Consider the following 50,888-nt stretch of genomic DNA (forward strand, 5'->3'; position numbering starts at 1 on the left):
AGAAAATGCATTTCAATCCAGTAGATTGCATGTTGTTTGATGAGCGCGCTCCTACAGGGCCTCTCGAACGTTATTCAAACAAAGCATCCAGCGCCTGCTCCAGGCGCGTCACCGCAATAATCTGCAAACCCGGCGGGGCTTCTTTCGGCGCATTGCCTTTCGGTACGATTGCCCGCTTGAAGCCATGTTTGGCCGCTTCTTTGAGGCGCTCCTGGCCACTCGGAACCGGACGCACTTCACCAGACAGCCCCACTTCACCAAACACCAGCAAGTCATGAGGCAACGGACGGTTACGCAGACTGGACATCACCGCGGCCATCAACGCCAGGTCCGACGCTGTTTCCAGTACTTTGACGCCCCCCACCACGTTAAGGAAAACATCCTGATCGTGAGTTGGAATGCCACCGTGACGATGCAGGACCGCCAGCAGCATCGCCAGACGATTCTGATCCAGGCCTAATGTCACACGGCGCGGATTGGACATGTGACTGTCATCCACCAACGCCTGAACCTCCACCAGCATCGGCCGCGTGCCTTCCCAGGTTGCCATCACCACACTGCCGGGGACTTCTTCCTGAGCGCGTGTCAGGAAAATCGCCGACGGGTTGGAGACTTCCTTCAGCCCCTTGTCGGTCATGCCAAATACACCCAGCTCATTGACCGCACCAAAGCGGTTCTTCACGGCACGCAGCAACCGCAGACGCCCGTCAGACTCGCCTTCGAAGTAGAGAACCGTATCCACCATGTGCTCAAGCACTCGCGGTCCCGCCAGAGCGCCCTCTTTGGTAACGTGGCCGACCAGGAAAATCGCCGTACCGCTTTGCTTCGCGTAACGCACCAGCAAAGCCGCGCTTTCGCGAACTTGCGAAACACCGCCCGGCGCAGACTGCAGTTGCTCGGTAAAAATCGTCTGAATCGAGTCGATCACCATCACCTTGGGCTTTTCAACCTTGGCGGTGGCAATGATGTTTTCGATACAGGTTTCGGTCATCACCTGAAGCTTGTCCTGAGGCAGCCCCAGACGACGCGCGCGCATCGCCACTTGCTGCTGGGACTCTTCCCCGGTGACGTACAACGCCGGCATGCGTTCGGCAATGTTGCACAGGGTCTGCAGGAGGATAGTGGACTTGCCGATTCCCGGATCGCCGCCGATCAGCACCACCGAACCATCGACCAGCCCGCCGCCAAGCACGCGGTCCAGCTCGGCGGAGTTGGTGGAGAAGCGTGGTATCTCCTCAATGCTGACCTCAGCCAGCGTACGGATCTGCGTTTGCTGCCCGGTCCAGCCGGAACGCCCGCTCGGAGGCGCTGCGCTGCCGCTTTCCAGCACGGTTTCAACCAATGTGTTCCAGGCGCCGCATTCGCCGCACTGCCCGGCCCACTTGGGAAAGGTCGCACCGCACTCAGTGCAGCCATACAAGCGTTTGGCCTTGGCCATGACAACCCCGTCGGTAAAAGTTGGCAATCATAACGCAGCTGCTACCTGTACGTCGGTAAGCCTGCTCCATCAGGTTTTTAAGGAATTTCATAAAACTTCGTCAGAAAAGCCCGGTCGATTGCAGAGTGCCCAGCGCAACGCGTGCAGCTGACTTACACTGCACTGGACAATCTCATCAGTTACAAGGAATGACCCATGAGCGTACTAAGCGAGTTCAAAGCCTTTGCCGTCAAAGGTAACGTGGTCGATATGGCCGTCGGTATCATCATTGGTGCGGCATTCGGCAAGATCGTTTCGTCGTTCGTCGGCGATGTCATAATGCCGCCTCTGGGGCTGCTGATCGGCGGTGTGGACTTCAGTGACCTCGCCGTTATTCTCAGACCTGCAGAAGGTGCGGCCCCTGCGGTAGTGCTGGCCTACGGCAAGTTCATCCAGACAGTGATCGACTTCATCATCGTCGCCTTCGCCATCTTCATGGGCGTAAAAGCGATCAATCGCCTCAAACGCGAAGAAGCCAAAGCGCCCACCCTGCCACCGACTCCGACCAAGCAGGAACTGCTGCTGGGCGAGATTCGCGACCTGCTCAAAGAACAGCATCAGCCGTCGGCACCGATTACCGTTGATCCGAAGCATCCGATTTGAATCGATAGAGGCCTGAATGCGGACTTGTAGGAGTGAGCTTGCTCGCGATCACGGTAGACCTGTAAAGAAATTACTGTCTGGCCTGACGCTATCGCGAGCAAGCTCGCTCCTACAGAGAAGCGGCGCTGTTACCAATAATTCTCGACAACCACCTGCCCCGGCCGACGCGTCAGGTTCAGGTTCATGTCGCGTGCTTTAAGTAGCGCGCGCGTGTCTTCGATCATCTGCGGGTTGCCGCAGATCATCACGCGAGACTGCTCAGGATTCAGCGGCAGACCGGCAGCTTTCTCCAGCTCGCCGTTCTCGATCAACTGCGTGATCCGGCCATTCAGTGCGCCTGCAATCTGCTCGCGTGTGACCACCGGCAGGTAGATCAGCTTGTCGGCATACTCGGCGAGATAATCGCGCTCTGTCAGCCCAGCGATCAGTTGCTGATACGCAAGCTCCTTCTCCTCCCGGGCGCTGTACACCAGAACGATCCGCTCGAATTTCTCCCAGACCTCGAAGTCCTGCAGGATCGACAGAAACGGCGCGACACCAGTGCCTGTGGATAACAGCCACAGGTCCCGCCCGTCCGTAAACCTGTCCACAGTCAGGTAACCCGTCGCCAGTTTTTCGATGAGTAGCGTGTCGCCTTCACGCAGTCGGCTCAGCTCGCTCGTAAACTCGCCACCCGGCACCACAATGGAGAAGAACTCCAGAAACTCGTCATGAGGTGAAGAAGCCATTGAATAGGCACGCCAAACGATACTGCCGTCCGGCTTGGTGACGCCCAGACGCGCAAACTGTCCGGCCCGGAAGCGAAAGCCCGGATCACGGGTTGTTCGCAACGTGAACAGACTTGGGGTCAACGGCGTGACGTTTAGCAGCGTCTGGCGGGTGTACTTTTCTTCACTGGCGGTCATGGTCGAACCTGACTCCTGCACGTATTCGGATGCGCCCAGTGTCCCGCAAAGTGCAGTGGATAAACACCGCCGGTTTGTAGTGACATCCTCGATACGTTGCTCTGGTCTCGCGTTTAGACTGTTTCAGTCTTGGGTCTATAGCGGTGGATTCAAACGCTGGCCTTACGAACCGGGGAAAACCCTACCCTGCAACGGCTTGGCGTTGTGACCTGTTATCTGCGGGATAAAACGCCAGTACTCCACCTGTCCGTGATCACAGCGAGGCGAAGTTGCGGTAAGGGATTCTTCCTACACTAGAGAAGTGAGGCAAACGGGAAATAACTGACACAGCACGGAGGCTACAAAATGGGTGGCACGTCTCTTGAGGCCCTGCACAGGTACGACGTCAAGCCGCTGACTGCGAGGGAAGTCGAAATACTGAAATGGACGGCCGAAGGAAAAACAGCGGGCGACATCGCCGTTATTCTGAGTCTGAAGGAGCGTACCGTACATTTTCATATGGCCAACGCGATCGTGAAGATGGGGGCCTGCAACAAGACAGCGGCAGTGGTACAGGCGGCGCTCAGAGGAATGTTTTGAAGCAACCGCTCACCGACACGTGCCAAGCGCCAAAAAGCACGTAAAATCCCCTTCCTCTACCAGCCCGCTGTCATGGGCTTAGGTGACCAATCGTCGATTGACCAGAGTTTCCCCGCCCATGCCGTTGCTTGATACTCCGTTCGCCCAGCTTGATCTTATCCGCCAACCGGAACAGCAAGATGAACCGCTCCAAGCGTTCGACGCTGCTGATGAATATCTGCTCAATTACGTGGCGGAGCATGGCCTGACGCTGCAAAGCAAGGTGCTGGTGCTTAACGACAGCTTCGGCGCGCTGGCAGTCAGCCTTGCTCAGCATGCGACGGTCACCAGCAGCACTGACTCTTATCTGGCGGCTCATGGCTTGCAGAAAAACCTGGTGCGCAATGGCATGGCCTACGATGCGGTAACGCTGGTGCCCGCCAGCAACGCCGCCATTGGCCCTTTCGACTGGGTGCTGATTCGTGTACCAAAAACCCTCGCCTTGCTGGAGGAGCAATTGATACGCCTGCAAGGCCAATTGGCTCCCGGAGCCCGGGTCGTCGCAGCCGCGATGGTCAAGCATCTCCCTCGTTCGGCCGGAGATCTGCTGGAAGAATACGTCGGCCCGGTCAGCGCGTCCCTCGCAGTGAAAAAAGCCAGGCTGCTGTTCGCGACGCCACAACCCAAAGAACTGGCCTCTTCGCCCTACCCGACCCGCTACACACTGGATGAGCCTGTGATCGAGCTGGTGAACCACGCCAACGTGTTCTGCCGTGAAGGGCTGGACATTGGCACCCGTGCATTTCTGCCTTATCTGCCAAATAATCTGGGCAACGCCCGGGTTGCGGACCTCGGTTGCGGTAATGGCGTATTGGCGATTGCCAGCGCTCTGGTCAACCCCCAAGCGCAGTACACGCTGGTGGACGAGTCATACATGGCGGTGCAGTCGGCAGAGCAGAACTGGCGCGCGGCACTGGGCGACCGTGAAGTCGTGATGCGCGCCGATGACGGCCTGGCAGGTCAGGAACCAGACTCTCTGGATGTGGTGTTATGCAACCCGCCTTTCCACCAACAGCAGGTGGTGGGTGATTTCCTGGCGTGGCGCATGTTCCAGCAGTCTCGTGCCGCGCTGGTTCCAGGTGGCGCGTTGTATGTGGTGGGCAATCGTCATCTGGGCTACCACACCAAACTGGCAAGGCTGTTTCGTGGCGTAGAGCAAGTCGCCGCAACGCCGAAGTTTGTGATTCTTAAAGCGCGCAAGTAATAACCCCGGGCCCTAACCATACCCCTGTAGGAGCTGCCGAAGGTTGCGAACGCGTTTTACCTGATAAACCGCAGTTCGCAGCCTTCATCAGCTCCTACAGGATCAATATCGGGATGGTAAAAAAAACCCTCCAGTGGAGGGTTGTAAAACCGCGTCGATGGGACGCGGGATGGGATTAGAAATCAGTGGGTCGTCAAACCAGCAGCGTTCATGAACAGCCGCAATACGCTGGCGACGATGAACAGCGCGAACACGCTCGCAGCCCAGATGCCAGCCAACCATGCCAGACGCTGCCACAACGGTTTTTTCAACGCCGGGTCTTGCTCATCATGAAAAGATTCTTTGCCTGACATCGCCAGTCTCTCCTCTACTGATAGCCCCAACGCCGGGCGTTGGGGCAGATATCTGCTAGTGGTAGCCGTCTTCGTGGGTCACCTTGCCGCGGAACACGTAGTAGCTCCAGAAGGTGTAACCCAGGATGAACGGGATGATGAACAGCGTGCCCACCAGCATGAAGCCCTGACTCTGCGGTGGCGATGAAGCCTCCCAGATAGAGATCGATGGCGGGATGATGTTTGGCCACAAGCTGATACCCAGACCGCTGTAGCCAAGGAAAATCAGCAGCAGGGTCAACAGGAACGGCGTGTAGTTAGCGTTACGAGCCACAGCTTTGAACAAGCCATACATGGTTACCAGCACCAGAATCGGCACGGGCAGGAACCAGAACAGGTTCGGCAGTGTGAACCAGCGGTTAGCGATGTCGGGGTGAGCCAACGGCGTCCAAAGGCTTACCACGCCCATCACAACCAACACCGCGATTGCCAATGGACGAGCCAGATCATGCATGGCTTTTTGCAGTGCACCTTCGGTCTTCATGATCAACCAGGTGCAACCCAGTAGCGCATAAGCCACGATCAATGCAAGGCCGCAGAACATGGAAAACGGGGTGAGCCAATCCAGGCCACCACCTGCAAACTGGCGATCAACCACCGGAATGCCATCGATAAACGCGCCCAGTGCAACACCCTGAAAGAACGTCGCTGCCAGTGAACCGCCGATGAAAGCCTTGTCCCACAGGTGACGTTTCTCATCAGTAGCCTTGAAGCGGAACTCAAACGCCACACCGCGGAAGATGAGGCCGATCAGCATCAGGATCAACGGCAGGTAAAGCGCCGACAACACCACCGAGTAAGCCAGCGGGAAAGCGCCGAACAAACCGGCGCCGCCCAATACCAGCCAGGTCTCGTTGCCGTCCCAGACCGGAGCGACGGTGTTCATCATGACGTCACGGTCGGTCTTGTCCTTCATGAACGGGAAGAGAATCCCGATCCCGAGGTCGAAGCCGTCCATGACCACGTACATCATTACGCCGAAGATAATGATGATTGCCCAGATAAGTGGAAGATCAATACCCATGACTCAATTCCCCTTATTCAGGCTGTCGTGGTTAAGCGAGTCTTCGTTGCCTTCTTCAGCAGCGGAGAGCGGACGAGCCGGAGTACGTTGCTGACCTGGGCCACCGGTAGGCTGATGGTCCTCATGAACCTTCGGACCTTTACGCACCAGACGCATCATGTAGCCAAGGCCTGCGCCAAACAGCACGAAATAGACCACGACGAACAAGACCAGGGTAATGCTCATCTGCGCAACGCTATGACCGGATGAAGCATCAGCCGTGCGCATCAGACCGTAAACAACCCACGGCTGACGGCCGATTTCAGTGGTGAACCAGCCTGCCAGGATCGCGATCAGGCCTGATGGGCCCATCCACAAGGCCAGGTAAAGGAACGCGCGGGACTGATACAGCGTGCCGCGCTTGCGCAGCCATAGGCTCCACAGACCGGTGAAGATCATCAGGAAGCCTAGGCCCACCATGACCCGGAACGACCAGAACACGACAGTCGAGTTGGGACGGTCTTCGGGCTTGAACTCTTTCAGCGCCGGGACTTGTTTGTCCAGGCTGTGCGTCAGGATCAGGCTGCCCAGGTACGGGATTTCAACCGCGTACTTGGTGCGCTCTTCTTTCATGTCCGGCCAGCCGAACAGGATCAACGGCGTTGGCTCATCGCCAACGTTTTCCCAGTGGCCTTCAATGGCAGCGATTTTTGCCGGCTGATGCTTGAGGGTATTCAAACCATGGAAGTCACCGACCACTGCCTGCAGTGGCGCGACCAGCAAGGCCATCCACATGGCCATCGACAGCATCTTGCGGATCTGCGGCGTGTCGCGACCGCGGAGCAAGTGCCACGCTGCGGACGAACCGACGAAGAATGCGGTCGCCACGAATGCAGCGATGGACATGTGCGCAAGACGGTAAGGGAACGACGGGTTGAACACCACTGCGAACCAGTCGGTAGGGATGACCCGACCGTCGATGATTTCGTAACCCTGCGGGGTCTGCATCCAGCTATTGGAAGACAGAATCCAGAAGGTAGAGATCAGGGTGCCGATGGCGACCATGACCGTGGAGAAAAAGTGCAGGTTGCGGCCGACGCGGTTCCAGCCGAACAGCATCACGCCCAGGAAACCGGCTTCGAGGAAGAACGCCGTGAGCACTTCGTACGTCAGCAGCGGCCCGGTGACGGCCCCGGCAAAGTCGGAGAAGCGGCTCCAGTTCGTACCAAACTGATACGCCATGACCAGACCGGAAACCACGCCCATGCCGAAGTTGACGGCAAAGATCTTCGACCAGAAATGGTAAAGGTCGCGATAGACGTTGTTGTGGGTCTTGAGCCACAGGCCTTCGAGCACGGCCAGGTAACTTGCCAGACCAATGGTGATGGCAGGAAACAGGATGTGGAACGAAATGGTAAACGCGAACTGAATTCGGGCGAGCTCAATTGCATCCAAACCGAACATTAGGTCTTCCTCTATCAGGTGATACGGCCGGCGACCCTGGGGTCAGCAGCCACTGCCCCCCACTGGTAAGGAGCGCGGCAGGTTGAAAACGTTCTGGGCTTTGGATGAAAAGTAACCAGACTTTTCCGGCCGCCCATCGCGCAACCTTGAATCCGTCAAGTCGTCTGCCGTTTCTTTTGCCTTGCGGGCATTGACGCAGATCAACTGACTGTCAAAGAGTAGTCTCATTCGAGCGTTTCGGACGTGTGGTCTTTTGCCGCGTGGCGAGTTGTCTCACCGCTCTAAATCAAGCTGTCTCCGGCCCGTCACAACATCTGCCGCCGTAGGCTCCACTGACACAGCCGCTGAAAAAAACTCTTTTTTAGGATCCAATCTGTCAGGCTTTTCATGCAACTAACTGTTACAAACTGATAATCTGGCGGCTCTCCCCTGCCTGGCTGTTGTTGCTCATGTCGACTCAAGCCCCTGTGTTACTGCGCCACCACCGTCCGTTCGTCGCTTTCTGGTTCGCCCGTATCTTCACCGCCAGCGGTTTTCAAATGCTGACGGTGGCCATTGGCTGGAATCTTTATCAGTTGACCGGCAACGTGCTGGACCTGGGCCTGGTGGGTCTGGTGGAGTTCGCGCCGCGCGTACTTTTCATGCTCCACACCGGGCATGTGGCGGATCGTTACGACCGACGCAAAGTGGCCGCTATCTGCCAGACCGCGCAAGCGTGCATTGCGCTAGCGCTGTTCATCGGCAGCAGCACCGACAGCGTGACACGGGAAATGATCTTCATCCTGGCCTTCGCGCTGGGGGCTTCGCGCTCGTTCGAGATGCCGACTACTCAAGCCTTGCTACCGAGTATCGTGCCGCCCGCGCTGTTTCCCCGTGCTGTGGCTGCGGCGCAGTCCGCGCAGCAATCGGCAACCATCGTCGCGCCTGCACTGGGCGGTTTTCTGTATGCCTTTGGCAGTAGTTGGGTGTACGGGCCAACGGTGCTGCTCTATGTGATCGCCTGTTCGCTGATGCTCAGCCTGCCTGCCCGTCAGACACCGCTGAACAAGAACAAGGCGACGCTGGATTCGCTGCTGGCCGGGATCCGCTTCATCCGCAGCCGTCCGGATGTGCTCGGCGCTATTTCGCTGGACCTGTTCGCCGTGCTTCTGGGCGGCGCGACAGCACTGTTACCGGTCTTTGCCAAAGACATCCTGCTAACCGGACCGTGGGGTCTGGGTATGCTGCGCTCGGCACCGGCAGTCGGCGCGCTGGCGATGTCGTTGTGGCTCGCGCACTTCAATGTCGAACGCCATGTAGGGCGCGTGATGTTTACCGCTGTCGGCGTGTTCGGGGTGGCGACCATCGCTTTCGGCCTGTCTACCTCGTTCTGGTTTTCCATGGCCGTGTTGGTGGTGCTTGGCGCAGCGGACATGATCAGCATGGTGATCCGCGCGTCCTTCGTCCAACTGGAAACCCCGGATGAAATGCGTGGCCGGGTCAGCGCGGTCAACGGTCTATTCATCGGCGCCTCGAATCAACTCGGCGAGTTTGAATCAGGCCTCACTGCCCATTGGTTTGGCGTGGTCCCGGCTGTCGTCATGGGCGGCGTCGGCACCCTGGCCGTGACCGGCATCTGGATAAAGCTGTTCCCGACCCTGGCCAACCGCGACCGCATGCGCGATGTGGTGGCCGAGGCGGAAGAGCAAAACAGCGTACCCACGCGATGAATCCGTAGGAGCGCCGAAGGCTGCGAATCGCGGTGATTCAGATAAACCGATTCGCAGCCTTCGGCAGCTCCTACAAGATCATCCGGCGCAGGGCATTGATCAATCGTTCGTAGGATTGATCTGCTTCAACCGCCAGTCCCTTGGCGCGCAAGTAGCCGTGCACCAACCCCTCCCCTGCGTCAAAAACAGTCGAGACTCCCGCTTTGCGAAGACGCTGCTCATAAGCCACGCCGTCATCATGCAGAGGATCAAACTGCGCAACACCGATAAATGCCGGGGCAAGCCCGCTGAAATCGTCGGCAAGCAAAGGCATGGCATACGGCGACTGAAAATCTTCAGGCCGGCTCAGGTACAACGCCCAGCAATCGTCCATTTCGGCACTACTCAACAAAGGTGCGTCGGCGCATGCACTACGCGATGGCAAATCTTCCTCGCTCCCCAGTGCCGGGTAAATCAGCGCCTGACCTTTGGGCTGTGGATAACCTCCATCACGCAATGCCAGACACAGGGCCGCAGCAAGATTGCCTCCCGCACTGTCACCCGCGACAGCGACCCGGGAAGCATCAATGCCCAACCAGTCAGCCTGCGCCTGAACCGCATGCCATACCGCCACACAATCCTCAAACGGCGCAGGGAAGGGATGTTCAGGTGCCAACCGGTAATCCACTGCAATCACCACGCATCTCACATCAACCGCCAATGCCGCCGTGATGAAGTCATGGGAATCGAGGCCGCCCACGATCCATCCACCGCCGTGCAGGTAAATCACGCAGGGAGCGGCCGTTTCCGCAGGCAGATGTGCCGGGCGATAAAGACGAACCGGCACGTCAGCCAGCTGGAAATCCGTCACCTCAAGCCCTGCCGGACGAGGCACGTCGAATGCCTGGGACATCCGCGTATACGCCGCACGATGGCCGGGGTAGTCGGACGCGGTAGAAGCCAGACTCAACGTTTTATCAACAAAGGCTCTGAGTTCTGGGGACAACGGGTAGCGATCGTTCATAAGGCTGGCCTTCACCCTGTGGGAGCAGAGCTTGCTCGCGATAGGATATACAAGCACCTGCTTACTTGTTGACCGCCGCCATCACCACCGGCGCCGCATCCTTGCCATCAAACGTAGTGACCCCTGCCAGCCATCGTTTCAGGTCCTGAGGATTGTCCTTGAGCCACTGTCGGGCAACTTCGTCCGGGGCTTTGCGGTCCACGATGGGCACCATCATCTGGCTCTCCTGAGCTGCGGTGAAGGTCAGATTGCTCAGCAACTTGCTGACATTCGGGCAGCGTTGTGCGTAGTCCGGTGCCGTAACGGTAGACACTGTGGCCGCGCCCTCTCCCGGCCCGAATACATCTTCGCTCCCGGTCAGATACGCCAGCTTCATGTTGATATTCATCGGATGCGGGGTCCAGCCGACAAACACCACCCACTCGCCGCGCTTGACCGCACGCGCCACCGCCGCGAGCATTCCGGCCTCGCCAGACTCCACTAGCTGGAACCCACCCAGCCCGAATTGATTCTTGTCGATCATGCCCTTGATATTGGCGTTGGCACCGGTCCCTGGCTCAATGCCATAGATCTTGCCGCCGAGCTTGTCTTTGAATTTTGCGATATCACCAAATGTCTTCAGGCCTCCCGCAGCGACATAATCGGGCACTGCCAAGGTAGCCTGAGCATCGCTCATGCTCGGCTTATCGAGCACCTTCACCTGGTTGGCAGCCACAAACGGCGCGATGTTCTTGTCCATCGCGGGCTTCCAGTAACCGAGGAATATGTCGAGTCGATCATCGCGCAAACCGCCAAAAATGATCTGTTGGGCGGCACTGGTCTGCTTGACGTCGTATCCCATATTCTTGAGCAACACTTCAGCGACCGCGCTGGTCGCCACAACGTCAGTCCAGTTCACCACGCCCATACGCACGTTCTGGCACTTGGCGGGCTCGGCCGCCAGCAAAGCAGTACTGCTCATCATCAGGACACCGCAACTGATATGACGGATAAATCTGTTCATGCACGCTTCCTCGGTCGGCAGGTCGTTTTTTTGATTTTTTGATTATTCGAACAACTGCGGCCATGCGAATGCGGCACGCGACAACAACTTACCCAGCAGCACGCAGCGCAAAGCGCACCAGCGCGACCTGTGCTTGCACTCTGGCGACATTGACACAATGCATTACGTCGGCGCGGCTCGGTATCTGATGCGCCGTGGCGCCTCACTCACCAACAGTTGGTTCCTACCAAAGAACATTCACAAATCTGATTTGGAATGCTTTTACTGTAGGAGCTGACGAAGGCTGCGAGGCTTTCTTCCTGACACACTGCTATCGCAGCCTTCGGCAGCTCCTACAGGTCCATGGTTGCCCCCAAACAACGCGCGGTGGACTTAAAGCACCTTATCCAGCGTAATCGGGAAGTCCCGAACGCGCTTGCCAGTGGCGTGATAAACCGCGTTGGCAACCGCCGCTGCGACACCAACGATGCCAATTTCACCCACCCCCTTGGAACCCAGCGCATTGACGATCGTGTCATTTTCTTCGACGAAAATCACATCAATGTCGCCGATGTCGGCGTTAACCGGGATGTGGTATTCCGCAAGGCTGTGATTCATGAAGCGCCCCAGCGTGTGATCGCTCTGGGTCTCTTCCTGCAAAGCCATGCCGAGCCCCCATACCACGCCGCCGAGGATCTGGCTGCGAGCCATTTTCGGGTTGACCACTCGACCTGCCGCGACCGCGCTGACTACCCGGCTGACACGAATCGTGCCCAGGTCTTCATCGACCAGCACCTCGACAAATACTGCCGAATGAGTAGCTGTGGCATAACCCTCTCGCTTCGCATCCGGCTCGGCATCCACCTGAACCTGCAGACCTTCAGGCCAACTGCTCAGCACCTCACTAAGTGCCAATTGATGATCGCCCAACGACACGTACCCATTGGCCACGGTCATTTGCTCGACCTGTGCGGCATGAAACTTCGCATCAATCTGCCCCGCTGCTACGAACAACTTCTCGCGCAACGCCTTGCTGGCTTGCTGCACAGCGCTCCCCACAGAAGAGACAGTGAACGAACCACCTTGCAGAGGTGCCGTAGGCAATGAAGAGTCGCCAAGCAGGAAGGTCGTATCTTCTACGGACACACCCGCAGCCTCTGCCGCAATCTGGGTCATGACCGTATAAGTGCCGGTGCCGATATCGGTGGTCGCGCTACTGACCGTCAGCTTGCCCTGCGCATCGATATGCGCCTTGGCGCTGGCTTTCATCTGCATGGCTTCCCAGACACCACCCGCCATGCCCCACCCTATGAGCTGTCGACCTTCGCGCATGCTGCGTGGCTCAGGATTACGATGACTCCAGCCAAAGCGATCAGCGCCTTGGGCGTAGCAGGCACGCAACTGCTTGCTGGAGTACGGTTTGTCTTCATTGCCATTACGTTCGGCATAGTTGGCCAAACGCAGCTGTACCGGGTCCATCGCCAACGCAATTGCCAACTCGTCCATGGCACATTCCAGGCCGATCAGGCCCAGCGCAGCCCCGGGGGCGCGCATGTCCAGCGGGGTGTATACGTCCAGCGGCGCCAGCTTGTAGGTGAGTTCAACGTTGTCGCACTTATAGAGCATGCCGCTCCATTCCACGACGTGCTCGCTGAAATCTTCAAAACGAGACGTCTGGCCGATTGCCTCGTGCCCGACGGCCAGCAACCGACCGTCACCTGTCGCGCCCAGACGCAGGTGCTGCAACGTGCGCGGACGATAGCCAAAGGTGAACATCTGTTGCCGAGTCAGGGTTACGCGCACCGAACGTTTCAGCTCCAGCGCCGCCATCACCGCCAGCGGCAGTTGATACTGCGGACGCAGACCCGAGCCAAAAGCCCCGCCAACAAACGCAGCCAGCACCTGAATCTTGTCTTTATCAATGCCGAAGACCTTGTGCAGATAGTCCTGGCAGTTTTGCGGGCCTTGAGTCTTGTCGTGAACCTGCAGGCGGCCATCGTCCTTGTAAAAAACCGTCGAGGCATGGGGTTCCATCGGGTTGTGATGTTCGACCGGGGTGCTGTAGTGCACATCGACAGTCGACGCGGCATTGGCGAATTCCGTCTGAAAGTCACCGCGAGGCTTGGGTAACTCAGCGGGCGCGGCGAAAGCGTCTTCCTGCACCACCAACAGATCGGTCTCGTGCGCCTCGACCAGATACTCGATGCGCACCAGAGAACCGGCATAACGCGCCAGCTCAAGGGTTTCGGCAACGACAAGGGCCAGCGGCTGACCGCTGTACATCACTCGATCGTTATATAGCGGACGGAATGGCGAACCGTCAGCGGAGTCCGCGTCTTCGTAACTCTCGTCGTAGCTGGCCAGTTTGGGACGATTCTTGTGATCGAGGACCATCAATACGCCCGGCACACGCAGCGCGTCGGTAATGTCGATATGCGTCACACGGCCACGGGCGATGGTGCTGGAGACGACACTGCCGTGCAGCAGGCCGGTTTCAGGGTACTCGCCAGCATAACGCGCCTGGCCAGTGACTTTGAGCTTGCCATCAACCCGGTCCAGCGCTTGGCCCAGTGGCGAAACAGGCGTGTTCATCAGGCGTCTCCTCCTACGGCTGCATCGCTGAGGGCGCGAATGATCGCCCGACGTGCCAGTCTGACTTTAAAGGCGTTGTGCTCCAGCGGTTCGGCGTCAGCCAGCAGAGCGTCTGCGGCGGCGGCGAAGTTCTCGCGGGAGACGGGCTTGCCGATCAGCATTTGCTCGACGACCTTATCGCGCCATGGCTTGTGAGCCACGCCACCCAATGCCAGGCGCACATCGCGGATGACATCGCCATCAAGCTCAAGTGATGCAGCAACTGATATCAACGCAAAGGCATAGGAAGCGCGATCGCGAATTTTCAGGTACTTGCCCTGCCCTGCAAAGCCAGGCGCTGGCAGCTCAACGGCGGTAATCAGCTCGTCGTCGGCCAGTTGGTTATCGCGCTGAGGCGCATCGCCAGGCAGGCGGTGGAAGTCAGCAAATTCAATGGTGCGCTGACCGGCTCGGCCCTGAACGTGGACCACGGCTTCCAGCGCTGCCAGGGCCACACACATATCCGAAGGATGAGTGGCGACGCATTCATCACTGGCCCCAAGAATCGCGTGAATCCGGTTCAGACCATCACGCGCCGGGCAGCCACTGCCGGGCTCACGTTTGTTGCAAGGCACGGTGGAGTCATAAAAGTAGTAGCAACGCGTGCGCTGCAGCAGGTTGCCGCCCGTGCTCGCCATGTTGCGCAACTGCGGCGACGCACCAGCCAATACTGCCTGGGACAGCAATGAGTAGCGCTCTTCGATCAATGGATGCCAGGCCAGATCGGCGTTGCTCACCAAAGCACCAATCATCAGACCACCGTCGGCCGTTTCGCTGACGGTGTTCAGTGGCAACCGGGTGATGTCGATCAAATGCTCGGGACGATCGATATTTTCTTTCATCAGGTCGAGCAGATTCGTGCCGCCCGCGATAAACCGGGTCGCTGCGCCGCTCAGGTTAACGGCTTCGTTGACACTGGTCGGGCGGCTGTAAGTAAAGGGATTCATCGGCTGCCCCCCGCTTTCTCGAAGCTGGCCATCTGCGGCAGCGCTTCTTCCACGGCCGCGAGGATGTTGCTGTACGCGCCGCAACGGCACAGATTGCCGCTCATCAGTTCCTGTATTTCTGCGGGGCTTTGAGCCTTGCCCTCGTTGGCCAGGCCTACAGCGGAGCAGATCTGCCCCGGCGTGCAGTAGCCACACTGGAAGGCGTCATGTTTGATAAAGGCTTGCTGCATCGGGTGCAACTGGTCGCCGTCAGCCAGCCCTTCAATGGTGGTCAGTTCGGCGCCATCGCACATGATCGCCAGCGTCAGGCAGGCGTTGATGCGCTTGCCGTCGCGCAACACAGTGCACGCGCCACATTGACCGTGATCGCAGCCTTTTTTGGTGCCGATCAGATCAAGCTGGTCCCGAAGCAGGTCCAGCAATGTGGTCCACGGCTGAACGTTAAGCTGTCGCGGCTGACCATTGAGGGTCAGGCATATCGCGTGACCAGCGAAATCCTGGGGGGTCGGTGAACTCATGGGAACCTCACGGTAGGTACTCGTACAGCGCAGTTTTCTGCGTCTTAAGGGGTACGACTCGCGGGGTTTGGCAATCGTTCAGGGTTTGTTGACGGGCGTGAATTCAGGCGGTGGTGTGTGATTTGGACGGCATCGGGGCAATAAACGATGATGCAGAGAGTCTTCTGGCCGCGTCTCATGTATCGCGAGCAAGCACCGCTCCCACAGGATGCACGCCAGCCTGTGAGCCAGGATTCACACAGGAATTTGAGCCAGACGCTGACCTGTGGGAGCGGTGCTTGCCCGCGATGCAGTCGATGAGATCTACAGCGAACCGCTGCCCAGCGCTGTTTCAGAGAAATCTCAAGAATGCAGCAACCCACCAGTCATCGGCAGGCAGTCACAAACACATTCGGCTGGTATGATGCGCGGCTTTTTCCGACCAGCACAAAATCCGCGGGCCGCTTCGGCAGTCTGTGCTTTGCTGTTCTAGTCGATTCATTCACGGCGCAGGCGCGTCACCGGGAGCCAGACATGCTGGAACGGCTGTTTCAACTCAAGGCACACAACACCAACGTGCGCACCGAGATTCTCGCGGGCGTCACGACCTTTCTGGCGATGGCCTACATCCTGTTCGTCAACCCAAGCATCCTCGGCGCAACCGGCATGGACAAGGGCGCGCTGTTCGTCGCCACGTGCCTGGCCGCAGCCATTGGTTCGGCGACCATGGGCATCATCGCCAACTACCCGATCGCGCTTGCGCCGGGCATGGGCCTGAATGCGTTCTTCACCTACACCGTTGTGCTGCACATGGGCCATACCTGGCAGGTCGCACTGGGAGCGGTATTTATTTCGGCCGTGATGTTTTTCATCCTGTCGATCTTTCGCATCCGTGAATGGATCATCAACAGCATCCCGCTGCCGCTGCGCTCGGCGATTGCCGCAGGCATCGGTCTGTTTCTGGCGTTGATCGCCCTGCACAACGCCGGCATCGTGGTCAGCAACCCGGCCACCATGGTCGGCATGGGTGATCTGAAGCAACCGGCACCGGTTCTCGCGACGCTGGGTTTCTTCCTGATCGTCGCGCTGGAAAAACTGAACGTTCGTGGCGCTGTACTGATCGGTATTCTGGCCGTGACCATCGTCTCGATTCTGCTGGGCTTCACGCCATTCGGCGGCGTGGTCTCGATGCCACCTTCGCTGGCGCCGACCTTCTTGCAACTGGACATCAAGGGCGCCTTTGATGTCGGCTTGATCAGCGTGATCTTCGCCTTCCTCTTCGTCGATCTGTTCGACAACTCCGGCACCTTGATCGGCGTCGCCAAACGCGCCGGGCTGATGGACAAGAACGGTCACATGCCGAAGATGGGCCGTGCGTTGATCGCCGACAGCACGGCCGCCATGGCCGGTTCGCTGTTGGGCACCTCGACCACCACCAGTTACATCGAATCAGCTGCTGGCGTGAGTGCGGGCGGCCGTACCGGTCTGACCGCCATCGTCGTCGCAATCCTGTTCCTGCTGGCGTTGTTCTTCGCGCCTTTGGCAAGCAGTGTTCCGGCGTTTGCCACAGCTCCTGCCCTGCTGTTCGTTGCGGTGCTGATGACCTCCGGTCTGGCCGAAATCGACTGGGATGATCTGTCGGTTGCAGCGCCTGTCGTGATCACTGCACTGGCGATGCCCTTCACCTATTCCATCGCCAATGGCATCGCCTTTGGTTTCATCGCCTGGACAGGCATCAAGCTGTTGTCGGGCCGGTGGCGTGAGCTGAATCCCGCGCTGGTGATCCTGTCGATTCTGTTCGTTATCAAATTGGGTTGGTTCCCTGCATGAGTGCAAGCATTCCTTTCGATCCTGCGAGCTACGACAGTCAGCTCCAGGCCAAAGCCGACCGCCTGCGTGAACTGCTCGCGCCGTTCGACGCGCCCGAGCCTCAAGTCTTCGATTCGCCTACGGCCAACTATCGGCTGCGCGCCGAGTTCCGCCTGTGGCGCGAAGACCAGAAGCGTCATTACGCGATGTTCACCCCGGGCGACAACAAGAACCCGATCCTGCTGGATGGGCTGCCCATCGCCAGCCTGCGCATCAACGCCTTGATGCCGGTGCTGCGCGACCGCTGGGAAGCCAGCAAGGTGCTCAACCACAAGCTGTTCCAGGTGGACTTTCTGACCACGCTGGCGGGCGATGCGATGATCACCCTGTGTTATCACCGCCCGCTGGCCGACGAGTGGATGGCCGAGGCTGAAAAGCTTGCCGCCGAGCTGGACGTGAGCCTGATTGGCCGCTCCAAAGGTCAGCGTCTGGTGATAGGTCGTGATTACGTGACTGAAGAGCTTGAAGTCGCTGGTCGCACCTTTAGTTACCGTCAACCTGAAGGCGCGTTCACTCAGCCAAACGGGACTGTGAACCAGAAGATGCTCGACTGGGCTTACGCCGCGTTGGGCGACCGTGAAGATGATTTGCTGGAGCTGTATTGCGGCAACGGCAACTTCACCCTGCCGCTGGCGACCCGCGTGCGCAAAGTGCTGGCCACCGAGATCAGCAAAACTTCGGTAAACGCCGCATTGAGCAACCTGGCCGACAATGCTGTGGATAACGTCACGCTGGTGCGCTTATCCGCTGAGGAGCTGACTCAGGCACTGAATGAAGTGCGTCCGTTCCGACGCCTGAATGGCGTGGACCTGAAGAGCTACGATTTCGGCAGCGTTTTCGTCGACCCGCCCCGCGCCGGAATGGACCCGGACACCTGCGAGCTGACTCGCCGCTTCGAACGCATCCTGTACATCTCGTGCAACCCGGAAACCCTGGCCGCGAACATCGCCCAACTCAACGACACGCATCGTGTCGAGCGTTGCGCGCTGTTTGATCAGTTTCCGTATACCCACCATATGGAGTCCGGGGTGTTGCTGGTCCGCCGCTGATGCTCTTGTAGGAGCTGCCGAAGGCTGCGAAAGCGGAGTGTCAGGTAAATCGCTCTCGCAGCCTTCGGCAGCTCCTACAAGGGTTCACCTACACCCGGTCACAACGCCTTTATCTGCCCAATCCCCACCGCCTGTGGCCCCTCGACAATCCCGTTCTCCAACGGTGCACCAAACGCATCCAGGCTGATCTGGAAACGATCACCGGGCCGGGTTTTCACGCCGTCGGCAAACGACAGGGTCGCGGTGCCGAAGTAGTGAATGTGCACATCCCCCGGGCGCAGGAACTGCGCGTATTTGAAGTGGTGATACTCAAGGTTTGCCAGGCTGTGACACATGTTGTCTTCGCCACTCAGGAACTCCTTCTCCCAGAGCACCTGCCCGTCACGCAGCACACGGCTCATGCCGGACAGATGCCGCGGCAGTTCGCCCACCCGCAACTCCGGGCCATAAGCGCAATACCGCAGTTTGGAATGTGCGAGGTACAGGTAATTGCGGCGCTCCATGACATGGTCGGAAAACTCGTTACCCAAGGCATAGCCCAAACGATAAGGCTGGCCGTCGTCGCCGATCACATACAGGCCCGTCAGCTCAGGCTCCTCGCCCGCATCCTCAGCAAATGATGGCACCGGAAAATCAGCCCCCGGCCGCACGACGATGCTGCCATCGCCTTTGTAGAACCATTCGGGTTGAGCACCGACCTGACCCGCCGCTGGCTTGCCGCCCTCGATGCCCCACTTGAAGATTTTCATGGTGTCGGTCATGCCCGCTTCGACCTGACCGTCATGCTGATGCATCTTGTCCCGTGCCGAAGCGCTGCCCAGGTGGGTCAGACCCGTGCCACTGATCAGGCAATGGGCCGGATCTTCGTGATCCAGTGGTGGCAGGATCTGGCGGTTGTGCAGCAATGAAGCGTAATCCGGGCCGGGCTCAGTGCCACGGCTGGCCACTTCATCGGCCAGGCTTTTACCGGCGCGAGTCGCCGTCAACGCCAACTCGCGGGTGCTTTGGGTTTCACGTACGACGTTGACCCGGTCACCGTCGACGACGCCGACCTGGCGTTGACCGGATTGGGTTTCAAATTGGATAAGGCGCATGGTTATCTCCACAAAATTAGATTTGTAGGAGTGAGCTTGCTCGCGAAGGGCCAGACCTGCCTCTAGAGATGCATCGGATGTACCGACATCATCGCGAGCAAGCTCACTCCTACAATCGAGCATTACTCGATAATGTTGAAATCGCTCAGGTACTCGTCGGAGATTTCCAGCCCCAGACCCGGCTTGTCGTCGTCCAGCTGGATATAACCGTTGACCGGCTGCGGCTCGCCCTTGAACACGTAGTAGAACAACTCGTTACCCACCTCGACGTCGAATACCGGGAAGAACTCGGCCATCGGCGACGCGGTGGTGGACATGGTCAGGTGATAGTTGTGCATCTGCCCGGCATGGGGGATCACTGGCACCGACCACGCTTCGGCCATGGCGTTGATCTTGCGGGCAGCGGTGATACCACCGACGCGATTGGTGTCGTACTGAATCACGTCTACAGCGCGGCGCTCCAGCAGATCCTTGAAGCCGTACGAAGTGAATTCGTGCTCGCCACCCGAGATCGGCATGATGCCCATCTTCTTCAGCTCGATATAACCTTCGATGTCATCGGCGATCACCGGTTCTTCCAGCCAGCGCGGTTCGAACTCGGCGAGTTTCGGCAGCATGCGACGGGCGTATTCCAGGGTCCAGCCCATGTAGCACTCAAGCATGATGTCTACGTCCGGGCCAGCCAGCTCACGCAGCGCGCGCACTTGCTCGATGTTGCGACGCATGCCCGCCGGACCGTCTTTAGGGCCATAACCGAAGCGCATTTTCAACGCAGTGAAACCTTGATTCAGGTAGCCCTGAGCCTCCTCAAGGAACAGGTCGAGGTTGTCATTGGCATAGAGCTTGGAGGCGTAGGTCCAGATCTTCTCCTTGGTACGCCCGCCCAGCAGTTTGAAGACCGGCTTGTTCACGGCCTTGCCCATGATGTCCCAGATGGCAATGTCGATGGCCGAGATAGCCGCCATGCCGATGCCTTTACGGCCCCAGGCGTGGCTCTGGCGATACATTTTTTGCCAGATGTATTCGTTGTCAAACGGGTCTTCGCCAATGGCGATGGGTGCCAGGTAAGTGTCGATGATTTCTTTGGCCACACGCGGTGCCAAAGCGCAGTTACCGATACCGACGATACCGCTGTCAGTCTCGACTTCAACAACCAGCCAGCCATGAAAACGGAACGAGCCCATGGCGTCGCCACGCTCGAAAAGAATATCGCTGGCGTTGGTGCAGAAGTGCGCTTGAGGGGGTACGACTTTGCCTTTCCATTCGAAGACGCGGGTACGGATCGCTTTGATTTTCATGGACTGCTTTTCCTTGTGTGCCGGTATGTCCTGCATGGCGCGGGACCGGCTTTTTGTAGTTGTTGATCGACAGGTCGATGGGGAAATTTAGCCAGCTGCGAGAGGTGTCGGCTAATCACTTATGCGTATCCAGTGATAGCCTGGGGTGATCGGTTTGGAGATATCTCTACCCCCGTAGTTATCGGCCTGGAATGAATTGTGGGAGCCGGGCTTGCCCGCGATAGGTTCAACACGGTATCTGATACCGAGTCGTTCTTATCGCGGGCAAGCCCGGCTCCCACAGTGTTATGCATTACTTAATAAGAGCTACGCCCCATCCGGCAGGCAATCTCGAACGCCTGGCGTATAGCACCAACATTGGCCTTGCCCTGCCCGGCAATATCAAACGCGGTACCGTGCGCAGGTGTGGTGATCGGAATCGGCAAGCCGCCCTGCACTGTCACGCCACGGGAGAAGCCCATCAGTTTGATCGCGATCTGCCCCTGATCGTGATACATGGTCACCACCGCATCGAAGGCACTGGCATCGCCCTGCACCTTGAGGAAAATCGTATCGCCGGGGTACGGGCCATCGGCGGCAATGCCCTGCTCCTGCGCGGTCTTGACTGCTGGACCAATGATGTCCAGCTCTTCGCGGCCAAACGAACCGTTGTCGCCGTTATGTGGGTTGAGACCGCAGACGCCGACACGCGGACGCTCCAGGCCGTTGCGTTTCAGCGCCGTGTCGATCAGACGAATCGCCTCGACCACACGATTCTGATTGAGCATGCCCGGCACGGCGGACAACGCCACGTGAGACGTCACGCGGGAGGTCCAGAGGTTATCCAGCACGTTGAACTCGCAGAATGGCCCGTCGAAACCCAGCAGCTCGGCAAACCAGTGCAGCTCGTCACTGTGCGCCATACCTGCCATGTGCAGCGAGGTCTTGTTCAGCGGGCCGAACAACACCGCATCGGTGGTTTTGGCAGCGGTCAGCTCAACGGCAATTTTCAGTGTATCCAGGCAATAGCGTCCACCGATGGCACTGGATTCGCTACGCGGGAAATCCCCCAGCGCATCACCGCGATAGTTGAAGAACAGCGGCGTGTCGTCGGTGAAGTTCAGGTCTTGCAGGGACTCAATCTGACGATAGGGAAAGTCCTTGCCAGCGATCTGCATACCGCGCTGCATTTCAGCTTCGTCGGCGATCAGGATCACCTGCGCCTGACTGCGCACCTGTGGCTCGGCCAGCAAACGCGCAATCAGTTCAGGACCAATGCCTGCCGGATCACCCAGTACCATCGCAATTCGGGTCTTGCTCATGCTTGATTCCTCATCTGTTCGGGCCACGTCTGTGCAGTGGCTGAAGGCTCGCAACGGTAGATACGTCGCGCGTTGCTGTAAAAAAGCTGTTGCTGGTCGGCCTGCGGCAAATCTCGAACGATCTGCTTGAAGCCGCTATAGATGTCATCGAACGAACCACACAGGCTGTCGACGGGAAAATTGCTGGCGAACATCGCCCGGGCCGGGCCAAACATGGCGATGATTTCCCGGACGATCCAGGCGTTATCCGTCGCACGCCAAGGCTTGCCCGGTAGCCCGAGACCGGAAATCTTCACCACGACATTGGGCTGCTCGGCCAAACGGCTCATGGCGGCATGCCAACCGGCCAATCCCGGCTCGCTGCGATCAGACGGCAGCCCGGCGTGATTGAGGATGATCGTGGTGTCCGGGAAGTCTCGCGCCAGCCGCTCGGCCTCGGGAAGATTCCACCAGGGCGTCTGCAAATCAAAATGCAGGCCCAGCCCGTGCAGAACGGCAAAGCTGCGCCGCCATTGTTCGTCGCTCATGAGGCTCAATTGCGACCCCACCTGCTCAGGTGATGTAGGCCCTCCAGGCTTGTGCCTGACGCTGCGCACACATTGAAACGACGCCTGAGCACGCAACAGATCCACTGCATCCGAATGATCCAGCCAGGCCTGCGCGACAATCGCATTGGGCACTCCGTAACGCGCGGCGAGTTGCTCGACAAAGCGCGTCTCACCAATCGGGTCGCGGGGATCCCATTCGGTTTCGACATAGACGGTCTGCACCACCTGATGCTCGCCCACATCGCCGAAATATTCTGGCGGCAAGTAACGGCGTTTGATCGCTGAATAATCACCGTAGCGAAACGGGATGCTGGCTTGCGGGGCCAGCCATGGATGATGATTGACCTGCGGATCCCAGAAATGATGATGGGCATCCACAATCGGCCCGCTCCACAATTCAGACATCTGCCACCTCGCGCTGACCGTCAAGGCTGATAAACAGGGTGGCGAGCACGAACAGTGCCGCGCAGCCTGCGAAGAACGCCAGTACCGCACCAAAGCCACCGAAGAATTGCAGGATCACCCCGACCAGAATCGGTACGAAGATCCCGCCAATGCTACCCGCCAGATTCATCACGCCGCCGATCAGACCCACCCGGGCCGGTGCAGCGAGCAAGGCCGGGAAGCTCCAGTACAGGCTGCCCCACATCAGGAAGAACGCCGTCATCGCCAACAGGCCGACGGCCGCAAACGGGTCAGTGAGGGTCGGCAACAGCACCAGCGCAGCCAGTGCAATCAGCCCGGAGAAGGTCAGCAGACCTTTGACCGCCAGACCTCGACGCACACCTTTGCGAATCAGGCCGTCACACAGAAAACCACCGGTCAGCGAACCAAGCGCGCCGCAAATGAAGATCACGAAGGTTGCCGCGCCAATGCCCTTGATGTCGAAGCCACGCGCCTGGGCCAGATAGCTCGGCCCCCAGGTCAACAGACCGAAATAGACCATTGCCCAACTGGAGCGTCCGACCAGCAGCCCGGTCAGCGAGCGTGCTGCGATGCCCAGACCTTTGACCGGCGCACGGGCCGCCTCTGCAGCAGGGGTGGCGCGGCCCGCGTTGATCTTGTCCAGCTCGGCCTGATTGACCTGCGGGTGTACCGATGGATCATCACGCAGATAACGCCAGGACACCCAGCCCAGCAACAAAGTCGCGACCCCGGCGATGACGAACGCCATACGCCACGAGTCCAGGGTGGCAATCAGGTAGGCGATTATCAAACCGCCCAGCGCTACGCCCAGCGGGCTACCGCTGTCCATCATCACGGCGCCACGGCTGCGCTCGCTAGGGGCCAGCCACAGGGAAATCAGCTTGCCGCCAGACGGAAACAACGGAGCTTCCGCCGCCCCGAGAAACATCCGCGCAAACAGCAGCGAAACGCCACCCGTGGCGAACCCTGCCAGCACCTGGAAAGTCCCCCATAAACCGGTCGACCAGGTGATGACGCGACGTGGACCGAAGCGGTCAATCATCCAGCCACCGGGGATCTGCAACAGCGCATAGGCCCAGAAGAAACTGCTAAGGATCAGGCCCTGCATGCTCGGCGACAGTTCGAATTCTTTGGCGATGGTCGGCATGGCGATTGATAGCGAGACCCGGTCGATCAGGTTGACCATGGTCAGCAGGAAAATGATGGCAAAGATCCGCCAGCGCACTGTAGTGGCTCGCGCCGTGGTGGCGACCGCCGGATTGCCGGTAGCTGCAGAGGCACCTGCGTCAGACAGATGCACGGGGGCACTGGAACGATCCATGGTGCTTACCTCGTTTTTATTGTTTTTGTAGGTGTTGCTGTGGCGCTCACTATCAGAGGCGAAGCGATAACCGTCTAATCAAAAAAATACATACGGTGATAACCCTTGGATATCGCTAAGACCACATGGCTTCTTGGCAAACATTGAAACTGTAGGAGTGAGCTTGCTCGCGATTGGATCTATCAGTCGACTTCAACATGAACTGACTGGACGCCATCGCGAGCAAGCTCACTCCTACAGTCCGACTTCTTCGGCAGCCCAGAAAAACCTTTATCCCCAGATATCACTGACACGCCTCCAAACTCGCCAACCGATAACCCCAGGCTATCGGTGTATCCAATGTTTTGAGTAGACGCCGCCGCGATAGCTTCCCACACTCGACCCAAGATTTACCGTTCACCGTATCCGGCAGATCGCTCAAAAAACAATTACAAAAAATAGAGGTTTCATCATTATGCGAACCGCATCTCTTCGACGCGCGTCCCGTTTTCTGCTCGGCTGTTCACTCGTTTGCGCCGGCACTCTTCCCGCTCTGGCCAATGCCTGGCAACCCGATAAAAACGTTGAAATCATTGTTGCTGGCGGCCCAGGCGGCGGTACTGATCAGCTCGGTCGTCTGATCCAGTCGATCATCACCACCCACAAGCTGCTGGACGTTAACACCGTGGTGCTCAACAAAGGCGGCGGCAACGGAGCTGAAGCATTTCTGGACCTCAAAATGTCCGAAGGCGATGCAGACAAACTGGTGATTGGCACCAACAACATTTACCTGCTGCCGCTGGTCTCCAAGCTCGGTTATCAATGGCAAGAGCTGACCCCGGTCGCCGCCGTCGCTGAAGACGACTTCATCCTCTGGACCTACAAAGACGCACCGTGGAAAGACGCTAAAAGCCTCTACGAGACGGTCAAGGCCGACCCTTCCAAGCTGCGCATGGGCGGCAGCCAGTCCAAAGACGTGGACCAGACCCTGACCCTGCTGCTGAATAAAACCACCGGCAGCAAACTGGTTTACATCCCGTTCAAAAGCGGCAGCGAAGCGTCTACACAACTGGCTGGCAAACACATCGCCGCCAACGTCAACAACCCAAGCGAAAGCATCAGTCAGTGGCGCGGTGATCAGGTCCAGCCGCTGTGCGTATTCAGTAAAGAGCGCATGGGCTACACCGACAAAGTCGCCGGTGATAAATCCTGGGCCGACGTACCGACCTGCCACGAACAAGGCCTGGGCGTTGAGCAGTATCGCTTCCCGCGCACCGTGTTCATGCCGGGCAAAGTCACGGCTGAACAACGCGCGTTCTATACCGAGCTGATGCGCAAAGTCTCCGAAGCGCCTGAGTTCAAGGCCTACGTCAAACAGAACGCACTGGTGCCGACCTTCCTCGAAGGCGAGCAACTGAGTGCCTACATCCAGCAGGACACGGCCCGCGTTACACCGGTGTTCAAGGACGCTGGCTGGCTGCGCGAGTGATCTGACTGATCAGGCCCCACTGCCGGGTGTTCGCCCGGTAGTTATCTCTGGAGGTGCTCCATGCCCCATTCTTCTGAAACATCTGCGCTGGTCGGCACTCGCTGGGTCGAGTTCGGCCTCGCGCTGTTCACGCTGCTGATCGGCGCAGTCGTGATGTACGGCAGCCTCGACCAAGGCATTGGCTGGGGAGACGCCGGTCCCGAGCCAGGCTACTTCCCCTTCTACATTGGCCTGCTATTGAGCTGCGCCAGCCTGGGGAACGTCGTCCTGACCCTGATTCGCTGGCAGGCATTGAGCGTCGCTTTTGTCAGCCGTACGCAGTTTGCCCAAGTGTTATCGGTGTTCATCCCCATCGCCCTGTTTGTCGCAGCCATGCCGTTCACTGGCATCTATATGGCCTCGGCGGTGTTTATCGCCTGGTTCATGTGGCGCGACCGGGTACGGGCCAAACCTTACGGCAAATGGGTGATCTGCTCGGTGTCTGGCGGCGCGGTACTGGCCAGCTACCTGATTTTCGCCTTGTGGTTCAAAGTGCCTCTGGACGCAGGTCCGGTCGGTGACTGGCTGGCAATGGCCGGGAGATCGATGCAATGACCGAGTTCGATTCTCTGCTGCACGGCATGAACCTGATCCTTACCCCTGGGCATATCGGCCTGATGGTGGTCGGTGTACTGCTGGGCATTCTTGTCGGCGTGCTGCCCGGCCTTGGCGCCCCCAATGGTGTTGCCCTGCTACTGCCGCTGACCTTCACCATGTCGCCAGTCTCGGCCATCATTCTTTTATCGTGCATGTACTGGGGGGCATTGTTTGGTGGGTCGATTACCTCGATTCTGTTCAATATTCCCGGCGAGCCGTCATCGGTGGCGACCACCTTTGACGGTTACCCCATGGCCCGCGACGGCCGTGCAGCCGAAGCCCTGACCGCCGCATTCAGTTCGGCACTGATCGGCGCACTGGCTGGCGTGCTGTTGCTGACCTTCCTGTCGACGCGGATCGCCGAATTTGCCATGTCGTTCAGCTCGCCGGAGTTTTTCGCGGTGTATCTCCTGGCGTTCTGTACGTTCATCGGCATGAGCAAAAACCCGCCGCTGAAAACCGTGGTTGCGATGATGATCGGCTTCGCCATGGCCGCAGTCGGCATGGACACGGTGTCCGGCAACCTGCGCCTGACCTTCGATCAACCGATCCTGATGACCGGCATCAGCTTCGAAGTGGCGGTGATCGGCCTGTTCGGTATTGGTGAAATCCTCTGCACGGTAGAGGAAGGCCTGGTATTCCGTGGCGAACATGCGCGTATCACGCCGATGACGATTCTGCGTACATGGGCCAAATTGCCGCGTTACTGGCTGACGATTTTGCGCAGTACGCTGGTTGGCTGCTGGATGGGCATCACCCCGGGCGGCCCGACAGCTGCCTCCTTCATGGGCTACAGCCTGGCGCGGCGCTTCTCGAAAAACCGCGACAACTTTGGCAAGGGTGAAGTGGAAGGCGTGATCGCACCGGAAACGGCCGACCACGCAGCAGGGACCAGCGCTCTGCTGCCCATGCTGACGCTGGGCATACCTGGCTCGGCCACTGCCGCAGTGATGATGGGCGGCTTGATGATCTGGGGCCTGCATCCTGGTCCGACCTTGTTTGTTGAGCAGCATGATTTCGTCTGGGGCCTGATCGCCAGTATGTACCTGGGGAATGTCGTCAGCCTGATCGTGGTGCTGGCAACCGTGCCGCTGTTTGCTTCGATACTGCGCATACCGTTCTCGATCATTGCCCCGATCATCATCATGATCTGCGCGATCGGTGCGTACTCAGTGCATAACTCGCTGTTCGACGTCGGCCTGATGCTGGTCTTTGGCGCGTTGGGTTATCTATTCAAAAAGCTTGGCTACCCGATTGCACCCTTGGTGCTGGCGGCGGTATTGGGCGACAAGGCTGAAGACGCCTTCCGCCAGTCGATGCTGTTCTCCGATGGGCAACTGGGTATTTTCTGGTCCAACCCGCTGGTGGGCAGTTTGACCACGGCGGCCATGGTGATGCTGTTCTGGCCGTTGATTTCCAGCGGGATCCGCAATGCATTGGGTTGGCGCACGCGTCAAGCCGCCAAAGCGAAATCAGCTCAGTGATTAGGAAGGGGCTAGTAAGCCCTGATATTTCTTGTCAGGCTCAGCCCCAGACTTTTCTGCGAGCGGCGACCATGACCCGAATTCCTGATGCCAACGTCATTCACAGCCGCCTGCGCCTGCGCCAGTTGCGTTTGATGCTGGCGCTTCAGGAACTGGGATCGTTGCGCCGGGCGGCGGACGATATCGGTATGACTCAGCCCGCTGCGACCAAAATGCTCCACGAAGCCGAAGACCTGCTCGGCGTCGAGCTATTTGAGCGCCTGCCACGAGGCATGCGCCCTACGCAGTTTGGCGAAACCGTGATCTATTACGCGCGCATGGTGTTTGCCGAACTGAGCGGCATGCGTGAAGAACTGGTAGCGCTGGAATCCGGCAACCTTGGCCGGGTGGCAGTCGGCGCTATCCCCGCCCTGGCCTCAGGGCTGCTGACCCGCACTATCGCTGACTTGAAGAAAAGCCATCCGCGTTTGTCCATGAGTATTCAGGTCGATACCAGCGATGTGCTGGTTCAGGCCTTGTTACAGGACCAACTGGACGTGGTGCTCGGCCGGATACCTGGCGGCGCACGGGCTGAAGAACTGCTGTTCGACAGCCTGGGCGAAGAAGAACTCTGCGTGGTGGCTGGCGCCAATCACCCCATGGCCGATGCCACCCATCTGGGCTGGGCCGACATGCAGAACATGACCTGGGTCCTGCAACAGCACCCCAGTCCGATGCGCTCGATCATTAATCAGGTGTTCCACAACGCACGCGTCGACATCCCCAGCAGTATTGTTGAAACCACCTCGATCATGACCTTGCTGTCACTGGTCCAACAGACCGACATGCTGGGTGTAACGCCGGTGTCAGTGGTCGAGGACTATCCGGGGCGCGACCTGCTGGCCGTGTTGCCGATCAAATTCGAAGCGCGTCTACCGCCTTACGGGCTGATCACGCGCCGCCACCGCGTTCAGTCCTCAGCCATGCAAGCGTTCATGAACTCGGTCAAAAGTGAACAACGTGCTGTACGCAGTTGAACACGGCCTCGAACTAATTCCCCCCTGCCCCTCTCTACTCCTGCGCTAGATGTACGTCGTTCAACTCCCATTCAGCTAATGCGTCTGACAATCAGACTGGCGCGATGTGTGGGTAGCAGCGACACTCCTTACAGGATAAGAAGAGGATTCCCACATGCTATGGAAAAAGGGTCGGCGCAGCGATAACGTCGTGGACGCACGGGACGGCAGCAGCGGCGGCGGTGGGATGCGCATTGGCGGCAAGGGACTCGGCATCGGTGGCGTGATCATCATTGTGGCTATCGGTCTGTTGACCGGTCAGGACCCGATGCAGATTCTCGGCCAACTCACCGGCCAGGCAACTCAGGCACCACCGTCCAGCCAGACGCGTCAGGCTCCGCCAGCCAACGATGAACAGGCAGAATTCGTCCGTTCGATTCTCGGCGATACCGAAGACACATGGCGCGCAGCCTTCCAGTTGGGCGGCCGCCAATACAAAGATCCAACGCTGGTGCTGTTCAGCGGCCAGGTGCAGTCTGCGTGCGGCTTTGCAACATCGGCCAGCGGACCGTTTTATTGCCCGGCTGACCAGAAGGTGTATCTGGACATGGAGTTCTTCCGCGAAATGTCACAACGCTTCAAAGCTGCGGGGGATTTTGCTCAGGCCTATGTGATTGCTCACGAAGTAGGTCACCATGTGCAGACATTGCTGGGCGTTTCTGAAAAAGTCGATGCCGCCCGCCGCAGTGGCCAGCGCATGGAAGGCAGCAACGGTTTGCTGGTTCGCCAGGAGCTTCAGGCCGACTGTCTGGCAGGCGTTTGGGCCTATAACGCACAAAAGCGTTTGAACTGGCTTGAGCCGGGTGATATTGAAGAAGCCTTGAATGCAGCCAACGCCATTGGCGATGATCGCCTTCAACAACAGGGTCAAGGCCGCGTAGTGCCAGACTCGTTTACTCACGGGACGTCCGCCCAACGGGTTCGCTGGTTCAAAACCGGCTTCTCCCAGGGTCAACTCAACCAGTGCGACACCTTCGCCGCCAAGAGCCTCTGATCACATGATAAAACCGCTACTGATCCTGTCGTTAAGTGCCCTTCTGAGTTTCAACGCTCACGCCGAGGATCAGGCGGTCAAATCCATCAGCCCGGAGCGCCTGACAATCAACGGCGCTCAGGCGACGCTTGGCATGAGCCTGAACTGGAAACAACCTCGCCCTCAGATCGAGCGTGCAGTGATTGTGTTGCATGGCCGGTTGCGTAATGCGCCTACCTACCTGCGCAGCATCGAACGCGCTGCCAATCAGTCAAAACAGCGCACCAAGACCCTGCTGATCGCGCCGCAATTCCTGGATGAGAAGGACATTACCGCGCACCACCTGGGCGACAACATATTGCGCTGGCACGGCAACCAGTGGATGGCAGGCGAAAACTCTGTAGGGCCCAAACCGGTCAGCTCGTTTCTGGTCATCGACCATATTCTGCGCCGCCTGAGTGACAGCAAGCTGTTCCCGAACCTCAAGGAAATCGTTATCGCCGGGCATTCCGGTGGCGCGCAAGTGGTCCAGCGTTACGTGATGCTGGGCGGCAAAGAGGATGTGTTGCTGACGAAAGAAGGCATCAAGTTGCGCTACGTGATTGCCAACCCCTCGTCCTATGCCTATTTCGATACAGAGCGGCCAATGCCGGTGACCAAAGCCAGTTGCCCGGGCTTCAACGAGTGGAAATACGGTCTGAACGGAATGCCGCCGTATGCGGGCAAAGTCAAAACCGCTGACATTGAAGACGATTACGTGAAACGTGACGTGACCTACCTGCTCGGTCAGCACGACACTGATCCGAAACACCCGGCCCTGGACAAGACCTGCGGCGCTGAAGCCCAAGGCACCCAGCGTCTGGAGCGCGGCGAGAACTACTTCAAGTACTTGCAGAAACGCCATCCAGAGGGCCTGAATCAGCGCCTGATCGTGGTACCGAATGTAGGCCACAGCGGCGATGGAATCTTCACATCCCCGCAGGGCCAGGCGGTGTTGTTCAAGGATTTTTGATCTGAAGCAGATTTAATCCTGTGAGAGCGGTGCTTGCCCGCGATACATGAGACGCGGCTGGAAGACACACCGCGTTATCGTTTATCGCGGGCAAGCACCGCTCCCACAGGGATTGCATTTCAACTAAAGTCACTCAGCAAAGCCTTGATCTCCCCACAATCCTGCACATGCCAGTCCGCCAATTCCGGCCAGGGGTTTTCCGGCAGGTTGACCAGAATGGTTTTGGTACCGGCCGCACGCCCGCAATCCAGATCAAAACGATAATCACCGACCATCACCATCTGTGAGGCAGGCACTTGCCAGGCGTCGGCCAGGTGCAACAAGCCAGCCGGATCAGGCTTATGCGGTGCCTCATCGCGACCGAGAACATCCTCCACCGCAAAGCAATCCGCCAGACCGATGGCCTCAAGCGTCACGTGGGCCAGTTCCCGGGCGTTACGGGTCAGAATGCCCAGGCGATAACCACGTCCGGACAACTCCCGAACAAGCTCCACCGCGCCGGGCGCAGCTTTGGACGCAAGAGCCAGTTCACGCTCATGCTCCAGCAGCCAGGCATGCTTGGCTGCCGCGACATCAGTAGGTAACGCCGCCAGATGCCCGAGAATGTCATGATCCTGCGGGATATCGAGTGCACGCTTGATGGCCGGGAAGTCATGAGCGGCAACGGTCAGCGTACCGTCCATGTCGAACACCCAGTGGCTGATCCCGGAAAGACTCATGCCCAATCCTTGCGGTGCCGGATCAGACCTTCCTGACTGACCGAAGCCACCAGTTGCCCGGCACGGTTGTAAACGCTGCCACGGGAGAAACCACGGGAGTTACCCGCCCATGGGCTATCCATCGCGTACAACAACCAGTCGTCAGCCCGCAGATCTCCGTGAAACCACAACGAGTGATCAAGGCTGGCGACCTGCATATCTTTCTGCCAGACCGTCTTGCCGTGAGGCAGCAGCGAAGTCGTCAGCAGGTTGAAGTCCGATGCGTAAGCCATCAGGTACTTGTGCAGCGCCGGGACTTCCGGCAACGCTCCGTCGGTACGGAACCAGATGTACTTCACCGCTTCAGTGGGCTGCGGATTGTAAGGATCGACAGCAGTGACCGGGCGAAACTCGATCGGTTTTGGGCAGAGCATCTTGTCGCGCATGTTCTCCGGGATCAGATGCGCGCGCTGCTGCATCAATTCCAGTTCCGAAGGCAGGTTTTCCGGACCGACGATTTGCGGCATCGAGGTCTGGTGCTGGAAGCCCTGCTCGTCGTACTGAAACGAAGCGCTGCAGGTGAATATCGGCTGGCCCTTCTGGATGGCAGTCACACGGCGCGTACTGAAACTCCCACCATCACGCACTCGATCAACCTGATACACAACCGGCAGACCGGCGTCGCCCGGGCGCAGGAAATACCCGTGCAAAGAGTGCACATGCCGCGCATCTTCGACCGTCTGGCTGGCAGCCGACAAAGACTGGCCCAGTACCTGCCCACCGAACAACTGGCGAAAGCCAAGGTCCTGACTGCGGCCACGGAACAGGTTCTCTTCAATCGGTTCCAGGCTCAACAGCGCAACCAGATCATCCAACACTTGGCTCATTCATTACTCCTTACACAAAACCGTTCGCCGTCGCTTCAAGCGTGACACAAGCCGAAATGATACAGAAATTAACGCCATCAGCCCCCTCAAGCTTGCAGCGTATCCAGCCATTGTTGGCGAGTTATGCGATACAGCACGTGCGGCTGCAAAGGATGACCGGGCGGCAACTGCGGGTGATCAAAGTCATCGGCAGCGTCGGTGCTCATGCCGATGGCCTGCATGACTTTTTGCGACGGTTCGTTGCTCTGAGCCGTAAACGAAACGATCTGATCCACTCCCAGGCGCTCAAAGCCGCATCCCAAGGCCGTCCAGGCCGCTTCGCTGGCATAACCAAACCCCCAGTGCTCACGGGCCAGACGCCAGCCGATTTCAATCGCAGGGGTGAAATGCGCGTCAAAATTCACCACGCCCAGCCCGGTGAAACCAATGAACTGGCCGGTGTCCTTACGCTCCAGCGCCCACAACCCGAAGCCCAGTTCGGCAAAGTGCCCACGCACGCGACCGATCAGTGCGGCGCTTTCCAGACGACTCAAAGGCTCCGGGAAATAGCGCATGACGTGGGGATCCGCGCACATTTCGGCAAATGCGGCTAAATCGTCGTCTCGCCATTGGCGCATCAACAATCGCGCACTCTCGAGTTTGAGTATCGGCTCCATCGGTTCTCTCCATTAACCGCTCAGTCATTGTGTCGGCCAGTGTAGCCTTGCGTTGAGCCACAAAGCTGGGCCTTCAGGGGCAATGCTGGCACTATCCGGCTTCGACCCCTGACCGGACGCAAAATGTCCCTGCCGCTCATCTATCACGAGGATTACAGCCCGGACTTCCCGGCTGACCATCGTTTCCCCATGGACAAGTTCCGTTTGCTGCGCGATCACCTGATCGACAGCGGGCTGACCAGCGACGACGCTTTGCTGCGTCCGCAAATCTGTCCGAACGACATTCTTGCACTGGCTCATGACCCTTCTTATATACGCCGTTATATGGAAGGCGACTTGTCCCGTGAAGATCAGCGACGCCTGGGCCTGCCCTGGAGCGCGGATCTGGCGCGACGTACGGTACGCGCTGTGGGCGGGTCACTGCTGACGGCTGAGCAGGCGTTACAGCACGGTCTGGCGTGTCATCTGGCGGGCGGCACCCATCATGCGCATTACGATTACCCCGCCGGGTTCTGCATTTTCAACGATCTGGCGGTGATCAGTCAGTACCTGCTGCAAAGCGGGCGGGTGGACAAAGTACTGATCTTCGATTGCGATGTGCATCAGGGCGACGGTACCGCGCGGATTCTGGCCGATACCGATGACGCGATTACCGTCTCGCTGCATTGCGAAAAGAACTTTCCGGCGCGTAAAGCGCAGAGCGACTGGGACATCCCGTTGCCGATGGGCATGGGCGATGACGAATACCTGAAAGTGGTAGATGACCTCCTCAACTATCTGTTGCCGCTCTATCAGCCGGATCTGGTGCTCTACGATGCGGGGGTGGACGTGCATCAGGACGATGCGCTGGGTTATCTGAAGCTGACCGACGCCGGAGTGGCCGCCCGCGATGAGGCCGTGCTGCGCCACTGTATCGGGCGCAACATCCCGGTCATGGGCGTGATTGGCGGCGGCTACAGCAAAGACCGACAGGCCCTGGCACGGCGGCACGGGATTTTGCATCACAGCGCGCAGCGGGTCTGGGTGTCGGAGGGGTTGTGAACTCTGTCTCATGACACCACGCAGGACCTGTAGGAGTGAGCTTGCTCGCGATAGCGTTTAATCAGGCGAAGTATTTTCGATTGGAAGATTGCTATCGCGAGCAAGCTCACTCCTACAGGTATGCGCTTCAATTCAAAGGATCGCATGTTGTTTGGTAGGAGCGACCGGGGCACGGTGCAGGTAGAATGCGCGACCAAACCGTAACGATATGCACCTCGCCATGACTGACACCACAGCGCCAATCCCCTCCTCAGTCGCCATCATTGGCGGCGGCCCTGCTGGTTTGATGGCGGCCGAAGTGTTGAGTCAGGCAGGCATCAAAGTCGACCTGTATGACGGCATGCCTTCAGTGGGACGCAAGTTCCTCTTGGCGGGCGTCGGTGGCATGAACATCACCCACTCCGAGCCCTACCCGGCCTTCCTTTCCCGCTACGCCGAGCGCTCAGGCGATATCGCCCCGCTGTTGCGCGGGTTTGGCGCGGATGACCTGTGCGCATGGATTCACAACCTCGGTATTGAAACCTTCGTCGGCAGCTCGGGCCGGGTCTTCCCCACCGACATGAAAGCAGCGCCGCTACTGCGCGCCTGGCTCAAGCGCTTGCGTGATAGCGGTGTCACCATCCATACGCGGCATCGCTGGCTCGGCTGGGACGCTGCGGGTCAGTTGCGTATCGCACATCCGGAAGGTGAAACCTCACTGAACCCCGACGCCGTATTGCTCGCCCTGGGCGGTGCAAGCTGGTCGCGATTGGGCTCGGACGGCGCCTGGTGGCCGCAGCTGGCCGAGCGTGGCGTTGACCTCAAGTCGCTGCAAGCTGCCAACTGCGGTTTTGAAGTCACTGGCTGGAGTGAGCTGCTGCGCAGCAAGTTCGCGGGCGCGCCGCTGAAGAATATCGGCATCGGCATGCGCGGCCAGACGCCTCGTCTGGGTGAATGCGTGATCACCGACAACGGTGTGGAAGGCAGCCTGATTTATGCGCTGTCGGCGCAGATTCGCGAAGAGATCAATCAGCACGGTGCCTCAACCATCCTGATTGATCTGCTCCCCGGCAAAACACCTTCTGCCCTACAAAAAGCGCTCGAAAAACCTCGCGGCTCACGCTCCATGTCCAAGCACTTACACAGCCAGTTGGGTATCGATGGGGTGAAAGCCGCCTTGTTGCGAGAGCTGGCCCCGCGTGAAGCTTTTGACGACCCCGCCCAACTGAGCATGGCCTTGAAAGCCCTGCCCCTGCAGCTCATCAAAGCTCGCCCGCTGGACGAGGCCATCAGTACCGCAGGCGGTGTAACCTTCGAAGCCATGGACCAGCGCCTGATGCTCAAGCAATTACCGGGCGTATTCTGCGCTGGCGAAATGCTCGACTGGGAAGCGCCCACCGGCGGCTACCTGCTCACGGCATGCTTCGCCAGCGGCAGGGCTGCGGGGTTGGGGGTTCTGGAGTGGTTGAAGGAGACTCAACACAATTCCCCTGTGGGAGCTGGGCTTGCCCGCGATAGGGCTGGACTCGATCTAAAGTGAACCGCGTGCAGCCCTATCGCGGGCAAGCCCAGCTCTCACAGGTTCCCGGCCAGATGCACGACCGCACGGCGACGGACACAACACAATGATTCAGGACACCCAATGAACCTAGAAGAACTCACTCAGCGCCTGCACCGCATCCGCGATCAAAATGACTGGAAGCAGTTTCACAGCCCGAAAAACCTGACCATGGCTGCCAGTGTTGAAATGTCGGAGCTGGTAGAAATCTTCCAGTGGCTGACCGAAGACCAGTCCCGCCAGCTTCCACCTGAGAAACTCGCACATGCGGGACAGGAAGTCGGCGATATCATTCTTTATCTGCTGCTGTTGTGCAGCGAACTGGGGATCGACATGGACACGGTGGTCCGCAGCAAACTGGCCGACAGTGAACGCAGGTTCGCCAAATGAGTGATCGCCACTTCGATCAACTGGCGACGCGCTTCGCCGAAAAAATCTACGGCGGTGCCAAGGGCGCCATCCGTCTTGCGGTACTTCAGGCCGATCTGACCGAAGCTTTGCCCACCCGTCCACTGCGGGTGCTGGACATCGGTGCAGGGCTGGGACACATGTCGTTATGGCTGGCAGAGCGCGGTCATGACGTGACCCTTGCAGAACCGGCGGCGCCGATGCTTGAAGGGGCCCGCCAACGATTTGCCGACGCAGGCCAGACCGCCACGTTTATTCAGGCGCCCTGGCAGGAACTGTCGGCCCAATTGCATGAACCTTACGACCTGGTGCTGTGCCACGCCGTACTGGAATGGCTGGCCGAACCCCACACGATCCTGCCGGTACTGCACAAACTGACCAAAGCCGAGGGGTGGCTGTCCCTGGCGTTTTACAACCGCGACGCGCTGATCTACCGCAACCTGCTCAAGGGTCACTTCAAAAAAATGCGCAAGAACGACATGGCTGGCGAGAAGCAAAGTCTGACGCCACAGCAGCCGCTCGATCCGCGTGAACTGGCGGCGCAACTTGAAGGCATGTGGCGTGTCGAAACCCAGAGCGGTGTCAGAGTGTTTCATGACTACATGCCGGTGGAGTTTCAGGCACGGGCTGAATTGGTGGACCTGCTGGAAATGGAACTGGCTCACCGTCGACATCCCGCCTATGCAGGACTTGGTCGTTACCTGCACTGGATTTGTCGCCCACTTTGAGCACCCGCACCAGCCAGACTGATCACAGGCAGTCTGGCGCTGTTGATCGTTGTTTCCTGTCTTCAAAGGCCACTTAGCGGAGGCCATGATGAAACACCGCCTCGTTCTGATTACGTTCTGCCTCGGTCTGGCTGCCTGCCAGAGCGATAATCCGTATCGTGCCGACTCAACGCCCCTGCCGCCGGCCCCCGCACACGCGGCCAATGCTGTGGACATGAGCGCGTATCCTGCGCCACCGCGGGATTACGGGCGCTATCGCAGTTGGACCTGGCGCAACAATCAACTGCCACCCGGCTCGGCCTGGGCTGATTCAGCGCAAATCGCCGAAGCCGTCAGCAATGGCCTGGACCAACGCGGTTTGCGCCCGGCCCAAAGCACACAGCCAGCGGACCTCCAGGTTAGCGCGCAGACCCGCATGGAAATCCGTACCCGCCAGGTCCGTGATGACTACTACGATCCTTACTACGGCGGCAGCGGCATCGGTTATGGCCATGGTCCGTATGGCAACCGCTACGGCGGTTATGCCAGCGTCCCCATCGTGCGGACTTATCAGGAACAGGTGGTGGTCGTCAGCATCAGCCTGTTTGACGCCCGCAACGGCCAGCCGGTGTGGAGCGCAAGCGCCGAGACACGTAACGGCAGCGATCAATCAGATCGGTCCAGCGCCCTGCGTCAGGCTGTGCAAAAAGCATTGAGCGCGTATCCTCCCTCCTGACATCTTCGGAGAACTGCCATGTTTCGCCGTCTCGCTCTACTGTCCCTGTTAGTGCTGCTCAGTGCCTGCCAAACCAACCAGATCAATCGTGATTTCGACGCCAGTCGTGACTTCGGCGGGTACCGAAGCTGGAGCTGGAAAGAGCCCGGCGTGCAGTATCAACCGGATGATCCGCGGATCAAGAGCGACCTCACCGATCAGCGTATTCGCCAGTCGGTTGGCGAACAACTCGACCAGCGCGGTTTGCGCATGGCCGCGTCGGGCGCACATTCAGACCTGAAAGTACAAGCCTGGCTAATCATGGAAAATCGTCAGCAACTGGTCAGTACCAATTACGGTGGCGGCTGGGGGCCTTGGGGCGGCTACGGCTACTGGAACGCGCCAATGACCGAAACTCGTAGCGTCGACTACAAAGTGACGACCCTGCAGATCGACCTGTTCGACGGCAAGGACGGCAAACTTGTCTGGCGCGGCAGCACTGAGCGCATCCTCAACCAGGACAATGCCCCCAATGCGCGCGAGACGGCAATCCGTCAGACGGTCGCAAAAATCCTCGAGCAGTATCCACCACGTTGAGCCCGCGTTTTAGTTGTAGAGGGCTTGGCGCATCCGGCCCTTTTTAACTAAAACTCATCAGGAGTAAGTACCCGCTACTTCAACGCGTTAAATCACATCCCCCCGCAAAACTGATAAAGCGTCAAAAAAAACATACTTGCCGACACGACGTTATATCGCGGCAACCGTGTACCTGCCGGACCGAATTCATCCGGAAGCGCGGTACTAATGGCGATAAAACGAGGGGAATTCACTGGCCTATTACCGGATGAATTCAGTCCCACAAGGCCCTTTTGATTCAGATGGTTATGGCGTTCTTTGAGAAAAGCCAACGTATTGGCGCTTACCGTCGACGTCAGGAAAACCCCACACTTCCTGACCTCGACCAAAAAGAAAATATCCACTAGTCGTAAACACGATTAACACTATGTACATAACGCCAAAGTCTGACTACGGTAGTAACAGGTCTCGGGGAATACGTGACCTATACGGAAAACAGTCGTATTGATAAAGCGTGAGTATTGAGTCTGACAACGCTTTGTTTTTCGCAGACAGGGAGTAGCGCGTGAACAAAAATTCTCCATTCAAAGTACTTGTCGTCGACCATCAACCTTCGGTGGTGAACGAGCTGAGCGAGTTTTTACAAAACAGTGGTTACGAGTGTTCCGGCAGCCACTCAAGCAAAGAAGCGCTGGAACAGTTTCGCAACGACCCTGCCGTAGGCATCGTTTTGTGCGATCTGCACATGCCTAAATCCGACGGTGTGGAACTGGTCGATGCGCTGAAACTGGTCGCCGGTAAAAAGCGCGTTTTCGAGACTATTGTGCTGACGTCCAATGACGACAAGCAGGAAGTAATCAAAGCCTTGCGAGCGGGCGTGGCAGACTACTTTCAGAAACCCGTGAACCTGAACGAACTGCTGGAAGGCGTGCAACGGCAAGAGGCAGTGCTTCATGAGCGGCAGAAAAGCTTCCGCCAACTGAGCGAACTCAATGAAAAGCTGCGTTTTCTGGCCGCCTCCATCGATGATCTGTACGAAGACCTGGACCGGGTTCGTCCGACTCATACCGCTCCCAGCGTGGAGGAAGGTGCCGAGGAAGAGTTGGATCTGTCAGTGCTTTTTGCCCCACTCTCCCCTCGTCAGCAGGACGTAGCCCGACTCGTCGCCAAAGGTCATACCAATTATCAGATCGGCTGCAAGCTGGGTATTACCGAAAACACCGTCAAGCTCTACGTCTCGCAAGTGCTGCGCCTGACCCATATGCACAACCGCACCCAACTGGCGCTGGCGATGTCACCAAGCGGAGCAAATCGCGTGCGGGATGCGGCTCACTAGACTCAGCTCAATCGACGGCATCAAATACCACTCTTGCCGTCTGGCCACTTTCATCCAGCACGCTCAACTCATAACGGCCGAGCCGTGTCAGGGTTGGGCTGAAGCTGTCCTGATTTGCGGTGTCAGCCATCGGCATACCGTCGATGAACCACCAGCGACGACCGCTGCCACCCAAAGCTGACAGGTTGAGCCGCAAAGCTTGTCGGCTGCCCGCTGGCAAGCGCAGATGATCACCATCACGCACGCCGACAATTGTTAGCGGCGGCGCAAGATTCAACCCTTGCGGCGGGCACGCCGGGTCAACCTTTGGCAAACGCGCTTCACGGCGCTCCGCAAGGGCCAGCCACGGTTCCAGTGCGGCAGGCCACAGAATCAGGTCTCGCGCCTGCGCTCCTGGGCACCCGGCAGCAACCCGCAAACCCTGCCCGTTGACCCAGATTTTTTCCTGCTGGCCCAACCCGAGAGGCTGGTCGACCGCCTGCAAGGTCGGTGGCGTGGTGCCGTCGAGTGTCCACGCAAACCGTTGTCTGCGGCAGTTGGGGTCACTCTTGCTCATGGGCTGGCCGAGCGGCCAGCAAATCGCCGCCACTCCCACGCTTGAAGGCACCGGCTGAATCGGGGCGGCGATCCCTCGCTGACTGTCGCGATTCGCCAGTACATCGTGAACCTGCAACATTAAGGGTGCGGCGGATGCGAGGCCAAATTGCCCCGGCACCGGCGTGCCGTCAGGACGGCCGATCCACACGCCGACCACAAAGCGTGGGCCCACACCCACGGCCCACGCGTCACGAAAACCGTAACTCGTCCCGGTTTTCCAGGCCAGTTGCGGACGCTGTACAAGTTCAGCATGCGGGTCCAGATCCGGACGTGCCTGACCACTGAGGATCTTGCGGATAATCCACGCTGCGCCGGGCGACATCATGGGACGATCACGCAATGGAGCGTCGGGTTGCAGACGAATATCAGCGCTGCGGCCACCGCGGGCGAAAGCGCTGTAACCGCCGACCAGATCTTCCAGACGGCTGCCAACGCCGCCGAGGATCATCGCCAGATTCGGCTCGGCCAGTGGCGGCAAGGTCAACGGCACACCCCCGTTGCGCAACTCTGCCGCAAAACGCTTCGGCCCATAGGCTTCCAGCAGCTGTACTGCAGGCAGGTTCAGCGACATCGACAGCGCCGAACTGGCCGCAACCGCGCCACTGAAACCGGTGGCAAAGTTACCGGGGCGATAGTTGCCATAGTGGCGTGGCACGTCCTGCATCAGGGATTCGGAATGAATCAGCCCGGCATCCATCGAAAGCCCGTACAGAAAAGGCTTGAGGGTAGAACCCGGCGAACGCAGCGCGCTGATCATATCCACATGACCAAAACGCCTGGTGTCATTGATATCCACCGAGCCAACGTAGGCGCGTACAGCCATGTTCTGCGCCTCGACCACGAGAATCGCGGCCGAGGTACGCTCCGGTAATCGGGCACGCCAACCCAACAGCAAATCTTCAAGGCGGCGCTGCAGACCGGCATCCAGCGTGGTGCGAATCAAAGGCGGGCTGTCAGGACGATTCAGGCGCCGCGCCAGCAACGGGGCCAGGCTTGGCTCCTGACGCGGGGCCAGCAGCAGCGGTTCCTCCAGCGCCTCAGCCACCGCAGTCTCCGGCCAGACCTGAAATTGCGCGAGACGCTTGAGCACCTTGTCTCGCGCCTCCTGCGCCCGTTGCGGATGACGATCCGGCCGCAAGCGACTCGGCGCCTGCGGCAGCACGGCGAGCATCGCCGCTTCGGAGCGGGTCAGTTGCCGGGGCGATTTACCCAGATACGCCCAACTGGCCGCAGCGACACCCTGCAAGGTACCGCCAAACGGCGCGCGATTGAGATAGAGGGTGAGAATTTCGTCCTTGGACAGGTGCCATTCCAACTGCATCGTGCGCCACAGCTGCCGCACTTTACCGGGCAAGGTTCGCGCATGCGGGTCGAGCAGCCGCGCCACCTGCATCGACAGCGTGCTGCCCCCGGACACCACCCGAGCACCCGTGAGGTTCTGCCATGTGGCTCTGACCAAAGACAGCGGATTGACTCCGGGGTGGCTGTAGAACCAGCGATCCTCATAGGTCAGCAACGCTTCGGTGTAATACGGCGATACCTGATTGATCGACACTGGATAACGCCAGACGCCTTCGGCATCAGCAAAGCGCCACAACGGCGTACCGTCTTCGGCCAGCACGACGCGAGCCAGATCGTCCTTGGGTAATGGCAGCGGCCAGATACGGTCGGCGAGCCAGAGCAGCGCGATGAGCAACGCCAGCCCGGCGACGAACCCACACAGGCACTGTGTGACTAACCTGTAGGAGCGGTGCTTGCCCGCGACAAGGCTGGACGCGACTGACCTGGTATCTGCAGCGTCCTTATCGCGGGCAAGCACCGCTCCCACAGGTTCCGTGGATCCCAAAGATTGCGCAGGTCTCCGGCGCTTGAAGAATCGTGACAATATTCCCGGTTTCAAGGCAAAACGCCTTTACACTTCGGGGAACTCGCTGCACCAATCAATAGCCAAAGCGAACAGTCGCCTTTAATCATGGCCCTCATCAGGACACACATATGCAGGTAGAAAGCTTTTTCGAATGGCTGGGCCAGGCGCTCGGCGCGGTAATTCGCTTTATCGTCGATGGACTGGAGTGGTTCTTCAATATCTTCGCCAACGCGGGTGGGAATTTTGTCGACGGTCTGTCCCGCACGCTGGGCATGGACACCTCGTTGATCAGCATTCTGGCGCTGATCGTCGGCTTGATGTTCCTGTACTCGGCAGTTCGCGCCTTCATGCGCGCCTCGATCATCATGGGCATCATCTGGCTGGTGCTGGGCTTATGGTTGCTGAGCTGGATTATTCATTGATGCGCCGCCCCCTGTAGGAGCTGCCGAAGGCTGCGATAGCGGTGTGTCAGATAAGTCGCTTTCGCAGCCTTCGGCAGCTCCTACAGGGATTTGCGTCGTTACTTACCCTTCACCACCATCTGCGCAGCTGCTTCACCCAGGGCCTGCCAGTTCGGTCGATACATCGACTCCACTTGCGGTGGCGGCACACGGTAGATACCCGGTGTCACGGCACGAGCCAGATACAACAAGTGCACCGTGTTATAGCCGTTCAGATCCAGCGCAGCCACGTAGCGATCACCTCGATACTCCTGATGTTTGATGCCCGCGTTCTCCATCGACTGACGCCACTCTTTCACCGACTCGCTGGCGTCTTCCAAGCTGGCAGCGCTTTGAGCCAGGTTCTGGTTTTCCAGCTCCAGACCGGCCGGGAGCAAATCTACAACCAGTGCGTCGGGCACTCGCTGTTGAGCTTTGACCTCGATGTGCACCAGCAACAGCTGGCCGCTTTTCAGCGAATCAAGGTTGGCGGCCTCACCATCCAGCCCCAGGTATTCACGACGAATACTCAGATTCTCCCCGCCTGCTACCGGTGCACGAGTCGGATAACCCGACAGCGTCAGTTGTTGATACAACGTATCGCCGCCACGGTTTTGCACTGACATGGGAGTAGTAAGCAGCGGACCGTCGAGTTTGAGGCCCGGTTGCTCGTTACTTAGCTCGCGGCTCTGGGCACCGGCGCTGAGCGTCGCCGCCCATTTGCCTTCCGGCTTGCCCAGTAGATCGCGGCCCGCAAGGAACAATGCGTTGCGCTCCTGTGTGGACAGATAGCGGCTCGCAGCCACTTCATCGGCCAGGGCGAACAGGCGTTGATCGCGCTTGTCAGCCGCCAGATTATTTTCTTCCAGCAGCGACAGGATCAACGCCTGATCACGTAACGGGCTGCCGTAGTCGGCCAGCCACTCGTTGCCTTTACGGCCCGCCGCCAGCCCCGCCAGCATGGCTTGGTCCGCGCGAGGTTTGTCACCCATCTTTTCCAGCGCGACCGACAGCTGCACCAGCGGCAGACCGGAACGGGCGTCGGTGCGCCGATCAAACAGGCTGCGCAACGCGCCCAGTGGCGCCTGCTGGCTACGGGCCAACACCAGACCGGCGTAGGCCTGTACGGCAAAACGGGTGTGCTCGGCGTTTTGGCTGTAGTTGACTTCGATCTGGTTACGCTCCTGCAAATAACGCAGCAAACGTTCATTGGCTTTCTTCAACGCGTCAGGCGGTACCGCGAAGCCCTGATCGCGTGCACGCAGCAAGAAGTCGGTGACGTAGGCCGTCAGCCAGTATTCTTCATCACCGTCAGCGTTCCACAGGGCAAAGCTGCCGTTATGGCGCTGCATGCCCAGCAGCCGCTCGATACCCAACTCGACCTTGCGCTTACGCAGCGCATCGGTTTCGCCCTTGATACCCAAACGCTTGAGCGTTGCAGCATCCGCGTACAACGACGGATAAAGCCCGCTGGCCGTCTGCTCCAGGCATCCATAGGGGTAGGCTTCCAGGGCACGAATCTGCTCACCCAGATTCAGCGGCGGTCGGCTCGACACCGACAGCATGGCTTCGCGACCGGCAGGTTCGAACGCATCGAGCGCGCCTTCTGGCAGGCTCCACGGCTGCTCGTTAAGCGTTGTGCGGTAATGCTTGAGCATCGCCGGGTAAACCGGGCGTACACCGATGGTCCATTCGCGGGAGAACGGCGGCAGACTCTCGTCCGGCAGCACCAAGCCGTTCACCACGACTTTCAACTTGCCCTGGCCCAAACCACCCTCGGCACGTACCGGAATACGCAGCGTTGTACGTTGGCCCTGAGCCAGTTGCACGCTCTGGCTGAGTTCACCATTGGCAAGGCTCAACTGGCCCTCGGCGGTGGCCTGCACGGTTAGTTTCTGCGCTTGGCCGGACAGATTCGAGATATCCAGAGCAACGCTGGTCTGATCGCCACCGGCAAGGAAACGCGGTGCCGACAGCTCGGCAATGATCGGCGCCGCCACCACGGTCTTCGCTTCGGCCATGCCGTAGCGCTCATCGGTCCAGGCCTGAGCCATGATGCGCAGCTCGCCGTTGAAGTCCGGAATATCGACGCTGACTTCTCCTTCACCCTGGTCGTTCAGCGTCGCCGGCGCGCTCTGCAGGGCCACAATCGTCACCGACGTGTCGGGGCGTTTACCGCCCTTGGCCAGTGCGTCACCACCGAAGGCCATACTTGCCAGACGATTGCGACCGGCTTCGATCAACTGGCCATACACATCCAGTTGATCCGCGCCGTACTCTTTGCGACCAAACAGGCTGGCGAACGGGTCCGGCGTGGCATAACGAGCGATGTTGAGGATGCCCACGTCCACCGCCGACACCAGCACATGCACCTCTTTGGGCACGCTGCCATCGGCATTTTTTGCAGCGACTTTGAGCTTCAGCGGCTGCTTGGGACGCATTTTTTCCGGTGCGGTCACGGTAAGCGCCAGCTTGCGTGGCGAACGATCCAGCGGCAGATGCAGCACGCCGACGGCGCGTTTGGGGGTGACGTTAGCCTTGCGCTCACCGGGACGAACCACCAGCGCACTCAAGTACAGATCGTGGCGTGCCCATTTTTTATCCAGCGGCACGTCATACGTTTTGCCCTCTGCAGGCACGTCGATTTCCTGCCACCACAACGGCCCGTCACTGGACTCAACCAGCAGGTAACCCTTGCCTGCGGCGGGTGGCGTGACCGTAACCCTGGCAGTGTCGCCGTCGTTATAGCCAGCTTTATCCAGCGCCAGTTTGACCTGATCGGGCCGTACCGCGCCGCCCTCAGCGTTGTCCTGCCAGCGATACCCCGCCCAGAAACGCAGGCTGCTGATCAACCCTGTTTGAGGGTCTTCGACCTCAACCCGATACGGCCCCGACTCCACCGGAAAGCTGACCTTGACGGTCGAGCCTTGTTTGATGCTGATGGTTTCTTCGCTGAGGTTGAGGAATTTCTCATTGAAGTGATAACTCCAGCCCTCGTTGTCCGAGTAGTTCCAGTAATAGTCACGACGCTCGCGAACCAGTCGGACTTTGACGTTATCGGCCGCCAGCTTGTTACCCGCGTAGTCAGCCACCAGCACTTCGAACTCAACCGGGCCGTCGCCATCGGTCTGTGGCATGCCGTCGGTTTCATCGTATTCATCGTTGCTGCCCGGACTGCTGCCGAACAACGGACGCAACCCCGGCATCTGCTCGGCAGGCCATACAGGCTGCACCAGACGCCGGGTGATCGGACGTCCACCGGACTCTTGCAGGCTGGCCTGGAGGATCAACTGCACCGGCGATCTGGCGTTCGACCATTTGCTCTCCACCTCCAGACTCAGCTTGCCCTGTGCGTCAAGCGTGCTGGCTTCGATCTCCAGATCCTGCTTGAGCTCACGCTCGGTGATCGAGCCAAACTGATAGCCAGGTAAACCAGGCACTGCCTCGCGTAGCGGCCTGACATACAGCAGACCGATCAGGTTATTGCCTGATGCCGGAGCACCGTACAAATAACGACCGTTAACATCGAACACCGCGTTATCGGTGGTTGCAATGGGTGTTTCACTGCCTTTGATTTCCAGCGCCAACCGCTCTGGCAGGAAGTCCTCAACCTGAAACTCGTAGAGCTGGGGCTTGCCATCGCCCAGATCAAACACCAGTTGCCAACGCCCGGTTGGCGCCTCATCCGCCAACTGCAGTTGATACTGATACAGGCCTGAGGTGTCTGCTTCCCAGACAAATTTACGGCTGATTTGCTCGTCCGGGCGACGCACTTCGACCGTGATCGGTTGCGGCTTCACCTGCTTGCCATCGTTATCGCGCAGCAACCCATTGAGCAGTACGGTCTCCCCCGGACGATACAAATCCCGCGGGCCAAAAATGAAGAACTGCAACGGGTGCGCCCGTGGCCCGGTGATGTCGAACTCGGCCAGATCAAGCGCCGAGCTGTCCAGACGCAGCATGCTGGTCTGCTCATCTTTGTGCGCCAGGAGCACCGCAGCCTTGGCCGGTAAAGGCAACTCGGCATGGCCTGCCGAGTCGGTTTTGGCTTGCCCTACTACTTTGCCATTGCTGTCGTAAAGCTCCAGCTCTACGCCGCTCAGGGCTTTGCCACCCTCAAGCGCCTGAGTGAAAGCATCCAGGCGATTGGCATAGCGATGCACCGACAGACCGATGTCGCTCAAGGTAAACAGCGTGGCGGGGATGGAATAGTTGTAAGTCCCGGAAGCGCGCATCACCGCGAGGTATACCCCTGGGCCTTGCAGCGCTTTGATCCCGGCAATCGGCAATAACACCGTTTCCCGGGTGTTACGCGCCGGATTCAGGTCGAAGCGGCCTTCGTAAACCAGATCGGCTTTATCCAGCAACTCTTTGGATTCGTAATACTCAATGCTCGATGCACCGCGCCAGTTGCCGAGAAAAGCTGGCAACGCGTCGGGTTTAACCCGGAAGAACTCGACATTGACCTTTTCGACGTTCAGCGCAATAACCGGCAAACCTTCAGCCAGACGCGTCGGCAGCAAGCTGCCACGGCTGGCGAAACCCACGGTAGGTTGCAGGTCGGAGGTTTCCAGACGGCTGATGAACTCGGCAACCAGCGTGGCCTTGTTGACGCCGACCAGTCCCGCATCAACCGTCAGGACCAGTTTGCGCCTGGGCTCCAGATGACGCAGACGGAGTTCCATGAGGTTATCGGACAGCTCCCATGCGCCATCCACTTTGCCGCTCTTGCTGTCGACCAGATGCAGTTTTTCTGCGAATTTCTGCTCAGGGTCCAGAGGGACGGAAAAACTCACCGACAAGGTGCTCGCACCGTCCAGTTGAATCTCCGTGACATCCACGATGGTCAGGTCGCGACCCTCGTACCGCTTGCTCAACGCAGGAAGGTCCACCGCAGGCTTGGGCTTGTTCGACTCCACTGCCACAGGCGGTGTGGCGGGCGCGGGTTTATCCGGGGTGGAAGAATCACAAGCACTCAGCAGCGCAAGCGCGCAGGCCAGAAACAATCCTTTGTTAAACATGGGGCACTCATCGGCGGCAGATTGAGAGAAGGTCACTATATAGCAGGCACATGACCGGGAATGTCAGGCCGCGAAAATAGACACCCGCTTTGAGACTTTGTTCTCAGGGGGCTGCGTAGGAAAAGTGGACAGCAATCGTAGGGGTGGTCACAGATTTCAATGTGGGAGATTCTATGTCTGGCTGGATATTTTCTGTGCTTGAACCAGCGCTATCGCGAGCAAGCTCACTCCTACAGACGACCACAAACCCCTGTAGGAGTGAGCTTGCTCGCGATAGCGTCGGTTCAAGATGACGCCCTGCGCGGAGCTGAACATATGCCTTATTGTCCGGATTCGGTGGCGGCGTTGAAGCGGTATCTCGAGAGTGGTCTGTAGTTCCTGCGCAAGCGGTGCTTGCCATGAGAAGGGTTGGTGGCTCGCAAGCACGTTCGCGCCTACCGGTTGGCGCGGTGTCACTCAACCAACTTTTGGGGTTCAGTTCACTCTACAATACCCGCCTTCCCCGGGAGCCTTCATGTCCAACCTGCTCAACGACTGGCGCGACCGCGCCACCCATCGCCGCGTCTGGGCGCTGGCTGCGCCGATGATCCTGTCGAACATTTCCGTTCCGTTAGTGGCGCTGGTCGACAGCGCGGTGATTGGCCATCTGCCCCACGCCCATCAACTGGGTGCCGTGGCAGTTGGCGCGACGCTGTACACCTTCCTCGCCTGGACCATGGGCTTCCTGCGCATGGGCACTACGGGCTTTGCATCCCAGGCCGCCGGACGCAACGATGGCTCCGCCCTGCGTCAGATACTGCTGCAAGGCTTGCTACTGGCGATGGGGCTTGCGCTATTGCTAGGCGTGGTCGGCTTGCCGTTCAGCCACATGGCGCTGAACATGATGCAACCCTCCAGTGACCTGCAACAGCTCACCGAGGCGTTTTTCCATACCCGACTGTTCGGACTGCCCGCCGCACTGGCCGGTTATGCCTTGGTCGGCTGGTTTCTCGGAACCCAGAACGCACGCGCGCCGCTGATGATTCTGCTCACCACCAATCTGGTCAACATCGCCCTCAACCTGTGGTTCGTGCTTGGCCTGGACTGGGGCGTCGTCGGCTCGGCACGCGCGTCGGTCATTGCCGAGTGGACCGGTGCGCTGCTCGGCCTCGCATTGACCCGCAAAACCCTTTTGGCCTGGCCCGGCCAGATGTTGTGGGCCGCCCTGAAGCGCTGGGAAAACTGGAGGCCCCTACTGGCGGTGAACCGCGATATCTTCATCCGAAGCCTGGTGCTGCAATCGGTGTTTTTCCTGATCACCGTACAAGGCGCACGACTCGGCGACGCGACAGTAGCGGCCAACGCATTGCTGCTCAATGGCCTGTTGCTTACCGCTCACGCCCTGGACGGGCTGGCCCATGCCGTCGAGGCTCTCTGCGGGCACGCCATCGGGGCGAAAAACCGCATTGCCTTACGCCGCTCACTGACCGTCGCCGGAGGCTGGTCATTGATTGCGAGCGTGGCGTTTGCCTTGCTGTTCCTGGTGGCAGGGCATTTATTTATCAGCCTGCAAACCGACATTGCCGAAGTGCGCGAAACAGCTTTCATCTACTTGCCCTATCTGGCAGCACTGCCGTTGCTGGCGGTCTGGAGCTACTTGCTCGACGGCCTGTTCATCGGTGCCACCCGTGCCCGTGAGATGCGCAACACCATGCTGGTGAATATGGTGCTGGTGGCGCCTTTCGCTTACGCACTGCAGAGCTTCGGCAACCACGGGCTATGGCTGACCCTCTTGCTGTTCATGCTGCTACGCGCGTTGACTCTGGGCTTCGTTACCTGGCGGCTGAGCAAGAGCGGCGCCTGGTTCAATGCTCCGGTTCAGCATCAGGCTCAGTAGGCGTCGCCAGCAGGATTTGCGGGCTACTCAGTTTCAGCCCCTCGGCGTTAATGCTCAGGGTGCTGTCGCCCACCGTGAAGGACAGCTCGCAGCCCTCCTGATAGCTGATCCGTGAGCCACCTTCAATCTGAATCCATGACTCGCCGCCTGCTGCTGTCAGAGGGTTCAGGTTCACCTCAAGTCGATGTGGAGGCCTGCGTTGTTCAGGCGGATCAGCGATGACGTCGGTCGATTGCCAGACACAGGCGCTGATCACCGGCTGGTCCATGTCCCCGTCCGTAAAACTCACGACGACCCGCATACCCCCACGCAGGGTTGTGGTCAGGTGCGAAACCACCGGTAACCAGCAATTGCCACACGCAGAAGCCTGCCCTGGATACCCCCAGTCAAATTGCACATTGATCCGCCCTTGGGCGTCCGGCCTGGAGGGCTCATCCGCCGGGCCAACGACATAGGCACACTGGATGGTCGCAACAAAGGCTCGCGGTCGCGGCGGCGGTTTGAAACCCGCCTCCCAGGGTGCGACCTGAAACTGATTGACGTACATACCCTTCTCGGAGGAGACGAGGTTGTGCAACTGCCGGGTATCGAAACCACGATGCACGACATGAGTCACCAGCCATAAATGATTCAAGCCCTCCTCCGGATGCCCTTTGAGCGGCAATAAATGCCCGGACGAAACAAAGGACAACGTGCTTTCGCCTTCTCCTTTCTGACGGCTATGGTCGGTTTGCTCATCGCCTTCAGGTGTCACCGCGAAGTGCGTGACGCCAGCCTGCCTAGGTACCTGCTGAAAGATGGCAGTAGAGGTCCGGCGAAAGACCCGCAAACCATCGCCGAACACCAACTCATGGTCTTTGCGGGAATGATGGAAATGGAAGTGGATGCCCTCTTCCGCACACAACCGCTGCACCAGATGCAGATCGGACTCACGGTATTGCGAGCAAAAATCACGCTTACGGTACTCGGCTCTAAGGTCAAAGCGATAACTGCCCTCCCGAAAGCCATGCTCCTGCAGCACCTGACCGATGATCTGCGGCGCGCTTAGATGTTGGAAAACCCGAGGCGCGTAACGCTGTGACAAACAGGTGAGCCGAGGCCCAAGGGACAGCCTGTAACACGCGGGTCCAGGCTTGTAGTGACTGCGTACGACACTGTGAATCTGTCCGTGGACACCTGTTTTTTCACCCTGAAAACTTAAAAAAGCAACGCGATACATCAGGCCCTGCTGATCCAGATGCGGCTCGTCGATCAGCACTTCCAGCTCAAAGACAAAAGCCTCACTGATGGCTTCCGTTCCAGTAAACGACAACACCTGCAAACCTCGAAACAGAGGGAGGATGTCGAGATTAAAGTGATGAGCGACAGCTGGGCCGGGCATGGAGGTGTTCTCTACAGGGACGCGGCCGTGGATTCTGGCCGAGAAGAACCCTCGGGTAGAGAGCGAAACGAAGAATAGGACGTTGCCTACAGAGGATTAGGAAAGCGGAGCAGAGAAGCAGGCCTAAGCTGGAAAGCAATCCCCGCACCACACATCTGACCTGTAGGAGCTGCCGC

The 50,888-nt window shown here is 58.9% G+C and carries 42 protein-coding genes; 21 read left to right on the top strand and 21 right to left on the bottom strand.

Features of this window, described 5'->3' with window-relative positions:
- Positions 1–70 precede the first annotated feature (70 nt).
- On the bottom strand, positions 71–1,438 hold the full coding sequence (gene radA, locus AUC61_RS06420) for a DNA repair protein RadA (protein WP_243245064.1): 1,368 nt from the start codon (positions 1,436–1,438) through the stop codon (positions 71–73).
- 195 nt (positions 1,439–1,633) lie between these two features.
- On the opposite strand from radA, the gene mscL reads away from it, so the two are divergent.
- The gene (gene mscL / locus AUC61_RS06425; RefSeq protein ID WP_243245066.1) at positions 1,634–2,080 is read left to right on the top strand and encodes a large-conductance mechanosensitive channel protein MscL; all 447 of its coding nucleotides are present in this window, start codon (positions 1,634–1,636) and stop codon (positions 2,078–2,080) included.
- A gap of 128 nt (positions 2,081–2,208) precedes the next feature.
- Here mscL and AUC61_RS06430 read toward each other — a convergent pair whose 3' ends face one another.
- Positions 2,209–2,985 (bottom strand): ferredoxin--NADP reductase, encoded by a 777-nt coding sequence (locus tag AUC61_RS06430; RefSeq protein ID WP_243245067.1) that lies wholly within the window; start codon positions 2,983–2,985, stop codon positions 2,209–2,211.
- 345 nt (positions 2,986–3,330) lie between these two features.
- Here AUC61_RS06430 and AUC61_RS06435 point away from each other — a divergent pair, with 345 nt between their 5' ends.
- Positions 3,331–3,564 (top strand): LuxR C-terminal-related transcriptional regulator, encoded by a 234-nt coding sequence (locus AUC61_RS06435; protein ID WP_243245069.1) that lies wholly within the window; start codon positions 3,331–3,333, stop codon positions 3,562–3,564.
- A gap of 118 nt (positions 3,565–3,682) precedes the next feature.
- The gene (locus AUC61_RS06440) at positions 3,683–4,807 is read left to right on the top strand and encodes a methyltransferase (protein ID WP_243245071.1); all 1,125 of its coding nucleotides are present in this window, start codon (positions 3,683–3,685) and stop codon (positions 4,805–4,807) included.
- A 182-nt stretch (positions 4,808–4,989) separates the two neighbouring features.
- Here the strand turns inward: AUC61_RS06440 and AUC61_RS06445 are convergent, their stop codons facing one another.
- From AUC61_RS06445 to AUC61_RS06455, 3 genes are read right to left on the bottom strand one after another with little or no spacing between them, the layout of a single operon-like run.
- Positions 4,990–5,160 carry a DUF2474 domain-containing protein gene (locus AUC61_RS06445; RefSeq protein ID WP_087272625.1) on the bottom strand — a complete coding sequence of 57 codons (171 nt, stop codon included), beginning with the start codon at positions 5,158–5,160 and terminating at the stop codon, positions 4,990–4,992.
- A 55-nt stretch (positions 5,161–5,215) separates the two neighbouring features.
- On the bottom strand, positions 5,216–6,223 hold the full coding sequence (gene cydB, locus AUC61_RS06450) for a cytochrome d ubiquinol oxidase subunit II (protein WP_122662984.1): 1,008 nt from the start codon (positions 6,221–6,223) through the stop codon (positions 5,216–5,218).
- Between the two features lie 3 nt (positions 6,224–6,226).
- Entirely contained in the window at positions 6,227–7,666 is a 1,440-nt protein-coding gene (locus AUC61_RS06455; protein WP_243245073.1) for a cytochrome ubiquinol oxidase subunit I, read from the bottom strand.
- Between the two features lie 449 nt (positions 7,667–8,115).
- Between AUC61_RS06455 and AUC61_RS06460 the strand changes: the two genes are divergently transcribed.
- Entirely contained in the window at positions 8,116–9,375 is a 1,260-nt protein-coding gene (locus tag AUC61_RS06460; RefSeq protein ID WP_243245075.1) for an MFS transporter, read from the top strand.
- 70 nt (positions 9,376–9,445) lie between these two features.
- Here the strand turns inward: AUC61_RS06460 and AUC61_RS06465 are convergent, their stop codons facing one another.
- From AUC61_RS06465 to AUC61_RS06485, 5 genes are all read right to left on the bottom strand, one after another.
- A complete protein-coding gene (locus AUC61_RS06465) occupies positions 9,446–10,378 on the bottom strand; it encodes an alpha/beta hydrolase (protein ID WP_243245077.1) in 933 nt (310 codons plus the stop codon).
- A 61-nt stretch (positions 10,379–10,439) separates the two neighbouring features.
- Complete coding sequence (locus AUC61_RS06470; protein ID WP_243245079.1) at positions 10,440–11,381, bottom strand: choline ABC transporter substrate-binding protein; 942 nt, start codon at positions 11,379–11,381, stop codon at positions 10,440–10,442.
- 372 nt (positions 11,382–11,753) lie between these two features.
- Positions 11,754–13,952, bottom strand: a complete 2,199-nt coding sequence (locus tag AUC61_RS06475; RefSeq protein ID WP_243245081.1) for a xanthine dehydrogenase family protein molybdopterin-binding subunit — start codon at positions 13,950–13,952, stop codon at positions 11,754–11,756.
- Positions 13,952–14,938 carry an FAD binding domain-containing protein gene (locus AUC61_RS06480; RefSeq protein WP_243245083.1) on the bottom strand — a complete coding sequence of 329 codons (987 nt, stop codon included), beginning with the start codon at positions 14,936–14,938 and terminating at the stop codon, positions 13,952–13,954. The genes AUC61_RS06475 and AUC61_RS06480 overlap by 1 nt, the downstream gene beginning before the upstream one ends.
- Positions 14,935–15,456, bottom strand: a complete 522-nt coding sequence (locus tag AUC61_RS06485; protein WP_243245084.1) for a (2Fe-2S)-binding protein — start codon at positions 15,454–15,456, stop codon at positions 14,935–14,937. The genes AUC61_RS06480 and AUC61_RS06485 overlap by 4 nt, the downstream gene beginning before the upstream one ends.
- Before the next feature lie 513 nt (positions 15,457–15,969).
- Between AUC61_RS06485 and AUC61_RS06490 the strand changes: the two genes are divergently transcribed.
- Together AUC61_RS06490 and trmA are read left to right on the top strand one after the other, a co-directional pair.
- Positions 15,970–17,265, top strand: a complete 1,296-nt coding sequence (locus tag AUC61_RS06490; protein ID WP_243245086.1) for an NCS2 family permease — start codon at positions 15,970–15,972, stop codon at positions 17,263–17,265.
- A complete protein-coding gene (gene trmA, locus AUC61_RS06495) occupies positions 17,262–18,353 on the top strand; it encodes a tRNA (uridine(54)-C5)-methyltransferase TrmA (RefSeq protein ID WP_243245089.1) in 1,092 nt (363 codons plus the stop codon). Before AUC61_RS06490 ends, trmA begins: the two co-directional genes overlap by 4 nt.
- Positions 18,354–18,451: 98 nt before the next feature.
- Here the strand turns inward: trmA and araD1 are convergent, their stop codons facing one another.
- From araD1 to AUC61_RS06520, 5 genes are all read right to left on the bottom strand, one after another.
- Positions 18,452–19,447, bottom strand: coding sequence for an AraD1 family protein (gene araD1, locus AUC61_RS06500; protein WP_243245092.1), 996 nt, complete (start codon positions 19,445–19,447; stop codon positions 18,452–18,454).
- 122 nt (positions 19,448–19,569) lie between these two features.
- Positions 19,570–20,745: an L-rhamnonate dehydratase gene (locus AUC61_RS06505; RefSeq protein ID WP_243245093.1), complete on the bottom strand. Its 1,176-nt coding sequence runs from the start codon at positions 20,743–20,745 to the stop codon at positions 19,570–19,572.
- 296 nt (positions 20,746–21,041) lie between these two features.
- Entirely contained in the window at positions 21,042–22,046 is a 1,005-nt protein-coding gene (locus AUC61_RS06510) for a 4-hydroxythreonine-4-phosphate dehydrogenase PdxA (RefSeq protein WP_243245095.1), read from the bottom strand.
- Complete coding sequence (locus AUC61_RS06515) at positions 22,043–22,999, bottom strand: amidohydrolase family protein (RefSeq protein WP_243245097.1); 957 nt, start codon at positions 22,997–22,999, stop codon at positions 22,043–22,045. The genes AUC61_RS06510 and AUC61_RS06515 overlap by 4 nt, the downstream gene beginning before the upstream one ends.
- On the bottom strand, positions 22,992–24,341 hold the full coding sequence (locus AUC61_RS06520) for an MFS transporter (protein ID WP_243245098.1): 1,350 nt from the start codon (positions 24,339–24,341) through the stop codon (positions 22,992–22,994). The genes AUC61_RS06515 and AUC61_RS06520 overlap by 8 nt, the downstream gene beginning before the upstream one ends.
- A 454-nt stretch (positions 24,342–24,795) precedes the next feature.
- Between AUC61_RS06520 and AUC61_RS06525 the strand changes: the two genes are divergently transcribed.
- The 6 genes from AUC61_RS06525 (at position 24,796) to AUC61_RS06550 (ending at position 30,969) form a co-directional block, all read left to right on the top strand.
- The gene (locus tag AUC61_RS06525) at positions 24,796–25,809 is read left to right on the top strand and encodes a Bug family tripartite tricarboxylate transporter substrate binding protein (RefSeq protein WP_243245100.1); all 1,014 of its coding nucleotides are present in this window, start codon (positions 24,796–24,798) and stop codon (positions 25,807–25,809) included.
- Positions 25,810–25,869: 60 nt separating this feature from the next.
- Positions 25,870–26,403, top strand: coding sequence for a tripartite tricarboxylate transporter TctB family protein (locus AUC61_RS06530; RefSeq protein ID WP_243245102.1), 534 nt, complete (start codon positions 25,870–25,872; stop codon positions 26,401–26,403).
- Complete coding sequence (locus AUC61_RS06535) at positions 26,400–27,929, top strand: tripartite tricarboxylate transporter permease (RefSeq protein WP_243245103.1); 1,530 nt, start codon at positions 26,400–26,402, stop codon at positions 27,927–27,929. The genes AUC61_RS06530 and AUC61_RS06535 overlap by 4 nt, the downstream gene beginning before the upstream one ends.
- A gap of 71 nt (positions 27,930–28,000) precedes the next feature.
- Positions 28,001–28,945: a LysR family transcriptional regulator gene (locus AUC61_RS06540; protein ID WP_243245105.1), complete on the top strand. Its 945-nt coding sequence runs from the start codon at positions 28,001–28,003 to the stop codon at positions 28,943–28,945.
- A 154-nt stretch (positions 28,946–29,099) separates the two neighbouring features.
- Positions 29,100–29,978, top strand: a complete 879-nt coding sequence (gene ypfJ, locus AUC61_RS06545) for a KPN_02809 family neutral zinc metallopeptidase (RefSeq protein WP_243245107.1) — start codon at positions 29,100–29,102, stop codon at positions 29,976–29,978.
- A gap of 4 nt (positions 29,979–29,982) precedes the next feature.
- Positions 29,983–30,969 carry an alpha/beta hydrolase gene (locus AUC61_RS06550; RefSeq protein ID WP_243245109.1) on the top strand — a complete coding sequence of 329 codons (987 nt, stop codon included), beginning with the start codon at positions 29,983–29,985 and terminating at the stop codon, positions 30,967–30,969.
- 119 nt (positions 30,970–31,088) lie between these two features.
- Here the strand turns inward: AUC61_RS06550 and AUC61_RS06555 are convergent, their stop codons facing one another.
- The 3 genes from AUC61_RS06555 to AUC61_RS06565 form a co-directional block, all read right to left on the bottom strand.
- The gene (locus AUC61_RS06555; RefSeq protein WP_243245111.1) at positions 31,089–31,688 is read right to left on the bottom strand and encodes an HAD family hydrolase; all 600 of its coding nucleotides are present in this window, start codon (positions 31,686–31,688) and stop codon (positions 31,089–31,091) included.
- Positions 31,685–32,554: an acyl-CoA thioesterase II gene (gene tesB / locus AUC61_RS06560; protein ID WP_243245113.1), complete on the bottom strand. Its 870-nt coding sequence runs from the start codon at positions 32,552–32,554 to the stop codon at positions 31,685–31,687. The genes AUC61_RS06555 and tesB overlap by 4 nt, the downstream gene beginning before the upstream one ends.
- 86 nt (positions 32,555–32,640) lie before the next feature.
- Positions 32,641–33,210, bottom strand: coding sequence for a GNAT family N-acetyltransferase (locus AUC61_RS06565; RefSeq protein WP_243245115.1), 570 nt, complete (start codon positions 33,208–33,210; stop codon positions 32,641–32,643).
- Between the two features lie 123 nt (positions 33,211–33,333).
- Between AUC61_RS06565 and AUC61_RS06570 the strand changes: the two genes are divergently transcribed.
- The 7 genes from AUC61_RS06570 (at position 33,334) to AUC61_RS06600 (ending at position 39,530) form a co-directional block, all read left to right on the top strand.
- Positions 33,334–34,251, top strand: coding sequence for a histone deacetylase family protein (locus AUC61_RS06570; RefSeq protein WP_243245116.1), 918 nt, complete (start codon positions 33,334–33,336; stop codon positions 34,249–34,251).
- 220 nt (positions 34,252–34,471) lie between these two features.
- Positions 34,472–35,770, top strand: coding sequence for a TIGR03862 family flavoprotein (locus tag AUC61_RS06575; protein WP_243245118.1), 1,299 nt, complete (start codon positions 34,472–34,474; stop codon positions 35,768–35,770).
- 102 nt (positions 35,771–35,872) lie between these two features.
- Positions 35,873–36,178, top strand: a complete 306-nt coding sequence (locus tag AUC61_RS06580) for a nucleotide pyrophosphohydrolase (protein ID WP_243245119.1) — start codon at positions 35,873–35,875, stop codon at positions 36,176–36,178.
- Positions 36,175–36,924 carry a methyltransferase gene (locus tag AUC61_RS06585; RefSeq protein WP_243245121.1) on the top strand — a complete coding sequence of 250 codons (750 nt, stop codon included), beginning with the start codon at positions 36,175–36,177 and terminating at the stop codon, positions 36,922–36,924. Before AUC61_RS06580 ends, AUC61_RS06585 begins: the two co-directional genes overlap by 4 nt.
- Before the next feature lie 88 nt (positions 36,925–37,012).
- Positions 37,013–37,639, top strand: coding sequence for a DUF4136 domain-containing protein (locus tag AUC61_RS06590; protein ID WP_243245123.1), 627 nt, complete (start codon positions 37,013–37,015; stop codon positions 37,637–37,639).
- An 18-nt stretch (positions 37,640–37,657) separates the two neighbouring features.
- Positions 37,658–38,215: a DUF4136 domain-containing protein gene (locus tag AUC61_RS06595; protein WP_243245124.1), complete on the top strand. Its 558-nt coding sequence runs from the start codon at positions 37,658–37,660 to the stop codon at positions 38,213–38,215.
- Between the two features lie 544 nt (positions 38,216–38,759).
- A complete protein-coding gene (locus tag AUC61_RS06600) occupies positions 38,760–39,530 on the top strand; it encodes a response regulator transcription factor (RefSeq protein WP_243245125.1) in 771 nt (256 codons plus the stop codon).
- Positions 39,531–39,537: 7 nt separating this feature from the next.
- Here AUC61_RS06600 and pbpC read toward each other — a convergent pair whose 3' ends face one another.
- Entirely contained in the window at positions 39,538–41,850 is a 2,313-nt protein-coding gene (gene pbpC / locus AUC61_RS06605; protein ID WP_279290944.1) for a peptidoglycan glycosyltransferase PbpC, read from the bottom strand.
- Positions 41,851–42,122: 272 nt separating this feature from the next.
- On the opposite strand from pbpC, the gene AUC61_RS06610 reads away from it, so the two are divergent.
- Positions 42,123–42,416 (top strand): hypothetical protein, encoded by a 294-nt coding sequence (locus AUC61_RS06610; protein ID WP_243245127.1) that lies wholly within the window; start codon positions 42,123–42,125, stop codon positions 42,414–42,416.
- A gap of 98 nt (positions 42,417–42,514) precedes the next feature.
- Here the strand turns inward: AUC61_RS06610 and AUC61_RS06615 are convergent, their stop codons facing one another.
- Complete coding sequence (locus tag AUC61_RS06615; RefSeq protein ID WP_243245129.1) at positions 42,515–47,455, bottom strand: alpha-2-macroglobulin family protein; 4,941 nt, start codon at positions 47,453–47,455, stop codon at positions 42,515–42,517.
- 514 nt (positions 47,456–47,969) lie between these two features.
- Between AUC61_RS06615 and AUC61_RS06620 the strand changes: the two genes are divergently transcribed.
- Positions 47,970–49,331 carry an MATE family efflux transporter gene (locus AUC61_RS06620; protein WP_243245131.1) on the top strand — a complete coding sequence of 454 codons (1,362 nt, stop codon included), beginning with the start codon at positions 47,970–47,972 and terminating at the stop codon, positions 49,329–49,331.
- On the opposite strand, the gene AUC61_RS06625 is transcribed toward AUC61_RS06620, so the two are convergent.
- Complete coding sequence (locus AUC61_RS06625) at positions 49,300–50,712, bottom strand: contractile injection system protein, VgrG/Pvc8 family (RefSeq protein WP_243245132.1); 1,413 nt, start codon at positions 50,710–50,712, stop codon at positions 49,300–49,302. The genes AUC61_RS06620 and AUC61_RS06625 overlap by 32 nt on opposite strands.
- Positions 50,713–50,888: the final 176 nt, after the last annotated feature.

Source organism: Pseudomonas maioricensis (genome assembly GCF_022790535.1).
GTDB classification, from domain to species: domain Bacteria; phylum Pseudomonadota; class Gammaproteobacteria; order Pseudomonadales; family Pseudomonadaceae; genus Aquipseudomonas; species Aquipseudomonas maioricensis.

Coding starts and splice junctions, on each gene's coding strand:
- radA (WP_243245064.1), bottom strand. CDS start 1,438: ATGGCCAAGGCCAAACGCTTGTATGGCTGCACTGAGTGCGGTGCGACC.
- mscL (WP_243245066.1), top strand. CDS start 1,634: ATGAGCGTACTAAGCGAGTTCAAAGCCTTTGCCGTCAAAGGTAACGTG.
- AUC61_RS06430 (WP_243245067.1), bottom strand. CDS start 2,985: ATGACCGCCAGTGAAGAAAAGTACACCCGCCAGACGCTGCTAAACGTC.
- AUC61_RS06435 (WP_243245069.1), top strand. CDS start 3,331: ATGGGTGGCACGTCTCTTGAGGCCCTGCACAGGTACGACGTCAAGCCG.
- AUC61_RS06440 (WP_243245071.1), top strand. CDS start 3,683: ATGCCGTTGCTTGATACTCCGTTCGCCCAGCTTGATCTTATCCGCCAA.
- AUC61_RS06445 (WP_087272625.1), bottom strand. CDS start 5,160: ATGTCAGGCAAAGAATCTTTTCATGATGAGCAAGACCCGGCGTTGAAA.
- cydB (WP_122662984.1), bottom strand. CDS start 6,223: ATGGGTATTGATCTTCCACTTATCTGGGCAATCATCATTATCTTCGGC.
- AUC61_RS06455 (WP_243245073.1), bottom strand. CDS start 7,666: ATGTTCGGTTTGGATGCAATTGAGCTCGCCCGAATTCAGTTCGCGTTT.
- AUC61_RS06460 (WP_243245075.1), top strand. CDS start 8,116: ATGTCGACTCAAGCCCCTGTGTTACTGCGCCACCACCGTCCGTTCGTC.
- AUC61_RS06465 (WP_243245077.1), bottom strand. CDS start 10,378: ATGAACGATCGCTACCCGTTGTCCCCAGAACTCAGAGCCTTTGTTGAT.
- AUC61_RS06470 (WP_243245079.1), bottom strand. CDS start 11,381: ATGAACAGATTTATCCGTCATATCAGTTGCGGTGTCCTGATGATGAGC.
- AUC61_RS06475 (WP_243245081.1), bottom strand. CDS start 13,952: ATGAACACGCCTGTTTCGCCACTGGGCCAAGCGCTGGACCGGGTTGAT.
- AUC61_RS06480 (WP_243245083.1), bottom strand. CDS start 14,938: ATGAATCCCTTTACTTACAGCCGCCCGACCAGTGTCAACGAAGCCGTT.
- AUC61_RS06485 (WP_243245084.1), bottom strand. CDS start 15,456: ATGAGTTCACCGACCCCCCAGGATTTCGCTGGTCACGCGATATGCCTG.
- AUC61_RS06490 (WP_243245086.1), top strand. CDS start 15,970: ATGCTGGAACGGCTGTTTCAACTCAAGGCACACAACACCAACGTGCGC.
- trmA (WP_243245089.1), top strand. CDS start 17,262: ATGAGTGCAAGCATTCCTTTCGATCCTGCGAGCTACGACAGTCAGCTC.
- araD1 (WP_243245092.1), bottom strand. CDS start 19,447: ATGCGCCTTATCCAATTTGAAACCCAATCCGGTCAACGCCAGGTCGGC.
- AUC61_RS06505 (WP_243245093.1), bottom strand. CDS start 20,745: ATGAAAATCAAAGCGATCCGTACCCGCGTCTTCGAATGGAAAGGCAAA.
- AUC61_RS06510 (WP_243245095.1), bottom strand. CDS start 22,046: ATGAGCAAGACCCGAATTGCGATGGTACTGGGTGATCCGGCAGGCATT.
- AUC61_RS06515 (WP_243245097.1), bottom strand. CDS start 22,999: ATGTCTGAATTGTGGAGCGGGCCGATTGTGGATGCCCATCATCATTTC.
- AUC61_RS06520 (WP_243245098.1), bottom strand. CDS start 24,341: ATGGATCGTTCCAGTGCCCCCGTGCATCTGTCTGACGCAGGTGCCTCT.
- AUC61_RS06525 (WP_243245100.1), top strand. CDS start 24,796: ATGCGAACCGCATCTCTTCGACGCGCGTCCCGTTTTCTGCTCGGCTGT.
- AUC61_RS06530 (WP_243245102.1), top strand. CDS start 25,870: ATGCCCCATTCTTCTGAAACATCTGCGCTGGTCGGCACTCGCTGGGTC.
- AUC61_RS06535 (WP_243245103.1), top strand. CDS start 26,400: ATGACCGAGTTCGATTCTCTGCTGCACGGCATGAACCTGATCCTTACC.
- AUC61_RS06540 (WP_243245105.1), top strand. CDS start 28,001: ATGACCCGAATTCCTGATGCCAACGTCATTCACAGCCGCCTGCGCCTG.
- ypfJ (WP_243245107.1), top strand. CDS start 29,100: ATGCTATGGAAAAAGGGTCGGCGCAGCGATAACGTCGTGGACGCACGG.
- AUC61_RS06550 (WP_243245109.1), top strand. CDS start 29,983: ATGATAAAACCGCTACTGATCCTGTCGTTAAGTGCCCTTCTGAGTTTC.
- AUC61_RS06555 (WP_243245111.1), bottom strand. CDS start 31,688: ATGAGTCTTTCCGGGATCAGCCACTGGGTGTTCGACATGGACGGTACG.
- tesB (WP_243245113.1), bottom strand. CDS start 32,554: ATGAGCCAAGTGTTGGATGATCTGGTTGCGCTGTTGAGCCTGGAACCG.
- AUC61_RS06565 (WP_243245115.1), bottom strand. CDS start 33,210: ATGGAGCCGATACTCAAACTCGAGAGTGCGCGATTGTTGATGCGCCAA.
- AUC61_RS06570 (WP_243245116.1), top strand. CDS start 33,334: ATGTCCCTGCCGCTCATCTATCACGAGGATTACAGCCCGGACTTCCCG.
- AUC61_RS06575 (WP_243245118.1), top strand. CDS start 34,472: ATGACTGACACCACAGCGCCAATCCCCTCCTCAGTCGCCATCATTGGC.
- AUC61_RS06580 (WP_243245119.1), top strand. CDS start 35,873: ATGAACCTAGAAGAACTCACTCAGCGCCTGCACCGCATCCGCGATCAA.
- AUC61_RS06585 (WP_243245121.1), top strand. CDS start 36,175: ATGAGTGATCGCCACTTCGATCAACTGGCGACGCGCTTCGCCGAAAAA.
- AUC61_RS06590 (WP_243245123.1), top strand. CDS start 37,013: ATGAAACACCGCCTCGTTCTGATTACGTTCTGCCTCGGTCTGGCTGCC.
- AUC61_RS06595 (WP_243245124.1), top strand. CDS start 37,658: ATGTTTCGCCGTCTCGCTCTACTGTCCCTGTTAGTGCTGCTCAGTGCC.
- AUC61_RS06610 (WP_243245127.1), top strand. CDS start 42,123: ATGCAGGTAGAAAGCTTTTTCGAATGGCTGGGCCAGGCGCTCGGCGCG.
- AUC61_RS06615 (WP_243245129.1), bottom strand. CDS start 47,455: ATGTTTAACAAAGGATTGTTTCTGGCCTGCGCGCTTGCGCTGCTGAGT.
- AUC61_RS06620 (WP_243245131.1), top strand. CDS start 47,970: ATGTCCAACCTGCTCAACGACTGGCGCGACCGCGCCACCCATCGCCGC.
- AUC61_RS06625 (WP_243245132.1), bottom strand. CDS start 50,712: ATGCCCGGCCCAGCTGTCGCTCATCACTTTAATCTCGACATCCTCCCT.